General features: G+C 46.6%; 54 protein-coding genes and 3 pseudogenes (1 of these 57 only partly in view). 8 read left to right on the top strand and 49 right to left on the bottom strand.

The window, feature by feature from the left end:
- From skT53_RS03100 to skT53_RS03015, 18 genes are all read right to left on the bottom strand, one after another.
- Positions 1 to 996, bottom strand: the 5' portion of a protein-coding gene (locus skT53_RS03100) for an aldehyde dehydrogenase family protein (protein ID WP_200759722.1). 468 nt of this gene lie to the left of the window's left edge; only the first 996 of its 1,464 coding nucleotides appear in the window; the start codon lies at positions 994 to 996; its stop codon lies beyond the left edge, outside the window.
- A gap of 14 nt (positions 997 to 1,010) precedes the next feature.
- On the bottom strand, positions 1,011 to 2,180 hold the full coding sequence (locus skT53_RS03095) for an iron-containing alcohol dehydrogenase (RefSeq protein ID WP_200759721.1): 1,170 nt from the start codon (positions 2,178 to 2,180) through the stop codon (positions 1,011 to 1,013).
- 119 nt (positions 2,181 to 2,299) lie between these two features.
- The gene (locus tag skT53_RS03090) at positions 2,300 to 3,010 is read right to left on the bottom strand and encodes an ABC transporter ATP-binding protein (protein WP_200759720.1); all 711 of its coding nucleotides are present in this window, start codon (positions 3,008 to 3,010) and stop codon (positions 2,300 to 2,302) included.
- Positions 2,997 to 4,871, bottom strand: a complete 1,875-nt coding sequence (locus skT53_RS03085) for a branched-chain amino acid ABC transporter ATP-binding protein/permease (protein ID WP_200759719.1) — start codon at positions 4,869 to 4,871, stop codon at positions 2,997 to 2,999. Before skT53_RS03085 ends, skT53_RS03090 begins: the two co-directional genes overlap by 14 nt.
- Before the next feature lie 35 nt (positions 4,872 to 4,906).
- Positions 4,907 to 5,797 carry a branched-chain amino acid ABC transporter permease gene (locus tag skT53_RS03080; protein ID WP_200759718.1) on the bottom strand — a complete coding sequence of 297 codons (891 nt, stop codon included), beginning with the start codon at positions 5,795 to 5,797 and terminating at the stop codon, positions 4,907 to 4,909.
- Positions 5,798 to 5,866: 69 nt separating this feature from the next.
- The gene (locus tag skT53_RS03075; protein WP_200759717.1) at positions 5,867 to 7,021 is read right to left on the bottom strand and encodes an ABC transporter substrate-binding protein; all 1,155 of its coding nucleotides are present in this window, start codon (positions 7,019 to 7,021) and stop codon (positions 5,867 to 5,869) included.
- A gap of 440 nt (positions 7,022 to 7,461) precedes the next feature.
- Entirely contained in the window at positions 7,462 to 8,028 is a 567-nt protein-coding gene (locus skT53_RS03070; protein ID WP_200759716.1) for an NUDIX domain-containing protein, read from the bottom strand.
- Positions 8,029 to 8,052: 24 nt separating this feature from the next.
- The gene (locus skT53_RS03065; protein WP_200759715.1) at positions 8,053 to 8,871 is read right to left on the bottom strand and encodes an enoyl-CoA hydratase/isomerase family protein; all 819 of its coding nucleotides are present in this window, start codon (positions 8,869 to 8,871) and stop codon (positions 8,053 to 8,055) included.
- An 18-nt stretch (positions 8,872 to 8,889) separates the two neighbouring features.
- Positions 8,890 to 10,293, bottom strand: a complete 1,404-nt coding sequence (locus tag skT53_RS03060) for an acetate--CoA ligase family protein (protein ID WP_200759714.1) — start codon at positions 10,291 to 10,293, stop codon at positions 8,890 to 8,892.
- A gap of 21 nt (positions 10,294 to 10,314) precedes the next feature.
- The gene (locus tag skT53_RS03055; protein WP_200759713.1) at positions 10,315 to 11,022 is read right to left on the bottom strand and encodes an acetate--CoA ligase family protein; all 708 of its coding nucleotides are present in this window, start codon (positions 11,020 to 11,022) and stop codon (positions 10,315 to 10,317) included.
- Positions 11,023 to 11,067: 45 nt separating this feature from the next.
- Complete coding sequence (locus skT53_RS03050) at positions 11,068 to 12,129, bottom strand: acyl-CoA dehydrogenase family protein (protein ID WP_200759712.1); 1,062 nt, start codon at positions 12,127 to 12,129, stop codon at positions 11,068 to 11,070.
- Complete coding sequence (locus skT53_RS03045) at positions 12,126 to 13,295, bottom strand: acyl-CoA dehydrogenase family protein (protein ID WP_226375317.1); 1,170 nt, start codon at positions 13,293 to 13,295, stop codon at positions 12,126 to 12,128. The genes skT53_RS03050 and skT53_RS03045 overlap by 4 nt, the downstream gene beginning before the upstream one ends.
- 43 nt (positions 13,296 to 13,338) lie before the next feature.
- Positions 13,339 to 14,355 carry a 3,4-dihydroxy-2-butanone-4-phosphate synthase gene (locus skT53_RS03040; protein ID WP_200759711.1) on the bottom strand — a complete coding sequence of 339 codons (1,017 nt, stop codon included), beginning with the start codon at positions 14,353 to 14,355 and terminating at the stop codon, positions 13,339 to 13,341.
- Positions 14,356 to 14,450: 95 nt separating this feature from the next.
- Positions 14,451 to 15,239 carry an N-acyl homoserine lactonase family protein gene (locus tag skT53_RS03035; protein WP_200759710.1) on the bottom strand — a complete coding sequence of 263 codons (789 nt, stop codon included), beginning with the start codon at positions 15,237 to 15,239 and terminating at the stop codon, positions 14,451 to 14,453.
- A 27-nt stretch (positions 15,240 to 15,266) separates the two neighbouring features.
- Complete coding sequence (locus tag skT53_RS03030; RefSeq protein ID WP_200759709.1) at positions 15,267 to 17,279, bottom strand: sigma-54-dependent Fis family transcriptional regulator; 2,013 nt, start codon at positions 17,277 to 17,279, stop codon at positions 15,267 to 15,269.
- 95 nt (positions 17,280 to 17,374) lie between these two features.
- Entirely contained in the window at positions 17,375 to 17,725 is a 351-nt protein-coding gene (locus skT53_RS03025; RefSeq protein WP_200759708.1) for a pyridoxamine 5'-phosphate oxidase family protein, read from the bottom strand.
- Positions 17,726 to 17,727: 2 nt separating this feature from the next.
- On the bottom strand, positions 17,728 to 18,924 hold the full coding sequence (locus tag skT53_RS03020) for an LLM class flavin-dependent oxidoreductase (protein WP_226375409.1): 1,197 nt from the start codon (positions 18,922 to 18,924) through the stop codon (positions 17,728 to 17,730).
- Between the two features lie 514 nt (positions 18,925 to 19,438).
- A complete protein-coding gene (locus tag skT53_RS03015; RefSeq protein ID WP_200759706.1) occupies positions 19,439 to 20,476 on the bottom strand; it encodes an LLM class flavin-dependent oxidoreductase in 1,038 nt (345 codons plus the stop codon).
- A gap of 213 nt (positions 20,477 to 20,689) precedes the next feature.
- Here skT53_RS03015 and skT53_RS03010 point away from each other — a divergent pair, with 213 nt between their 5' ends.
- Complete coding sequence (locus tag skT53_RS03010; RefSeq protein WP_200759705.1) at positions 20,690 to 21,457, top strand: alpha/beta fold hydrolase; 768 nt, start codon at positions 20,690 to 20,692, stop codon at positions 21,455 to 21,457.
- 120 nt (positions 21,458 to 21,577) lie between these two features.
- Here skT53_RS03010 and skT53_RS03005 read toward each other — a convergent pair whose 3' ends face one another.
- From skT53_RS03005 to skT53_RS02980, 6 genes are all read right to left on the bottom strand, one after another.
- Entirely contained in the window at positions 21,578 to 22,849 is a 1,272-nt protein-coding gene (locus tag skT53_RS03005) for an MFS transporter (RefSeq protein ID WP_200759704.1), read from the bottom strand.
- Between the two features lie 107 nt (positions 22,850 to 22,956).
- Positions 22,957 to 23,916 carry a hydroxyacid dehydrogenase gene (locus tag skT53_RS03000; protein WP_200759703.1) on the bottom strand — a complete coding sequence of 320 codons (960 nt, stop codon included), beginning with the start codon at positions 23,914 to 23,916 and terminating at the stop codon, positions 22,957 to 22,959.
- 21 nt (positions 23,917 to 23,937) lie between these two features.
- Positions 23,938 to 24,630, bottom strand: coding sequence for a FadR/GntR family transcriptional regulator (locus skT53_RS02995; protein WP_200759702.1), 693 nt, complete (start codon positions 24,628 to 24,630; stop codon positions 23,938 to 23,940).
- 6 nt (positions 24,631 to 24,636) lie between these two features.
- Positions 24,637 to 25,677, bottom strand: a complete 1,041-nt coding sequence (locus tag skT53_RS02990; protein WP_200759701.1) for an Ldh family oxidoreductase — start codon at positions 25,675 to 25,677, stop codon at positions 24,637 to 24,639.
- 10 nt (positions 25,678 to 25,687) lie between these two features.
- The gene (locus tag skT53_RS02985) at positions 25,688 to 26,839 is read right to left on the bottom strand and encodes a UxaA family hydrolase (RefSeq protein WP_318978588.1); all 1,152 of its coding nucleotides are present in this window, start codon (positions 26,837 to 26,839) and stop codon (positions 25,688 to 25,690) included.
- Between the two features lie 2 nt (positions 26,840 to 26,841).
- The gene (locus skT53_RS02980; RefSeq protein ID WP_200759699.1) at positions 26,842 to 27,120 is read right to left on the bottom strand and encodes a UxaA family hydrolase; all 279 of its coding nucleotides are present in this window, start codon (positions 27,118 to 27,120) and stop codon (positions 26,842 to 26,844) included.
- A gap of 247 nt (positions 27,121 to 27,367) precedes the next feature.
- On the opposite strand from skT53_RS02980, the pseudogene skT53_RS02975 reads away from it, so the two are divergent.
- Positions 27,368 to 28,456, top strand: a pseudogene (locus tag skT53_RS02975) (YeiH family protein).
- Between the two features lie 155 nt (positions 28,457 to 28,611).
- Here skT53_RS02975 and skT53_RS02970 read toward each other — a convergent pair.
- The 15 genes from skT53_RS02970 to skT53_RS02900 all read right to left on the bottom strand — a co-directional run bounded on the left by skT53_RS02970 (position 28,612) and on the right by skT53_RS02900 (position 41,650).
- Positions 28,612 to 29,364 (bottom strand): response regulator transcription factor, encoded by a 753-nt coding sequence (locus tag skT53_RS02970; RefSeq protein WP_226375408.1) that lies wholly within the window; start codon positions 29,362 to 29,364, stop codon positions 28,612 to 28,614.
- 33 nt (positions 29,365 to 29,397) lie between these two features.
- A complete protein-coding gene (locus tag skT53_RS02965; protein WP_200759697.1) occupies positions 29,398 to 30,618 on the bottom strand; it encodes a sensor histidine kinase in 1,221 nt (406 codons plus the stop codon).
- Positions 30,619 to 30,779: 161 nt separating this feature from the next.
- Positions 30,780 to 31,193, bottom strand: coding sequence for a GlcG/HbpS family heme-binding protein (locus tag skT53_RS02960; protein WP_200759696.1), 414 nt, complete (start codon positions 31,191 to 31,193; stop codon positions 30,780 to 30,782).
- A 33-nt stretch (positions 31,194 to 31,226) separates the two neighbouring features.
- The gene (locus tag skT53_RS02955) at positions 31,227 to 31,562 is read right to left on the bottom strand and encodes a glycerol dehydratase reactivase beta/small subunit family protein (protein ID WP_200759695.1); all 336 of its coding nucleotides are present in this window, start codon (positions 31,560 to 31,562) and stop codon (positions 31,227 to 31,229) included.
- Complete coding sequence (locus tag skT53_RS02950) at positions 31,559 to 33,394, bottom strand: diol dehydratase reactivase subunit alpha (protein ID WP_200759694.1); 1,836 nt, start codon at positions 33,392 to 33,394, stop codon at positions 31,559 to 31,561. Before skT53_RS02950 ends, skT53_RS02955 begins: the two co-directional genes overlap by 4 nt.
- Before the next feature lie 3 nt (positions 33,395 to 33,397).
- Complete coding sequence (locus tag skT53_RS02945) at positions 33,398 to 33,820, bottom strand: diol dehydratase small subunit (protein ID WP_200759693.1); 423 nt, start codon at positions 33,818 to 33,820, stop codon at positions 33,398 to 33,400.
- Positions 33,821 to 33,831: 11 nt separating this feature from the next.
- Positions 33,832 to 34,425, bottom strand: coding sequence for a propanediol/glycerol family dehydratase medium subunit (locus skT53_RS02940; protein ID WP_200759692.1), 594 nt, complete (start codon positions 34,423 to 34,425; stop codon positions 33,832 to 33,834).
- A complete protein-coding gene (locus skT53_RS02935) occupies positions 34,425 to 36,092 on the bottom strand; it encodes a propanediol/glycerol family dehydratase large subunit (protein WP_200759691.1) in 1,668 nt (555 codons plus the stop codon). Before skT53_RS02935 ends, skT53_RS02940 begins: the two co-directional genes overlap by 1 nt.
- 28 nt (positions 36,093 to 36,120) lie before the next feature.
- Entirely contained in the window at positions 36,121 to 36,966 is an 846-nt protein-coding gene (locus skT53_RS02930) for an MIP/aquaporin family protein (RefSeq protein WP_200759690.1), read from the bottom strand.
- A 293-nt stretch (positions 36,967 to 37,259) separates the two neighbouring features.
- Entirely contained in the window at positions 37,260 to 37,991 is a 732-nt protein-coding gene (locus skT53_RS02925; RefSeq protein WP_264176009.1) for a zinc-binding dehydrogenase, read from the bottom strand.
- Positions 37,981 to 38,337: an ATP-binding cassette domain-containing protein gene (locus tag skT53_RS02920; protein ID WP_200759688.1), complete on the bottom strand. Its 357-nt coding sequence runs from the start codon at positions 38,335 to 38,337 to the stop codon at positions 37,981 to 37,983. The genes skT53_RS02925 and skT53_RS02920 overlap by 11 nt, the downstream gene beginning before the upstream one ends.
- Positions 38,330 to 39,052, bottom strand: coding sequence for an ABC transporter ATP-binding protein (locus tag skT53_RS02915; RefSeq protein WP_200759687.1), 723 nt, complete (start codon positions 39,050 to 39,052; stop codon positions 38,330 to 38,332). Before skT53_RS02915 ends, skT53_RS02920 begins: the two co-directional genes overlap by 8 nt.
- A 312-nt stretch (positions 39,053 to 39,364) precedes the next feature.
- Positions 39,365 to 39,610: a branched-chain amino acid ABC transporter permease gene (locus tag skT53_RS02910; protein WP_200759686.1), complete on the bottom strand. Its 246-nt coding sequence runs from the start codon at positions 39,608 to 39,610 to the stop codon at positions 39,365 to 39,367.
- Positions 39,607 to 40,494: a branched-chain amino acid ABC transporter permease gene (locus tag skT53_RS02905; RefSeq protein WP_200759685.1), complete on the bottom strand. Its 888-nt coding sequence runs from the start codon at positions 40,492 to 40,494 to the stop codon at positions 39,607 to 39,609. The genes skT53_RS02910 and skT53_RS02905 overlap by 4 nt, the downstream gene beginning before the upstream one ends.
- 4 nt (positions 40,495 to 40,498) lie before the next feature.
- Positions 40,499 to 41,650: an ABC transporter substrate-binding protein gene (locus skT53_RS02900; protein ID WP_200759684.1), complete on the bottom strand. Its 1,152-nt coding sequence runs from the start codon at positions 41,648 to 41,650 to the stop codon at positions 40,499 to 40,501.
- A gap of 188 nt (positions 41,651 to 41,838) precedes the next feature.
- Between skT53_RS02900 and skT53_RS02895 the strand changes: the two genes are divergently transcribed.
- The 4 genes from skT53_RS02895 (at position 41,839) to skT53_RS02880 (ending at position 45,502) form a co-directional block, all read left to right on the top strand.
- On the top strand, positions 41,839 to 42,585 hold the full coding sequence (locus tag skT53_RS02895) for a glucose 1-dehydrogenase (RefSeq protein ID WP_200759683.1): 747 nt from the start codon (positions 41,839 to 41,841) through the stop codon (positions 42,583 to 42,585).
- A 67-nt stretch (positions 42,586 to 42,652) separates the two neighbouring features.
- Entirely contained in the window at positions 42,653 to 43,363 is a 711-nt protein-coding gene (locus skT53_RS02890) for a dTMP kinase (protein ID WP_200759682.1), read from the top strand.
- On the top strand, positions 43,353 to 44,048 hold the full coding sequence (gene tmk / locus skT53_RS02885; RefSeq protein ID WP_200759681.1) for a dTMP kinase: 696 nt from the start codon (positions 43,353 to 43,355) through the stop codon (positions 44,046 to 44,048). The genes skT53_RS02890 and tmk overlap by 11 nt, the downstream gene beginning before the upstream one ends.
- Positions 44,045 to 45,502: a Ppx/GppA family phosphatase gene (locus skT53_RS02880; RefSeq protein WP_200759680.1), complete on the top strand. Its 1,458-nt coding sequence runs from the start codon at positions 44,045 to 44,047 to the stop codon at positions 45,500 to 45,502. Before tmk ends, skT53_RS02880 begins: the two co-directional genes overlap by 4 nt.
- Before the next feature lie 133 nt (positions 45,503 to 45,635).
- Here skT53_RS02880 and skT53_RS02875 read toward each other — a convergent pair whose 3' ends face one another.
- From skT53_RS02875 to skT53_RS02830, 10 genes and pseudogenes are all read right to left on the bottom strand, one after another.
- Positions 45,636 to 46,364, bottom strand: a complete 729-nt coding sequence (locus skT53_RS02875; RefSeq protein WP_200760848.1) for an ABC transporter ATP-binding protein — start codon at positions 46,362 to 46,364, stop codon at positions 45,636 to 45,638.
- A pseudogene (locus skT53_RS02870) lies at positions 46,364 to 46,666 on the bottom strand (ABC transporter ATP-binding protein C-terminal domain-containing protein); the annotation flags it as partial. The pseudogene skT53_RS02870 and the gene skT53_RS02875, both read right to left, overlap by 1 nt.
- Positions 46,660 to 47,493, bottom strand: a pseudogene (locus tag skT53_RS02865) (ABC transporter substrate-binding protein); the annotation flags it as partial. The pseudogenes skT53_RS02865 and skT53_RS02870, both read right to left, overlap by 7 nt.
- A gap of 73 nt (positions 47,494 to 47,566) precedes the next feature.
- Entirely contained in the window at positions 47,567 to 48,550 is a 984-nt protein-coding gene (gene hpaD, locus skT53_RS02860; RefSeq protein WP_200759677.1) for a 3,4-dihydroxyphenylacetate 2,3-dioxygenase, read from the bottom strand.
- A 48-nt stretch (positions 48,551 to 48,598) separates the two neighbouring features.
- A complete protein-coding gene (gene hpaB, locus skT53_RS02855; RefSeq protein WP_200759676.1) occupies positions 48,599 to 50,071 on the bottom strand; it encodes a 4-hydroxyphenylacetate 3-monooxygenase, oxygenase component in 1,473 nt (490 codons plus the stop codon).
- Between the two features lie 56 nt (positions 50,072 to 50,127).
- Complete coding sequence (gene hpaE / locus skT53_RS02850) at positions 50,128 to 51,645, bottom strand: 5-carboxymethyl-2-hydroxymuconate semialdehyde dehydrogenase (protein WP_200759675.1); 1,518 nt, start codon at positions 51,643 to 51,645, stop codon at positions 50,128 to 50,130.
- The gene (locus skT53_RS02845; protein ID WP_200759674.1) at positions 51,626 to 52,417 is read right to left on the bottom strand and encodes a fumarylacetoacetate hydrolase family protein; all 792 of its coding nucleotides are present in this window, start codon (positions 52,415 to 52,417) and stop codon (positions 51,626 to 51,628) included. The genes hpaE and skT53_RS02845 overlap by 20 nt, the downstream gene beginning before the upstream one ends.
- A complete protein-coding gene (hpaI, locus tag skT53_RS02840) occupies positions 52,414 to 53,337 on the bottom strand; it encodes a 2,4-dihydroxyhept-2-ene-1,7-dioic acid aldolase (protein WP_404828931.1) in 924 nt (307 codons plus the stop codon). Before hpaI ends, skT53_RS02845 begins: the two co-directional genes overlap by 4 nt.
- A 112-nt stretch (positions 53,338 to 53,449) precedes the next feature.
- Positions 53,450 to 54,151 carry a GntR family transcriptional regulator gene (locus skT53_RS02835; protein ID WP_200759672.1) on the bottom strand — a complete coding sequence of 234 codons (702 nt, stop codon included), beginning with the start codon at positions 54,149 to 54,151 and terminating at the stop codon, positions 53,450 to 53,452.
- Positions 54,152 to 54,458: 307 nt separating this feature from the next.
- Positions 54,459 to 55,280: an undecaprenyl-diphosphate phosphatase gene (locus skT53_RS02830; RefSeq protein ID WP_200759671.1), complete on the bottom strand. Its 822-nt coding sequence runs from the start codon at positions 55,278 to 55,280 to the stop codon at positions 54,459 to 54,461.
- A gap of 167 nt (positions 55,281 to 55,447) precedes the next feature.
- Here skT53_RS02830 and skT53_RS02825 point away from each other — a divergent pair, with 167 nt between their 5' ends.
- Positions 55,448 to 57,139, top strand: coding sequence for a phospholipase C (locus skT53_RS02825; protein WP_200759670.1), 1,692 nt, complete (start codon positions 55,448 to 55,450; stop codon positions 57,137 to 57,139).
- A gap of 231 nt (positions 57,140 to 57,370) precedes the next feature.
- A complete protein-coding gene (locus skT53_RS02820; protein ID WP_200759669.1) occupies positions 57,371 to 57,553 on the top strand; it encodes a hypothetical protein in 183 nt (60 codons plus the stop codon).
- The last annotated feature ends 118 nt before the right edge of the window (positions 57,554 to 57,671 follow it).

The raw sequence follows: 57,671 nt of genomic DNA, 5'->3' as shown, positions 1-57,671 counted from the left end.
CAACGGACCCATGTTTACGTTTTCCGATATGCCGTCGCCAATTACATAGGAAGCAAGTTTATCCGCTAAATACTGCGCTACCTCGCTTTCAATCGATCTTTCTACGACGATGCGGCTGATCGACGTGCATCGCTGTCCGCTTGCTGCGAAGGCAGCAGACAAAATCTGATCGACCGCCCCCGAAATATCAGGGTAATCATAAATAATAGCAGCGTTCTTACCACCCATTTCCAACTGCACTTCAATCAGACGTTCTGCCGCCAGTTTATAGATACCGGTCCCAACAAGCGTCGAACCGGTAAAGGTAACCCCTTTTACCAGCGGATGCGATACGAGCGTATTTCCTACGCTCCTGCCGGAACCGACAATTAGATTCAATACGCCTGCAGGAAGCCCCGCCTCTTCAAACAATTCTATGATTTTTGCTCCCATGGACGCTGTCACCGTTGCAGGCTTAAATACAACCGTATTCCCGGCGGCCAGTGCCGGAGCGATTTTACGCAACGGTGTAACCAGTGGAAAATTCCAAGGGGAAATGGCGGCGATGACTCCTTTTGGAACGCGGATAGTTCTCACTTGAATTCCCGCGCGTTCACTTGGAAGGGTTTCCCCTGTCAAACGGAGAGCTTCTCCGGCAGAATACCGCGCCTCGTTAATCGCCTTCGTAATTTCACCGTGTGCTTCCCTGATTGGCTTGCCCATTTCCCTTGTAAGGAGTTCGGCCACCTCTTGTCTTCTTTGCTCCAGAACATCCATAAACTTAAAAATATACTCCGCTCTTTTCGGAGCAGGCATTTTCGACCAACTTTGGAACGCTTCGTGAGCCGATTCAATCGCCTGAATGGCCTCTTCTTGCGTTGAATTGGTTACGATTGCTACAATTTCATCTGTATGGGCAGGATTTTCTCTCTGAATGGTGTCTTCACTTTTTGATGCAACCCATTGACCTCCGATATAATTCTTCACTTGTATGGCTGTTTGTTGTATGGTTGCCATTCTGAATTTCCCCCCTATCTGATTTTCTCGATCATCTTGCGTAAATCAGCGACTGTACAATCCTTCGGATTTGCGTTGGCAATCCCCGACTGAAATGCTTCCTGCGCAATCACATCCAGCTCTTCATCCGATGGGTGCAGATTCAGCGCGTTTAACGTAGTTGGGATTTCCAGGTCCTGAATCAACTGCTCGACTGCGACAATCGAGCGTTCTGCGGCTTCACGCAGGCTTAATCCTTCCACATTTTCGCCAAGAGCGATCGCGATATCCCTGAATTTTTCATAGTTGGTGCTGACGTTATATCTCATAACGACAGGCAATAGCAGTGAATTCGCCAGCCCGTGCGCAACTCCGAGACGTCCTCCGAGCGGATGTGACACTGCATGAACGGCGGCAACTCTTCCCCAAATGAACGCCGCGCCAGCAATAGTGGAAGCCAACATCATATGCGAAGCGGCGTTTATATCCGTTCTCTGTGCCACGAATGGGCGCAGGTGTTTCCCGATTAAGCGAATCGCATATAAACCCAGTGCTTCTGTAATCGGTTGCGCCTGGTTAGATGTATACGATTCGATCGCATGGCTTAGGGCATCCATACCAGTGATCGCCGCAACGCCTCTTGGAACAGTGGTTAGTAATTGAGGATCAAGAATCGCTGCTTTGGCGTGCAATTTTTGGCTTAAAATTCCCATTTTATAATGGCGTTTCTTATCTTTTAACACGGTGGCATGAGTAATTTCCGAACCGGTACCGGCCGTTGTGGGAATGGCAATAATGTCCGGACCTTTGTTTGGGATTTTGTCTTTTCCTTCATACTGATTGAGATCCCCCGGATTTGCTACCGCTATGGAAACACCTTTCGCCGTGTCGATGGAGCTTCCGCCCCCCATACCGATAAGTGCGTCGCATCCGTTTTCTATATACAGATTCTTTACATGCTGGACAATCTCTGTGCTGGGATCCGGTTCTACATCTGTAAATGTGAAAAAATCAATCCCCGCTTGATTCAGTAGATTCTCCAAACGATTCAGATTGCCGGAATGCACAATCCCTTTATCCGTACAAATAAAAACTTTTTTGTAGTTGTACTTTCTGATAATGTCCGGAAGTTCGTTTAACTTATTGACTCCGTAATAAATTTGCGTATGCAGGCCGAATTCAAATGAGTCTAAAGCAAGATTCATATTTTACCACGCCTTTACTGTTTTTATCGATTATCGATAATTTATCTTCATATTATCACACACACCAAAAAAGTAAAGCGAGTATTCAAACTTTTTTCTTTTAGTTAATGCATTAGCGATTACGATCGGGTCGCTCCCAGATAAGCGTTTTGGATTCCGTCGAGCAGCTTCAAGGCAGTATCGTGTGCGGCAACCTTGCCCGCTTCTAAAACATACCCTCGATGGGAAATTGCCAGGCTTTGTCTCGCATTTTGCTCAACCAACAGCACCGTTGTGCCATTCCGGTTAATTTTCTTAATCGTTTGGAACATGTTTTGCACGATCACAGGAGCCAATCCCAGCGAAGGCTCATCGAGCATCAACAGTTTGGGCTTTGCCATTAACCCTCTTCCGATCGCGCACATTTGCTGCTGACCGCCGGAAAGTGACCATCCAAGTCGATCCATCAATGGAATTAGATCTGGAAATACCTCCAAAACTTCCTCCATGTCTTTGTTGACTTGGCTCATAGGAATTTTCCTGCCGGTTGCTCCCAAAACCAGGTTCTCTCTTACAGTGAGTCCCGGGAAAATTTTTCTTCCCTCCGGTACATGAATAAGTCCCTGGCGAACAATCTCTTCCGGCGAGACATGATCGATCCTTTTGCCCATGAATTCGATCGTCCCTGTTTTCGGCCGAATCAATCCGGAAATGGTTTTGAGCGTTGTGGATTTGCCAGCTCCGTTCATTCCCAGCAGAGCCACAATTTCCCCTTCTTTTACTTCAAGGGAGATTTTTCTCAAAGCGACAATTTTACCATACCTTGTTTCGACCCCGTTAAGCCTCAGCACGTACAAATTCCTCCCCGAGGTAGGCTTTAATCACTTCCGGATCACTTAATACTTGCCCGACAGATCCTTCACTGATTTTTTTACCGAAATCCAGAACCGTAACATAATCCGCGACTTGTGTAACCAAATGCATGTCATGTTCAATCAGCAGTATGGTGATACCGAGTTCGTTCATTCGTTTCAGCAGCTTGACCAGTTCTTGCGTTTCTTCCGGATTCATACCCGCAGCCGGCTCATCCAAAAAAAGCAATTCGGGCTCTGTGGCAAGCGCTCTGGCAATTTCCACCATCCTCTGTTGGCCGTAGGAAAGATTCTTTACTTTCTCAAAATAGTTTTCAAACCCTACAAAAGCGAGCGCTTCTTCTGCACGGGCTCTAATCTTCCTTTCCTCATCCCGCATTTTGAAATTAAAAATAATATTCAACAGATTTGCTTTTGTCCGTGTATGCTGGCCAATCATGACGTTATCAATGACGGAAAGTTCCGGAAATAAACGAATGTTCTGAAATGTTCTGGCGGCTCCCATTTTTACAATCAAGTGCGGCTTCAGGTTAGTGATTTCCTGGTCGCGGTATTTGATATGCCCGTCGGTTGCGGTGTAAATCCCGCTTAACACGTTAATCACCGTCGTTTTCCCGGATCCGTTCGGACCGATGAGAACGTGAATGTCGCCTTTTTTTACATTAAAATCGACACCGTCCACCGCTTTAACGCCGCCAAAATGTTTCTTCAACCCTTTAACTTCGAAGATCACTTTGTCCTCTTTGATTTTCGCTAAGGCATCTTCCCGTTCCAGGTAGGCGAGTTTTTTCCCCTCAACAAACTTAATCGCTGCAAGCTTTTCTTGATTGTTGATTTTCTTTTTAAATGCCAAATGATAAAGATCGCTGACGATTCCCCAGATTCCGTTTGGAACAAAAATCAGGAACACGATAATCAAACCGCCGTATATGGCCAAATAATATTCTTTGAACGACCGCAGCCATTCCGGCAGCCACGTTAACACAACCGTTCCCACAAGCGTACCGATTATGGAATCCGAGCCGCCGGTAATCAACATCGCAAAAAAACTGACTGATTGATCAAAGCTAAAGACGTCCGGGCTGATATATCCGGTACTTGATGCATACAGGAAACCGCCAATGCCGCCTAAAGTGGAGCATACCGAAAACGCCAGCATTTTTGTTTTAAACAGGTCAATACCGGCGGCGGATGCGGCCAATTCATCTTCGCGCAAAGCGAGCAATGCCCGGCCCAATCTTGATTTTCTCAAACGGTAAACAAATAGAATGCAAAGGAATAAAAGAACCAAGCAGAACCAGTAGAAATAGGTTGCATTTTCAATCCCGAACGGACGTGGAATTTTGCTTAATCCATCGGCACCTCCAGTAATGCTTTTCGAGTTATGAAGGACAAGTTGGATGATGATTTGAAATCCGATCGTAACAAGCGCCAAGTAGTGAGTAACGAGACGCAGAGAGATGGCGCCAAGGAACAATCCCGTTACAATCGGAATGAGTAGGGCTAAGATCACTCCGATCCCATAAGGCAATCCGAACAGTACGGTCGAGGATGCAAGCGAATACGCCCCCAGACCAAAAAACGCCGCTTGGGCAAGCGAAATTTGTCCCGCATATCCCATACCTACCGTTAGTCCGAGCGTAGCAAAGCAATACACGGTTGTTCGCAAAACCTCTGTCATATAGTAGTTGCCTAAGCGGCCTCCTGGAAGTAGAAACGGTATGCAAAAGGCGACAACAACAAATAGCAGGCCACCGATTAGAAATAGAGGTTGAGTGGGTTTCACGCTTTTCAATTCATTTTGATTGTAATGATTTTTTATAAGAGTATTGGTTTGCATAGTAACACTCCCTAGAGTTGAAATTCATCGGGGGATTATGCTTTTGTTCCGACTTTTTCTCCAAATATTCCATATGGCCTAAAGATCAGGAACAGAATTAAGAACAAAAACGCAAAACCGTCTTTATAAGGACCTGAAATATAAGCGGCAGCATAGGTTTCCGCAATGCCAATCATCAAGCCGCCGATGATCGCGCCTTTGACGTCGCCTAAACCACCAACGATGGCTGCCGCAAAAGCTTTTAATCCAATGATGGATCCCATTGTATGGCTTACCATAAAAATAGGTGCGACAAGAATGCCGGCCGCCCCGCCCAGTGCAGCGCTATAAATAAATGTCAGCGCTTGCATATAGGAAACCTTTATACCCATTAATTTTGCGGTATTTGGATCCTGTGCAGTGGCTTGCATCATTTTGCCCAGCCGCGTTTTTTCAAATAAAAAGTACTGAAGAATCAGCAGAATAACGGCACAGCAAAGGATTGAAAGATATTGGACGGAAATCACGATTTCCCCCACATTGATCGTATCCGTTTGAAAGAGGGGCGGCAGTTTTAGCGGAACTGCACCATAAATCAGCAGGAAGATATTCTGGAGAATCATTGAAGCTCCGAGTGTGCTGATCATAACAGCCAAAAACGCCTTATTCCGTTTTGCAAAAGGGCGGTATACGGTAAGCTCAAATAAATAGCCGATCACGCCGGCGATGATCGTCCCGACAATAAGGCCGACCCAAATCGGCATATGAAGACTTACAATCAGTGTAAACGCAACAAAAGCTCCCATCATGGTAAACTCGCCTTGCGCGAAGTTGACCACATTCACGGATACGTAAATTAAAACAAATCCCAGCGCCACAAGCGCATAAATGCTTCCTATCGCCATTCCGCTGACCAGGAGCTGCAGGGGCATATTGATAAGATCCATAAACTTCCCCTTCCTCGTGTATTGGTTGAATTCGGCGGTATCGAACGCCCGCCGAATTCAACATTTGGTTTACTGTTTCACTGTAACAATTTGGCCTTTATCGACTTTTACAATCGAATACGCGTGCAAACCGTCACCGTTTTGATCAAAGTTGTATTCGCCTTCGACCCCTTTGTATCCCTTAATGCCCAGGATTCCTTCACGGATTTGATCAGGGGAAGTGCCTTTTTCCGCCATAACTTTGGCTAAAATTTTTATCGAATCATACACCCAACCCGAGTACAAATCCGGAATATCCGTATATTTCTTCGAGAACTCTGCAACAAACTTTTTCGTTTCCTCACTTTGGTCAAGAGCGAAATCGTTCACTCCATAAATGCCGTCCAGTTTGTCGCCCGCCAATTTGATCGTCGTCGTCTGGGCTGCTGATGCGGAACCGACGAATTCAGCATTGACGCCAAGCTGTCTCATCTGAGTAACCAGCTGGGCAACATCCGCCGAAAGAGTCATATAGCCGTTGATTACTTCTGCACCTGATTTGCGGATGTTTTCAAGGACCGGAGTAAAGTCTTTGGTATTGGCCGTATACCCTTCAACCGCTACCGGGGTAATACCCTTTTTCTTGTATTCCGCAAGCAGCATGTCTTTGCCGCTGGTGCCGAAAGCGTCGGTGTCATAAACAATAGCGATTTTATTTTTGCCTAATTTGTCTGTTGAGAAATCTACGATGGTTTTGGCGGAATAGAGGTCACTGGGTCGGAAGCGGAAGAACCATTTGTTTTTCAATTCGGTTGTTAAAGCGGGACTGGTTCCGCCGATCATGACCGGAACGCCTGTTTTCTGTGCGATCTCATTGATCGACAGCGACATCGTACTCGTAATCGGACCGATAACCGCTACAATATTCGGATCGGAGATCAGTTTTTGGAATGCGGATACCATACCGTCATTTGTCCCGCGATCATCTTCGACCACCAACTCGAGCTTTTTCCCTTTAACGCCGCCAGCAGCGTTAATCTCATCGAGCGCGATTTGAGCTCCTTTTTTCTTAAACTCGCCAGTCAGCGCAGATTTACCTGTCAGGTCGGCTGACATACCGATTTTAATCACTCCGCCCTTATCTCCGTCTGCGTTGCCACCCGTGCTGCTGCTCCCACAAGCAGATAGAATGACCATGCTTGCGGTTACACACATTGCGAACATGGCGCGAATCGACTTTTTCATGTTTACACCCCTTTTTTGTCGATTTAGTAGATTTTTCATCTCATACAATTCTTGTACACTGCTTTTTCGCTTTCAAATTCCCCCCTATCAACAGCAAGCGCTTTCATAGCGATTATTGATTATCGATTAACGATATAATCAGTTTATTTTACCTCTTCACTATTTGTCAATTCATTTTTCTGTTTATATGTACTATTAAAAAATTATAAAATATTCAGTTAAAAAAATATGTCGAAAGATCACACCTGCCTATCTTTCTTAATGCATGTTTATAAGCAGATTTGACAAACAACCATTACTTCCCTCTCTTTATCGATAACTGCTTATAACAAAAAGGGACGTCCCGAGCCTATTCGGTCCATCCCATAACACCGGTTATCCCACACCATAATATACGTTATGTGAATCAACAGAAAATCCAGAGGTCGCGTTATATGCATTTAAAGGCACTGTACACGGTACAGTCCGTAACCAGGCAAAGAGATCATTGGTTTTGAATCAGCCATTAAGCCGTGCGAAGGTTTCTGAAAAGCGATATGAGCCAACCGGCGGGTCAAATCGGCCACATTCATTGATTCCATATCGTTCAGACTAAAAAATCCTGCCTCATCGACCTCATCTTTATCCGGTTGAGGCTGTCCTTCCAGATACTCCATCAGAAAAACGATGTATACATTGTGTACATCACGCGGCAGATCCCCAAGAGCTATAATTCCATTCACCCTGGAAGAGATTCCTGTTTCCTCCAATACTTCCCGCACAATGCTTTTCTCAATCGGTTCATACTGTTCGATATAACCGCCCGGATTCGTCCATAACCCTTTTCCTGGATCCTGGCAGCGCCGAACAAGCAGGATCTTTTCATCCTTCATTATGAGTGCACCGACGCCAATGCTGTAATTTCCCCAAAATACAAAGCTGCAGCTGGGACACGCTTTCCGGTTCTCCCCTCCTATGCTGCGGATTTCCAAACGCTGGCCACAAGACAAACAATAATGAGCTTCCACGTTATATTCCGGTCTCCTCTTCGCTTATTTAAAATTTGGCTTTCTTTTCTCTGCCATAGACAGTATGCCCTCATGAAAATCGGGAAGTTCTGTGACTATTCCCATTGCTGAGGAAATCATGTCCAATGACGAACGCAGATCCATCGTTAAGCTCTGGTAAACGGCTCTTTTCATAAACCGTATCGCTTGTTGAGGGCCGTTTGCCAATCTTTCTGCATAGCTCTCAACAAAATCGGTCAACTCTTCATCAGAAACTACATGTGTAACCAAGCCAATTTCCTTTGCTTCCTCGGCAGTAAGAATATCACCTCTCCATAACATTTCCAAAGCCTTGTCAATTCCTACAATTCGCGGCAGAAAGTATGCTCCGCCATCTCCAGGGACTATACCGACTTTCACATATCCTTCTCCTAACTTGGCACTTTGTGCGGCAATACGAATATCACACATCAATGCCATATCTAAACCTGCCCCTACCGCAAATCCGTTAATAGAGGCAATTACAGGTTTATCAATTTCTTGCATTAACAGAGGAATCCTCTGCACTTTCTTCCATAGCACATTTTTCCTTGCCAATGCGGTTGAGGTAAAGTCCTCCTTCTCATCCGAATCGTCGTACAGGAATCCGCCTCCGTTGATCAGGGATTTAATATCTCCGCCAGTACAAAATGCTTTGCCGCTGCCGGTAAGGATCACTACTCTTATTTCTTCCGAGTCACGAATGGTTTCCAATGCTTCCATCCAGGAAAGAATCATTTCCTTGCTAAATGCATTCAAGCTATCGGGTCGATTCATAGTAATCCTTGCAATTCCATTCTCTACCGAAAATAACAAGTCGCCCATTTTCCATTCTCCTTATTTTTAAAAATTTGATTCTTTCACAGAAAACTGAACCATTTGATGCAATACCCGTACGGCACGCTCTGCTGTAGGATATAAAGGAATTTGCGCTTGTTTCAGCATCATCATCCCTTGTTTGGCCAGAGATTCGGCTATCGACCAAGCCAGAATGATCGGTTTTTCCGCCCGTTGGAAGATTTCAATAATGTCAGCCGCCACCTGGGAAGCGATAGGTTCACCTACTGTCGTTAACATAAGAATGATCGAATCAATGTTATGATCGTCCAAAAATACGAGTAATGTCTCTTTAAATATGTCCGGATTCATAATGATGTTGGCTGTGGTATCCAGAGGATTTTTCACCTGCGCGAAGGATGGCAAAACTTGTTTCAGTTTTTCTTTACTTGTCACATTCAAATCAGGTAAATTCAATCCACATGCGACACAATGATCTGCAAGAATTGTACATGCGCCACCGGATGTGGAAATGATCCCCACGCGGTTCCCTTTTGGTGGTGGTAAGACTGACATAGCTTTCGCCGTGTCAAACATATCTTCTAAGTATAGAACGGAAATGATCCCATATTGGTTAAACAAAGCTTGATAGACTTGGTAATTTCCAGCCAAGGATCCGGTGTGTGACTTAACCGTATTCTGGCCAATGTCTGTTCGTCCGTTTTTATAAACGATAACGGGCTTTCCTATATCTCTGGCTCTTGCAAGCACCTGCTTGAACTTTTCCCCATTTGAAATGCCTTCTAAAAACAAACAAATCACTTTTGTATTCTCATCATTCAATAAATAATCGAGATAATCAGATGAGTCCAAATCCGCTTCGTTTCCCGAACTGATGCAAAACCCTATACCGATTCCTTCTTCCCAGGCTTTGCTCAATAAGCCTCCGCCAACGGCTCCGCTCTGTGTGATAAAGGAAATGGCTCCAACCGGCACATTTTCCATTTCCATCGACATGCTAAAACTTAAAAACAATTGATGATGTGTATTAACAACTCCGATTGAATTCGGTCCGCATAGTCGGATGCCTTTTTCCCGCGCAAAGTCGATCAGTTGTTTTTGCAGTCGTTCCCCATCTTTACCCGTTTCCGAAAATCCCGAAGAACTGATGATGACCGTCTCTATCCCTTTTTCTGCACATTCTTGCAGCACACTGAAAATATGCTGGTTGGGAACAATGAGGAAGGCCAGGTCCACTTTTTCAGGGACTTCCCTGACGCTTGAGTAGGCGGTTAATCCTTGAATGATATCCTCTTTCGGATTAACAGGATAAACGGTTCCTTTGTAAGAGTGATTCAGAAGGTAAGACAGCAAACGTCCCCCCATTTTCGCCGCATTATTTGAAGCCCCTACAATGGCTATCGACTCTGGGTAGAGTAACTTATGCACTTGATTTCGCGTGTTCTCCACCTTTGCTCCCCCTTTTTTGCTTTACCAAAAGTCCAGCAAAATACGCGCATCCACAGCACATATCCCTTTTTCATATACAAAAATCGGGTTGAGATCGATTTCCTGGATTTCGTTTACTTGAACAGCTAACTCCGCTATTTTGTGAATTACCGCTTTAATCGCATCGATATCCCGCTTCTGTTGTCCCCGGTATCCACGAAGCAATGGATATCCTTTAATTTCTTTGATCATGGTTCCCACATCTTGGTCAGTGAAAGGGTAGACCCTTAAGGAGATATCTTTGATTAACTCAACGAAGATACCACCTAAACCGAACAGGACGGTAGGACCAAAAACCGGATCTCTTTTCATTCCAATGATAATTTCAATGTCCTTGTCAGCCATCGTCTGAACGGACACACCCTGTATACGGGCCATTGGCACGTTTTTTGCCGCACTGTTCATAATTTTGTCATAGGCCTCTATTGACTCTTCAACCGATCCAATTCCTACTACGACACACCCTATATCCGATTTATGCGCGATATCGGGAGAATGAATTTTCATGACAATCGGAAAGCCCAATGAAGATGCCTTCTCCGCCACTTCCTCACGAGTTTTCGCGATCATAATAGGAGGAGTATTAATTCCTAGTTCTGATAAAATCAACTTTGATTCATATTCAGTTAAGAGTTCTCTTTTTTCTTCCCTTGCTTGTTCTATAATGAAACGAATTTTTGTATTACTCATAAGCACCACCTCCGCACCTTGCATGATAGGTTCAGGAATGAACGGTTATAAAGTAATAAATGACCATAGGGATCCAGCACCTGTGTTCATTAATCGCTTCCCTAACTGTTCTGCCCATTCGCTCTCGGTTCCGAATTCATCACGCCAAGACCAGAGACGGCGGGTACTTTGATGTAACACATGTTCATCGGTAAATCCTATCGCACCATGAATTTGGTGGGCAATCGGCGCTGCTATGCTGGCTGCTTGCCCGATTCGGATTTTTGCAACGATAGTTTCAGTCGGATTCACTGCGTCTGTGAACGCTTCAACAGCATAGTCGGCAGCAACCCCCGCCGCTGCCACCTCCCCTGCCAGAATGGCAATTTGCTGTTGGATTGCCTGGAAGCGGTTAAGAGAACGCCCAAACTGCTGGCGTTCATTCGAATAAGCCAGAGCCAGTTCCAAAATCCGTTCCAGTGCTCCCGCCATTAAGACGGATCGGGTTAATGCTCCATAAGATTGTAATTTGTTTTGCACTGCTTCTCCGTCGACCGCGGCATAGGGACAATCTTGCATTTCCACGCCGTTTAATTCGACAATATCGCGTGCTTCACCAGCCAGATTTTTGCCAGGTATAATGATACAATCATCAGGATCAATCACAGCGACCAAAAATTCTTGTTCCGATTGACCCATAACGACTAATTTTTCCGCATATCTCGCCCATGGCACATTCTTCGCTGTTCCGCAGATGGTCATCCCATTTGCATTTCTCCTGACTTCTATCGTTCCATTATTTTCAAACGGCAAAATCGTCAACGGCTGTTCGTAAATCGGCAGCCCTAATTCGGCGAGCAGCCAATTCGCCATATATGTTTCCGCTAATGGAATGGGAGCGGAGTATTTACCGCTAATTCTAAGTATGCTTAAAGCATCGCCATAATCTCCGCCGGTTCCGCCAACCTCTTCGGATACAGCTACGGTAATCATCCCCGCTTCGGCCAGTGTTTTCCACAATTGACCTGCCCAAGCTCCATGTTCGGATTCATTTATCATCTCTTTTGAACAAAAGTCTTTCATTATTTTCGTGACGGAGTCGATAATCATTTTACGCATCTCGTTCATCGCGCAGCTACCCCCTTAGCAACAATGCCGCGTAAAATTTCGGTTGTTCCACCGCGAAGCGTAAAACCAGGTGCATGCAATAACGCTTCGGCCAACCTTTTTTCATATTTTGTCGGGGCATGGACTGCAGAGGGGGCTGTCAACCTAGGGGAAACCAGCAATCGCGCGATCTCTGCGACGTCACGCTCGAATTGTGTTCCCAAATCTTTAACGAGTGCTGCAGCAATGTCAGGTGTTACACCGCGTTGCAGTAAACTGGCAACACCTAAAGACATGTGACGCAATGTGCGCAAACGGGCAGCCAATTGTCCAATTTCAATGTGAATTCGTTTGTCTGTATGGTCTTGGAGAATGTCCACTAATTCGACCAACAATGGAAACGTGCTTAGGAAACGTTCCGGTCCGCTTCGTTCATACGCCAATTCAGCCATTCCCTGTTTCCAGCCGTTACCGACCTCACCCACCAGCATGTCATCCGATATAAATACATCTTCAAAGATTACTTCATTAAAATGATGTTCGCCGTTCATTAAACGTATCGGCCTGATCGTTACACCATTCGCGGACAAATCTACGAGAAGCTGACTCATCCCTTGATGGCGATTCTCCGGATTTTGAGGTGAGGTACGGCATAGTACAATCATGTAGTGAGCATGATGGGCGCCGCTACTCCACAACTTGCTGCCGTTTAAAATCCATCCTTGTTCCACCTTTGTTGCACTCGTTAATACGCCCGCTAAATCGGAACCCGCATTTGGCTCACTCAATCCGATCGCAAAGTAACATTCTCCCTTTGCGATCTTTGGCAAAAAAAATTGCCGCTGCTCTTCCGTTCCGTACCTCAACAATAAAGGTCCCGTCTGGCGGTCCGCAATCCAATGCCCGGCAACCGGGGCGCCCGCTGCCAACAGTTCTTCGGTTACAACGAAGCGTTCGATTGCTGTTCTTTCATGTCCCCCATACTTTTTGGGCCAGGTCATTCCAATCCAGCCACGTTCCCCCAACTTGCGGCTAAATTCCTGCGATAGTTCACCAAGCCATGAATCACACTTTGGCTCGAATGAATCTGCGTTCAGTTCTTCTGAAATAAATTTACGGACTTCCTCCCTCAGCTTTTCGGTTTCTTCCGACAGTTTAACGACCGGCAACTCCAGTAACTTGTGCAATAAGACTCACCTCTGTTTATTTTTTCCGGAAAAGCTCCCATATTCAGGAAACACTATCTTTTACCACTACATCGGCAACATGGATATCCTTTAAAATTTTCTGGATGATCACCTCATCCCAAATTTCGCCAGTTGTTCCTGTTTGTTTGATTTGAAGGGAATCATTTCCGGGATACCTTATGTTTCGATAAATCAGAACTCCATGGCCGCTTTTCTTCAATTCTTCCAACGATCTGCACAAATTGCTCATACCCTTTTTCTCGCTTTTGACAAACAAATCACCCAAGATATTTCCTGCGTACATATATAACGGAATGGGGGACAGCCCTTTTACACTGCCTTCCACGACTACCAAATATTCACTGTCGTCCAACTGATTGATATATATGATGGCGTGTAACATGCCATATCTGGTAGGGAAGGAAAATTGGCCTATGCGTTCAATAAGAGATTCCGTTTTCTTTCGATAATTGTAAAGTTGAGTCATGGATACTGTTTTCAAACCCTCTTCTTTAGCTCGCTTCTTCAGTTCCGCCATGTTCGCTATAGACCCATCCTTACCCAATACCTCACAAAATGTTCCGGACAATGAGGAAGAATCGCAAAATTGCGCCAAATCAACCGCCGCCTCGGCGATTCCTTTCTTATCCAGAAGTCCCCTGCTCTCCGCCACGAGGGGAAACATATGGCCCGGCCGCTTGAAATCCTCGGGTGATGACTCTTCCCTGAGCAAAGCTTGAATGGTTTCCGCACGTTCATAAGCAGATATGCCCGTACTGGTTTTTGTGTAATCTACTGAAACGGTAAATGCTTTTTCACCAGGTTCACCGTAAGGATTTACCATTAAAGGAATATTGAGAAATTTAGCCCGTTCTTTTGTCAAAGCTATACACACCAAGCCTTTAGCTTGTGTGATCATATAATTAATGATTTCCGGTTGTATATGTTCAGATAGGGTATAGAGATAACCCAATGGATGTCCAGGCGTATGATCATCAACCAAGATGACCATCCCCCCTTTTTTCAAAGCTGCCATACTGTCTTCGATCGGATCAAACATACCTCTCCTCCTATCGATTTATGTTTATAGGTAAAAAAGAAAACAAGAGAAGAAGAGCGAACCCTTCTTCTTCCTTGGAAAATGATCATGATCGGTTAGTCGGCCCATTCTCCATTATGAGGAAAGTCTTCAAAATCTTTCGGATCATGTGTGAAATAGACAGGGATGCCAGCCTGTTCGATGGCACGAATTTTCATATAAGAATCGGTCACAGCCTCGTTATTCCAATCGTATGGCATTGGCGCCAAGCTCTGATAGGCTTCTTTCAAATGAGCTGTATCCGCACCCAGACATACCAGTCCGCGATTCTCCAATCTGATCATCATCGCCTGATGTCCGATGGTATGTCCTGGAGTAGAGATCAGTTTAATTGTTCCGTCCTGGAACAAATCTACATCGCCATTTAATTGGATGAATGTGAATCCCCTCGTTTCCTTGTAATCGTTTAAGCAGTAAACCAGTCCCGGCCAGTGATCAGGCCACCAGGCATAGCGAAGTTCATTTTTCTGTACCACGAAAGTGGCATCCGGAAAATGGCACATCCCCCCTGCATGATCCAGGTGCAAATGGGACATGACCACGTATTTTACATCGTCCAGTTTGTATCCCAAGTTAATCAATTGACGGTCAATTGCCCCTTCGCGCGTTAAAGTACAGCCGAAGGCATCACGCATTCCGGGACCCCAGTATTTTTCTGCCGCTTCCGGGTCGGCTACCTGATAGTTCACACCCGTGTCGTAAAGAATTAATCCTTTTTGCGGGTGCTCAATGATATAGACACTTGATGGTACGGTAATCTTTCCAGTAGCCCCAGTCATCAAAACCCCTTTGTCAATATTTAAAGGTCCACAGTCAACTACGGTCACCTTCAACCCTTTTGCCATATTATCATTCCTCCCATTGAAAGAAATTTACAGGATGCCTCGTTCCATGAATTGCTGCTTTAACTTCGCAACATCGTATCCATATTTTTTTAGCTTGCGATAAATGGAACTTCGATTCATATTTAGTTCTTTGGCCGCTTTGGTAACATCCATCTTGGTACGTTCCAATATTTCCAGTATCCATTTCATTTCCGCCTGCTCTACCGGATTCAGATTCTCTGCGTGACCGCCTGCCAGGGGGAAGTCGTGCCGAGCCAGATCTTTCGGTAAATCTTCCGGTGTGATTTGCCCATTGGAAGAGAAGTTTACTGCATATTCCATCACATTTTCCAACTGACGAATGTTTCCATGCCAAGGATACTGAGTTAAAATCTGCTTGGCTTCATCCGTGATCACACATGGTCCAATTCCTTTTCTTTTCGCAAAATGTTTGAAGAAATGTTCACAGAGCAATGGAATATCTTCTCTGCGGTGGCGCAATGGAGGCATTTCGATTTCTATCACATTGATCCGGTAGTAGAGGTCCTGACGAAATCTTCCTGACTTAATCTCTTCCGGAAGATTTTTGTTGGTGGCCGCAATCACTCGGACATTAATCGGAATACAGTGTGTACCACCCAACCGCATAATCTCTTGCTCTTGAATGACGCGTAGAAGATGAACCTGCAGTCCTAACGGCATGTCACCAATCTCGTCCAAAAAGATCGTTCCGTGGTCAGCCATTTCAAATTTACCAATGCTGCCTTTCGGATTGGCGCCTGTGTAAGCGCCTCCTACGTAGCCGAATAATTCACTGGGAAGCAAATTTTGAGGGATGGCTGCACAGTTGATGGCAACAAATGGTTGATTGCATCTGCTGCTCGCCTGATGAATGGCATTTGCAATCAATTCTTTGCCGGTGCCGCTTTCACCCGTAATCAGCACATTGGAATCGCATTGGGCAGCCACTTTGCCCAAACGTATGGTGCGTTGGAAAGCCTCGGATTGTCCAATCAAGCATTCGAATGAATATTTGGCATGGTTACGCTGTTTTACTTTATGGTGGTTCATGCGTGCCGGTTCTTCCAAGAGTGCTAATTGTCCGATCAGACGGCCGTTCCAGAAAATCTTCTTAAATCTGGCTTTATAACGTGAATCAACAAGGATCACTCCTTCTTCCCATTCCTTCTCCCGATCCCTTTCATTGCCTTCCAAACCACGAGAGAGGATGGCGCGGACATCCTCTTTAGGAAAGTCTTCATTCATCCACAACGGATTGCCTTTGGAATCGCTTAAGATAACCAGATGATTCTTCCACTTCATCACACTATTGACGTAAATATTTTGCATCATTTCTCGAGCTTCATAGTAATTTTGAAAGAGAATCCGCTCAATTTCATTGGCTCCCCAAATGGCCATCATCATACTGCGAGGTTGTATAATGTGGTTTTCTGTCGAGAGATTGAGAACCGCCACTACTTCATGCGAGAAGGGATCCCGGATTGGAGCGGCTGAACAGATCCACTGATGGCAACCTTGCGCATAATGTTCTGAGGAAAACAGTTGCACCGGTTGCTTTAAAACAATAGATGTGCCAATTGCGTTGGTTCCCGCCCAACGCTCTCCCCAATGCGAACCGGTTGCAGCATTGACCGTATTTCCGATTTTTTGCAGAGTGCACGGATCACCCTGCGCATCCAAAATCACGCCTTCTTGGTCTGCGAACAGAACGACATGGTGGGTATTGGATAGTTCATGGTCCAATTTCTTTATAATCGGTTTTGCCAAAGATAATACTTCGTTGGATTTTTGCAAATCGATCAATCGATGTTCCGACAAATTTTTCGTAGAACCTTGGATCAGCGGGTTCAACCGATAGTCTTTGCAACGTTCCCAAGATTGTAAAACCAAATCACGTATAATAGAATCTTTGGAGGAAAGATGTCCATCTTTCTGTTCTTCAAACAGCTGTTTCCTCCAAATTTCAAACAATTTGTCTCGAATCGACACAACATCGGCTTCATTTACTTGTTTGTAAATTGAAACAGGAATGATGGACATGATTTTCCCTCCCACTGTTACATCGATTTTATTATACGTTTTATTCAGTATATTAATTCGATATAAACAGTTCTGAATATCGTTTCAGAAGAGTGTTAATAGGGAAACATTTCCTTTAGAATAATCGTGACCCGTACAGGCGTATACTGTAAACTGCTCTCCCCAGTTTGTTCGAATTTTGCTTCTCCCTTCATTTTACACCCGTGGTATGGATCCGTATCAGACAATAGATTCACAATTACTTTTGGACTCTGCATCATTAGTTGAACGGTGCGACTGTTCGCGTTATCCGTGTATAGCAAGGCATTCTCCCCATTCATTTCTACGTGGCGCACCGATATATTGGGATACCCGTCCTCTCCCATACAGGAGACATATACGTTGCCATTACTCTTGCGAAGCCATTCCATCATCTGGTCGCTGGTTATCCCCTGATTGTTGATCATCATTAGTCCACCCAGTTTGGCATCACTTGACTTGCAAACATCTCAATATGACGCATCATGTCCTCATGAGGAACTAAGCCAGGATATTGCCACATCAGCAAGTATTCGGGGTTATGATTCTTTACCAACTTTTCAATCATAAAATTCACGCTATCAGGTGTTCCAACATATTCGAAACCGCGATCATAGAGTGTATTGAAGTCCCCACCGATTTGACCCTTTTCTCCATCTCTACGAAGCGCTTCACCAAATCCCAGAGGATGGAACCAATTCTCCCACACCCATCCGTTTCCACCTGCTGCCAATCGCTTCCCTTCTTCATCGGTTTTGGCTACAAGAACATCCCGGAAAACACCCACACTCTCGCCCAGAGCAAGCTCACGTCCCACCTTGCTTGCTTCTTCCTGATAAGCACGTAGCAGATTGCTGATAGATGTATCATCTGTATTCAGCATAAATGGCACAATGTGTTCCCGTGCGCAGAATCGGAAAGTCTCCTCACTGAATGAAAATGGCTGCCAAACCGGTACATGCGGTTTCTGATAGCAACGCGGCGCAATTCCGATTTCGCTGATCTGATTGTCATCGCCCAATCCTTTGCCAAATGCGCGAACCGCTTCCATCGGGAATTGCAGATTCTCAGGCGGAATGTTCCAAAAGTCTCCCTTATAGGTGAATGTTTCCGAAGTCCAAGCTTTTTTCATGATTTGATAGTGTTCATTAAACAACGCTCTGTTTTTCGCGTCCGTTTCCGACTTGTCCGAGTACGTGGCCCCTACACCGTAAACTTGACCCAATATATCGGCCCAACGTTTCTGATAGCCGCGGGCGATTCCGGCTATCGCCCTTCCTTTGGTCATTTGGTCCAGCATGGCGATATCTTCAGCCAAACGAATTGGATTATGGAAAGGAAGAACATTGGCCAATTGGGCAAGTTTAATATTTTTGGTCTGCATTCCTAGGTACAGGCTCAGAAGAATCGGATTGTTGGACGTTTCAAACCCTTCAATATGAAAATGGTGTTCTGTAAAAGCACACGCATAATACCCCAATTGGTCGGCCGCTTTGACCTGTTCAGTTATTTGGTACAGCATACTTTGGTAAGCCTGTGTATTCTGACCAGGCAGCATCCTCGACTCAATCTGTTTTTTCGTTCCTACAGTCGGCAAATAGAATAATACAAATTTCAAATGGAACACCTCCTGATTTTTTCGAAACTTTGACGGTAAACGAACGCCCAAGATGTAATCACCCGTTCAGCTCCCTTCTTTTTTGGACTTTGGGCGATTTGACATTTTATATAAGCAAAACGGATGCCAACATCATCCTTTGAAAAAATGGCATTTTCCCCTATTTTCCACCTATGTCTCCAATAAAGGGGATTGCAGGCTGGAGACAGATTTCAGTTACCGCGCCTTTATTTACGGCTTGTTCTCCCCGTTGGCGCATGACTTTTCAGTCCTGTTGCGTTATTGCGACAATTTCTGATTTCTGCAACATTCTCTTGTTGTTATAACTCCCCTGGAAACCCGTCTGGCATATATTGAGCATTGCCGCAGTACAGTGTTCCTTTTCAGAATGAATGGAGTGGAGACGCCATGTTGAAGTAAATATTTTGATGCAAACAATAACAAAGGAAGCTCCAAACGAGCTTCCTAGGGATTTTTACGTGGAAATCTATGCTGTCCAGGCATTTTCTGACAGCTCTGGGCGCTATCGATTGACAATTTGCGATACAATTTCGTAGGAGCGCAGCCGTGCCTGATGGTCAAAAATCTGGGCATTGACCATGATCTCGTCCGCCTGGGTGTCATCCAGGAACGACTGCAGTTGTTCCTCTACGGCCTTGGGGCCGCCGACAAATGTATAGCGCAACTGCTGTTTGACAGCAGCCTTCTCGTAATCGGTCCACAGTTCGTCCATGTTTTCCACCGGAGGATGTAACTGACCGGGGAGACCACGCACCAGATTCAGGAACTGTTGTTGCATCGAGGTAGCCAGCCAGCTGGCTGTTTCATCGCTATCGGCTGCAATGACGTTTACACACACCATTGCGTAAGGCGCATCAAGCACTTCCGAAGGTTGGAAACTGCTGCGGTACAGTTTCAAGGCTGGAAGTGTATGATTCGGAGAGAAATGACTCGCAAACGCAAATGGAAGCCCCAGTTCGCCAGCCAACTGTGCGCTAAAACCACTCGAACCCAACAGCCAAATTGGAATGTTCAGTCCTTCACCAGGAATCGCCCGTACAGGCAAGGTACGCGGATCCACAGGCGGATTTAAATAGGATCGCAATTCATCTACCTGTTCCGGGAAGTTCTCGCCATTGCTTCCCAAATCCCGGCGCAGAGCATGGGCGGTCACCTGATCGGTACCCGGTGCGCGGCCCAGTCCAAGATCAATACGTCCCGGATATAAAGATTCCAAAGTACCGAACTGTTCGGCAATCACCAAGGGAGCATGATTGGGCAGCATGATCCCGCCTGAGCCTACACGAATAGTGGAAGTGCCTCCTGCTATGTATCCAATTACGACCGATGTAGCCGAACTTGCAATGCCGGTCATATTATGATGCTCAGCCAGCCAGTAGCGGTGGAAGCCCCATTTCTCGGCGTGCTGGGCGAGATCCAGACTGTTGCGGAAAGAGTCAGCAGGTGTGCCACCGACCACGATCGGAGAAAGATCCAGAACTGAGAAGCGGATATCGCTCAGCCGCTTTTTATTTTTATGTACAGAATTTGTTTCGGACATATTTTTTCCCCCTTCTGTCGTACGAACTGAAAATGGACAGGTATATGTATAAGGATATACCTACCAAGATTGTATTTGCAAAATAAGTGAGTGCAAGGTGATTCTCTTCTTAATGTGTTCCATTTGCTTTCGCAAGTTGTATTTTCCATTACTTTTCTATAATTACGTAGTTCTCGTATAATTTCACCATAGAATACAAAGGAGGAAACGGCAATGAATTTTACGACCTCAACCGGGATAGTCCTGCATTATAAAAGACAGGGAAAAGGTGAACCGTTGGTTTTTATTCATGGCTTGGCAAGCAATCTTCAGTCATGGAATTATCAATTTCAACATTTTTGCCGGAGTTTTGACACCCTTGCATATGATTGCCGTGGTCATGGCGCTTCTACGATTCCTGAGGTTTTGTCTATGCAGGATCACGCGAACGATGCTTTTGAAATCTGTTCTTTATTCGAACAGCCAGTAACGGTGGTAGGAATCTCAATGGGTGGTTACATTGTTCAGAATCTTATGATTCAGCATCCGGAAATCGTCAAGAGAGCTGTACTGATCGCAACCAAATCCCACGGTAAGGGAGCGGCTACATCAAAAGCAGCAGATACTCAAGAGAAAACAGATCCATTGGAAGCCCGATTCCGTTTTTCAAGGGAGTTTCTGTATGGACCGGATACAACGGACGAGCAAATACACCAATATATTAAACTTGAGGAACAAATTCCTCCCGAACAGTTTTTGCTGGTCAATCATGCCATAACGGAGTTTGATTATCGACCCCTACTGAATAAATTTAACAAGCCAGTCTTAATCATTCACGGAGACCATGATCACCTTATTCAACCGGAATACGGCAAAGAATTAGCCGACATAATCCCCAATGCACAATTTGTCTCGATTCCAAATGGGGGTCATGCTGTGATGATTGACAAACCGCAGGAAGTGAACAGGGCGATCGAAACGTTCCTGGCGGAAACCAAATAACTCCAAAACAAGAGGCCTATCGAGATAAGGATTTTTCTACATGAAAAAGGACGCCATCACGCGTCCTTCCGTTTATTTTTCAACTCAAACCCTTGTTCATGTTCTTTCAAAAAATGATAGTCACAGCTTTGATTGGGTTACATCCAATTGAACAAAATCGTTCCCAAACGGGAGTGGGCGAATCCTGCCCAAGAAGAATATGACAGATGCAGCGGCGGCCGCCATCATGCACCCTCCCAGCACCAGTGCGGCGGTAAATCCGAAGTTTTGGGCGATATACCCGGTGAGTGCAGGTGAAACGATGGAAGCGACCGCCCCGGCTGTGTTCATAATACCGCCCAGGGACCCCGCCGTTCCTTTTGGCGCCAGGTCTTGTGGGATCGACCATAAGATGGCGGTAGAAGCCGATTCCGCCGCCATGGCAATAACAAGAACCCATGCCGCGGTTACTGCCGATTCCGCATAAGCGGCTCCAATTACAGAGACAGATATAATTTGAACAATTACGATTAACGTTTTCTTCACTTTGGTAATATCGTAGCCCGCGTTAACCAGCCTATCCGACACGATTCCGATGACAGGCTGCGCCAACATGCCTGCAACCCAGGGGAGCGTGGCATAAAAGGCAACACTTTTCAGATCGAGATGACGTGCCGAAATCAGGTAACCGGGCAACCAGGTAAGATACAGGTAATACAGGTAATCCTGAAAGAACTTGATAAAAATAATCGCCCATGTGTTGCGAAATTTCAGCATAGTGGCAACAGATACTTTTTCTTCAACGGTTGCTGTTTTTACCGCAGTTTGTTTGTTTTCCCGAAAAGTAAGAAACCAGAGTATCACCCAGATCAGGCTGCCAAGACCTGTGATGTAGAAGACCATTTGCCAGTTCGGATGAACTTTTGATCCGAATGCGACCATCAGCCCCACCATCAGTCCGGGAGTTAATGCAAAACCAAGCCGTAAACCGGCCAGATAAATGCCTGTAGCGGTTCCCCGTTCCGACTCTTTGAAATTCTCCGCAATGACTTTCGTTGCTGCCGGAAAATTGGCCGCCTCCCCTACTCCGACCAGTATACGGCTGAAAAGCAGCGTTCCAAGTCCTTTAGCCAATCCGGTCAGCGCGGAGGCGACTGACCAAATAAAGGCGGCAATCCCGTACACCTTTTTCGTACCGAATCGGTCACACAGCCAACCAGCCGGCAAATTAAACAGAAGATAAGCCCAGCCGAATGACGATAGAACCAAGCCCATGGTGCTCATATCCAGGTGCAAATCTTTGGCAATAAAAGTATTGGCTGTTGCAAGGCTCGACCTGTCGATCGCATTGATCAAAGTCCCTGTGAACACGAGGAACAAAATCCAAATTTTCATCGCGCCAAAGTTTTTCATTCCGTGCCTCACCTTTCCTTCAAAATATTTGTAAAACAAACACTACGTGTGTTTATGACTTTACAAAGAAGAAAGGAATTCTTACGTACCAGGTGAGAACGATCTTTTCAGGGCAATGGGTACACCACAGCTGCCATCGGGTTTTGACCGGAAAGCACTCTGTCGATATCATCCAGGACAAGTTCTGCGACCCGTTGGGAAGATTCATGCGTGATTCCAGCAATATGAGGGGTTAAAAATAGGTTCGGCAACAAAAGGAAGGGGTCATCAGCTGCAGAAGGTTCTTTTTCACGCACATCGAGAAAAGCAAAACTTTCGGGCTGTTTGGTCAAGTGGGTAAAGAGGGCATTTTCATTTATAATTCCGCCGCGCGACGTATTGATCAGCACGGCGTCCTTTTTGCAAAGAGCCAGTTCGTTTTCGGTAATCAGATGGCGAGTCGTTGCCGTTAACGGAACATGGACGGATATATAATCCGACATTTGACAGACCAGTTGCAGACGGGTGAGTTCAACGGCGAAATCCTGAACCAGCATATGGGATTTCAACAAAAACGGGTCGTAGGCGATTACCCGCAATCCCAAGGCTCTTGCCCGGACCGCAACGCGCTGTCCAATATCGCCTACGCCAATCAGTCCCAATGTTTTGCCGTTGAGTTCGCGCCCCATACATTTTTGTCTGTCCCAGACACCGGTCCGTGTACAGCTGTCACATACACTCAAAAAGCGTGCGTGTTGAAACATACAGGCAATCACATACTCGGCAACTGCATTCGCATTACAACCCTTCGCAGCTACTACAACAATTCCCAGGTCACGGCAGGCCTGCAAATCGATATTGTCCAACCCTACTCCCAATCGACCGACTACTCTAAGGCGGGGCAGACTTTCCAGCAGGAGCCGGTCCACTTTTGTCCTGTTGCGGACCACCAATGCATCGGCGTTTGCCCCTACTGACACAATATGCTCCGGATTGCTCCATAACGTAAAATCCTGTAAAACTTCATACTTGGAGGTGATCCAATCGGGAATCGGCCACCACACATCCTCTGTGATTACAATCGGCAATCTTTCCCCTCCTCTTGCCATTTATTTCTTTATTTGAAAGCGAATGGATTCTTCCACTCCCGTCAGGTGTGCAAGCATACGCTGTTTCGCCAACTGTCCGTCTTTTTGTTTAATGGCATCCAGGATCTGTTGATGATCTACCAGCGATCTCTGAGGACGACCCTCGATGGATAACGATTCCATCCGGCTTTCTGACAGAAGGTCAAGCATCGTCAGCATCAAACGGACCGAAACCAAATTACAGGAAGCCTCCGCCAGCCCGACGTGAAATTGTGCATCCCGTTCCCCAAGAATCGTCAGGTTGTCCACGTTTGCCGACGCATCGTTCAGGATCTGCTGCAAACGGTTCAATTGGGCGTTTGTGGCACGTTGCGCCGCCCAGACAACCGTTTCGCATTCCAATACTTTTCGGATTTCAAACAGATCTTTAATCGAATTGTCTTTGTTATAAAGCGCTCCATCCATTTCGGCATACGCCATTTGGGACTCCGAGACAAAGATCCCGACCCCGTGTCGGACATGTAGAATTCCTCGGCCCGCCAATAGCTTAATCGCATCTCTGACGACAGTCCTGCTCACTCCAAACTGATTTCCCAATTCCCGTTCCGTTGGCAGACGATCACCGGGGGACAATTCACCCCGGACGATCGCATCTGTAATTTGTGAGACGATTTTTTGGCTGAACGCTGTATTGTCAGAGATTGGTTCAAACATATCCAGTCATCCTCTCCAAGAGATCCCGAATTCTAGCGCCAGTTGGTTCAATTCCAGCAAGGTGCTTTCTTCCAGAAAAACTCCTGTTTGTCTCGCCGTTCTCTCTGCATGGATGCGCCGTTCCCCCGGAACACGCACGGAGGAACAGCCATCTGCGGGAGGGACCTGATGAATCCCGTCGACAAGCTGATCCATCCGGCTCAGAAAATCATCACTGCCGAGAAAAGGCGTGGGATTTATGGCGATAAAACACAAGCCCGTTCCCGGTACCCGGGACTCCTTTTCATAAACGGAACCCACATGGGGCGCCATTTGCGCTCCAGCCAAAACCCCGGTGAGAATCTCTACCATCAAAGCGAGGGCATAGCCTTTAGCGCCAGCCATCGGCAGGACAGCCCCGCGCAGGGCGGCCGCAGCATCGGTAGTGGGTCGGCCAAACTCATCTACCGCCCAGTCATCAGGAATCGGATCCCCTGTTTTGGCCGCCAAAATGATGTTGCCTCTGGCAACTTTACTTGTCGCCAAGTCTATGATTACAGGTGTATGTGCCTGGCACGGGGAACCAAAAGCGATCGGATTTGTGCCGAAAAAAGCTTTGCTTCCGCCCCAGGGAGATATGGCGGGTTGGGCGTTGGAGAATGCCCAGCCGATCATCCCTGCCTGAACTGCCAAATCGACATAGGCTGACATGATACCGGCATGGTTCCCTCGTCTGACAGTTACCATCCCGATTCCCGCCTGGTCCGCAAGCTTTATGGCTTCCAGCATAGCGGCCCGACCAAGCACCGGACCCAGTCCGCTGTCACCGTCCAATGTGCTGACGGCCGCAGCCCCTTTTTTCCAGGTAAAGTGAGGACGGGGATTGATAATACCTCGTTGTATGGCACGAATATAGGCAGCCAGCCGGGACAAGCCGTGGGTTTGAACTCCTGTCAAATCGGCACGTACCAGAACTTCTGAACACCACGCCGCATCCTCCGGCGGAACACCGACTGCGACAAAACAATCGGTTGCCAATTGCTGAAGTTCATTCCAGTGGTACCGCATGCGAGTCGGCCTACGCGCTGGGATACAGACGGGTTAAGGCAAATTCACGATGTCCGAGTGCTTCCGCCGATGTAAGGCGGCCGTTAATCGTCCGCTCCATAATCTCCCACAAGGCGTCACCGGCGGTAGACAGGCTCAACTCCCGTGACAACAGTCCGCTTACATCAAGATCAATATGTTCTTTCATTCCGGCTACCGTTTTTGGATTCGCTGATATTTTAATGACTGGTTCGATCGGATGGCCCACAATGTTCCCTTGTCCAGTCGGGAAAAAGTGGATCACGGCTCCAGCGGCAGCCATCAGTGTGATGCATTCGGCCGCTGCAGACGAGGTGTCCATAAAATGCAGGCCCGGCCCGTCAGGTGCTTCTGCCGGTTTGAGAACTCCGACTACCGGGCACGTTCCTGTTTTTTCGATATTCCCCATCGCCTTTTCTTCAATGGTGGACAGTCCGCCGGCAATGTTTCCCTGTGTCGGCTGGCTGCCCAACAGGTCTGCATCCTGGGCTTCAATAAAAGAAACATAGTCATTATACGTTTTCATGAATTTGTCCTTTAACTCCGGAGTTGCCATCCGTTCCGCAATCAAGTGCTCGCCGCCGGTCAGTTCGGATGTTTCGCCAAACAGCACCGTAGCCCCGGCATCGACCAAACGGTCCACTGCAACCCCGACTGTTGGGCAGGAAGCCAATCCGGAAGTGGTGTCACTTTCGCCGCATTTGATGCTGACAATCAATTCTTTGATCTCAATCGCCTCTCTTACGCATTCACTGGCAGATTGCACGAATTCTTTCGCCTTCCAGCTGGCTCTGCGCACGGTTTCCAAATCGCCGTGCCCTTCAATGCCGAAGTATGCAACCGGCTTGCCTGTTTCCGCAATGCCGTCCGCGATTTTTTTCGCCCAGTTTTCTTCGATTCCGATCACGATTGCAGCCGCCACATTGGCATTGCGCCCAGTTCCGATCAACGTTCGGAAATGCAGTTCCAAGTCTTCTCCATATTGCAAACGTCCGTAGGGGTGAGGAATCGCGATTGTGCCCACCACCTGCTTCGTCACCGCCTCACAGGCCGCGTTTGATAAATCATCTACCGGAATAATCACTACATGATTGCGAATTCCAACGGCTCCGTTAGGGCGACGATACCCGAATAATTGGCTCATGATTACCACCTCGCGCTCTTGATATTGTGAACGTGGACATAATCGCCGGGCACAAGGTCCGATTTTGCCAATCCAATCTGGTGTCCGTATTCGATTACCTGCGCCCCCTCATGCAGCGATACAATCGAGATTTTATGCCCGAGCGGAACATTTCCCTTTGCTTGCACTTCCACTGTACTGTCATCGTCCATATGTACCCCGATGACAGTTTCCCCTTTTGCAATATCTTGCGTGGCGACCCCGATATGGTCCCCTCTCTTATGGATAAGAAACTTGTGCATCCTGAGTCCCCCTTTTTGATAATAGGTGTGTGGTAATACCACATACTTAACATTATGTGGGAATATCAAAAATAGAACGCGGAGAACCTGGTCCCAGGGATTTTTGTTTGAAAATAATTACCGAAATTCACACGGTGTTAACTGGAATTACCCTTTCTTATCTTTTCAATAAAAGATCCTAATTTCTCTACTGTTTCAAGACGAAGTATTCTAGGGGTAGAACGAAAAGAGAAGGGAGAGCCTGATCATGGAATACGCGGTGCTTGGAATAAAGAGGAAAAGTCTGATTTCCCCTGGTTGGCTGCAGGGAATTTTTCTGACTATAGTTCTCGCTATCGTGGCGAAAGTTCTCGTTACCTTGCCTTTTCTATCGATCATGGGGCAACTGGTGATCGCCATACTGTTGGGCATTGCGTGGCGAGCCATCATGGGGATACCGGAGACCGCACAGGTGGGTATCTCGTTTTTCGGGAAAAACGCTCTTGCGGATCGGGATCATTCTGCTTGGCATGCGGCTAAACCTGCTTGACATCTTTCATGTGGACCGAAAGTACTGGTAGTAGCTGCCGTTAACATTGCGTTTGCGATTTTGGCCGTTTATTGGATTTCGCGAATGTTTCAAGTGGAAAAAGGGCTCGCAATGCTTACCGCCGTGGGCACAGCAATCTGTGGGGCGGCAGCAGTCGCAGCGGTGGCGCCGCAGTTAAAGAGCAGGAATGAGGAGATTGCGGTCGCCGTAGCAGCTGTTGCGATTTTGGGAACCATTTTCACCATCAGCTATACGCTTTTATTTCCTATACTGAGCCTAAGTGATGCAGCTTTCGGTTTTTTTGCCGGTGCGACTTTGCATGAAATTGCCCACGTTGTGGCGGCCACCGCCCCCGTCAGTTCAACAGCGGTTGACATGGCTGTAGTCGTGAAATTGACTCGTGTGGCTCTCCTTCTCCCAGCCGCCATTGTAATTGGAATCGTAGTCAACCGGTCGAGCCGTTCGAAACAAAAAAAGGAGAACAGGGGGCTCTCGCTCAAAGCTCTTCCTATCCCCTGGTTTGTGCTCGGTTTTTTGGCCGTCAGCGGTATCAACTCGCTCGGAATTTTCTCGACGGCATTTACGTCGGGTGTTGTAAACCTCTCTTATTTTCTGATGGCCATGGCGATGGCTGGACTCGGACTCGGCATTGACATTGCCGTGTTAAGACGTTTGGGCATCAAAGCGATCTTCAGCGGGTTTCTCGGTTCTATACTGCAACCCACTTGGAGGGAAACAACCGTGATTATTTTTGAAGTCAATCGCTATGGATTGGATAATAAAAGAGTGCCGGCATGGAAACGTTGAATGACAGATACCATTGTTGCGCTAGCTGTAAGCACTATAAAATCCTGAAAGAATATGGCAAAAAAGTGGATTATCAATGTTTACGGCTCGGTTATCGAACAAAGCCAAACTATCGATTCGATTGTTGGAGTCCCAATGAAAAAGTAAAAAGGATTTTACATCAAAAATCTGCCGAATGAATTTAATTTTTTCTTTCTTGCAGCGATCGCTTGCTGCTGATATTGTGAGGGGGTAACTCCCTCATTTTTTTTAAAAACTCTTGCAAAATAGTTCGGCTCAGTAAAACCGCATTTGTCGCTAATTTCCGAAATCGTATGCGTTGTATGATCGAGCAGATGTTTGGCTTTCTCCAGCCGACGCATTGTAATGTATTGAGTAATGGTAAAACCCGTTTTCCGCTTGAACAGCCTGCTGAGATACTGCCCATTCAGATGAACGAACCCGGATAAAATCTCCAAATTTAACTCTTTATGAAGATTCTGTTCTATATATTCCACTGTTTTAGAGATATCATCGTGTTCGGAAGTCATTTCCGGGTATTGGGAATTTGCATCACTTACTACCGGTATATATTTAATCAAGGCCTGTCGTATGTCTTCAGGATGAGCCGGTTTTAACAAATAATCATCCGCGCCTATCGTCTGATCTACAAAATCACGCTCATCATAAGCTGTAAGAAAAACAACCCGACAGTGCGGAATCTCCTGCTTGATTATCTCGGCAGCCGTAAGACCATCCATCACAGGCATTTTAATATCCATCAGCACCAGGTCCATCTGCTCCTGTTTAGCTAAGGTTACAGCATCTGCACCATTTTGCGCCTCAAAAAATTGACTTACCCCAAAGTTGTGCCTCTTGATTATCATCGTTAACACTTCTCGCTCCAACTGTTCGTCATCGACAATCATCAATTTCAAGCGAAAACACCTCCTCGCCAGACCTTATAGAGGTATAGTGATCTGAACGGTTGTTCCTGCTCCCATTTCACTGTTAATCGCCGTAATACCATAATCCGGTCCGAAACAATGTTGAATTCGTTTATGAACATTCTTAATTCCAATACCCGTTGTATGGCCGCCTCTTGTTTCTTTCTCTGAAAATATGGATACTAAATTTTCCTCAGACATGCCAATCCCATTATCAGAAATCTCGATAACAACCTTATGACCAATCGTAAATGCCCGTAGTGTGAGCTTCACACTTCCTTCCTGCGGCTCAAAACCGTGTACAATCGCATTCTCAATAATGGGCTGGATACACAGGATTGGAATTTTCACTGACTCAACATCCAGTTCCAGGGTTTGTTCATATTGAATTCGATCACGGAAACGAGATTGCTGAATATTCAGATAGTTGGTAACGTGTTCCAATTCTTCTTTTAAGGTTACAAGCTGATCGATATTGCGCAAACTATATCGCAATATTTTGGCTAAAGAGTACGTTACACTTTGGGTCTGTTCTGCATTTTCCAGGTAAGCGAGACGCGAAATCGTATTCAACGTATTAAATAAAAAATGGGGATTAATCTGCGATTGCAGTACTCGTAGCTGCGTTTCTTGCAGAGTTTTCTCCAATTGAGCGCGAATCTGCAATTCTTCCATCAACTTCTGATTCTTCTCGTCTAATTCCTCGCGGGCCAGGTGAGTCGCTCCCATTTTCACAATATAATTGGCCACCAGATAAAGCATTTCTGCCGCCGCTTCGACCCGTTTTTGACCGGTAAATTCAATTTGCCCAAAATACTGATGCAGAAGTTCCTGATCGACCAGCAGATTCCTGGTATTTCGCCGAATCTGTTCAAGCCTGTCTTTATCTTGATCTTCAATCAGTACTTGGCCGCACAGAACCGCTCCCAGATATTTGTCATTAAGAATGATCGGCGCGGCCAAATCAACAAGCCCCGAATGGCAGCGATGAATAGCAGGCTTTCCACGTTTGGCCGCCATGATCCCCACTCGTTCATCCGATAACATGCAACGTCGCAATCCTTCCTCGGAAGAACGTATATACGAGCAAAAATTAGTAAAGTTACTGGGCACTGTAACGGGTATTCCCTGCTCGTCAGCAATAACAACCGCCAATCCGGTAGCTTCGGCAAAGCGATCCTGTATCTCCTGGAGAGTCTCCACATTTACAATATTGCGCAATGCAAATACGGTCATAGTATCCCTCCAATTTTACCACTATGTAAAAATATTCGATTCTTTTCGAAAAATAACCTACTACTTGCCCAGTATAGATAACCCCTGGTACCAGCCCGGACGAGCCAAGATTGTGGTACCAAGGGTTTTGGAAAGTCGAGTCGAAGTTTATACCGGATTGATCATTCAAAATCCTCGAATATCTTCACAGCAGCTTGCGCCACCTGAACATCCTGTTCTACTGACCCTCCACTCACACCAACCGCGCCGGCGATTTGACCAATTTTGCGCAGCGGAATTCCGCCGCCGAATACCACAATACGTCCATTGTTTGTCGTATTGATTCCATAAAGTTCTTGCCCCGGACCAGCTACCCGTGCCAAATCGGCTGTGGACATTTTCATGGCTGCCGCTGTCCAGGCTTTGTTTTGGGCGATATCAACGCTGACTAAGAACGCATCGTCCATTCTGTGACAGGCTATAAAATTTCCTCCCTCATCCACAACGCAGATTACCATGGGGACTCCTATTTGATTTGCTTCTTTTTCCGCGTTTTCAATCATTTTCTTGGCTAATTCTAATGTAATCCGACTCATTGCTCCTCAATCCTTTCTTTACGAAGAATAGATTTACGAACAATATAACGGTAACCCTTTGACCAAACGGGCTGCATTTTTACCTAACCGGCGCCCGTTTTCAATCCTGTCTTGCAGGTAGGGTTCCTCTGCTCTCAATTTGTCGTGGTGCAGGCACAAGCCCTCATTGCTATCAACTCCTATGCCCACATGCAGCGGAGACATGGAAGCTGCCACAGCGCCAAGTGCAACAAGCCCAAGATCTTGCTCCCTCTGCACCAGACGGAAAGGAACTCCTTCTTCTTCCAGTCCGGCACAAATTTCTTTTAAAACTTCGAATGGAACACTCTTTTCATATAAAATCGGAATGTAAATTTCACGTTTGTTCATTTTGTTACCCCGTGTTTTACGGAGGAAAGCACCAAACCGGTTGCTACCGCATTGCGCGGACCTTCCGTTCCGCGTATATTGGCAAAACCGGCGACAATTCCGTATTTGCCAAGTTCCTCTGTTAACATTTGCGGAATTTCAAAATCCAGTGCAGAACCGCCTACCATGGCGACGAAAGACAAATGCTTTAAATTTCCTGTAGGACTCACCCGCTTCAGGGCGCGTAAGGCGTTCGCAACAAACACCCTTCTTTTGGCACTGCGGCGGATTTCTCGAATCTTCTCCATGGAAGCGCGAATGGTTAACGGTATAAGCTCGTTCTCTTCCCGGATGACTACCCTTCCGAATGTATAGGAAGGAAAAGGAGTTTCGGAAAACATCATCGTCCCATCTTCCAACTGCATATGGAACAAGCTGAGTACCTTGCCCAATGGATGTTTCTTAATTTTTTCTGCCAGTTCCCTGTCGCCCAGAGCCAGTTCGGAATTGATCAGCATCGTTACCATATCTCCCGCCCCGGCCAAATGCGTAGAGGTAATGTTCCCGGTTTCATCCATCATAGCCGCATCAGTCGAACCACCACCCATATCAAGAATCACAATCGGCTTTCTTGTTCCCGGCGTGGTCAAGGCCCCGCGAATGGCCATCTCCGCTTCTACTCCACCGACTTCTACCGCAATTCCCATTTCTTCCGACAACAGGGAGGCCACCTTCTGAATGGGAACTCGATCTGTTTTTACCATAGAAGCCAAAGCAACACCGCTTTCCATAGACAGTTCACCGGCCATTGAACCGCTGATGGAGGTAGGGATGCCCGCATCAACCGCCAGAAAATCTGTGATGGAGATTTCATTTGGGGATTGACCCGTCAATTCAGCCAAGTCCTGTCGAAGGCCATTTAACATGCCGCCGACATTCGTTCCTGTTTCCCCCTGAACATCGAGCAGCTTGCCCAATTTTTCATAAGCGTTCATAATGGTTTCTGCCCCATCGTTGATCGATACTTCCAGCCGATTTTGGAGACCGATCAAAATCATCCGGCCTGCTTCAATTTTTCGTTCCACCACTTCGCCTTGCGGTGTACGGATGACGACTGCGGACCGATTGCCAACCAACGCTTTGGCAACCGGTGCAATCTGTATCGTCTGATCCGGATCCAGTTTAAAAACGGTAGAAAGCCCGTAAGGGTTGCTTAAGCTCCGAATGACATGTCCAGGTAAAGCCACTTCAACAGCAGCGAGCCTAAGCAGAGGTACTTTTTCGATTAAAGAAACCTCATCCACAATAGGAATCTTCTTATGCAGTCGGTTGTATATCAGAACCCCGTCATCTTTCTGAACAATTGCCCCCGTAATGGATATTCCCTGCATTTCCGCTTGATTCAAACGATTGGCAACCCATTCGTAATCAAAAGCTTTGGGTACGACCGCAATGTAATCCTGTTCTTCTTCCGCTACATCAAAGATCTGATCGATCAAAACCGTGAGACCGATACCCAATCCGGCTCCCCCTGGTGTATCCGGGTTATGGCCAATCATGGAAGATTCTGTAATAATCGTCTCACTAATCAAATCCATGGCAAGATCACCAATGACCGGAACGGCATCGTTCAGTCGTATAAGATCAATTTGCTTCCAATCAAGTCCGGCTTTTTTGGCTGCTTCCTGCAAAGCAAGCCGAATCCCCTTCACGTTCTCGACAGTCCCTTTTATACCGGTTGTTTTCACCAAATGTTGAGAGAAAAATTGAATCGTTTCGCCCTCGATGCGAGCGATCGCCACTTCAGTCGATGAATTGCCAATGTCCACACCAGCCACAATTCGATTCACCATAAGTTAGCCCTCAACTTTTCGCAACCGGCCACGCCTTTCATAAATTTCTGCAGCCTCGCGGATCAGCTCTGCGTTTTCAAATGCTCCATACTGTTCCTCCAGTTCGTGAGCGATTGCCAGCAGCTCTTCCTTTGTAGAACGATTTGGCCGTAATGCATTATAGATTTCCAAGATGCGGGAATCGGAAATTCCGATCAATTCAGCCGCCCGGCGAAAATTTTTCGCCAATTGGGTTCTGCCTAAACTTTCGCTGATTTCGGCATGCATAAGCAGCGTCTCAGGACTGATCCGCAAATCCGAACTGGTGATCTCCCCTTTCAGAGCCGCATCCAATGTCAAATCGCTATACGCTTTTCCAGTCGGCGTGAACAATACTTCGGGACGTTTTATACCAAGCGGATAGTGTTCTCTTGTCAACTTTTCCATCCTAGATCCTCCTAGTCTCTTATAAAAAATTCGGCTGTCAATTCAATCGGCTTCGCATCAGGAACAAGTGACTGACACTCTTTTAAATATAGAATGGCAGCTACAGCCTGATATTTCGGACGCGCCATTTGATCGTTCACAACCGGAACAGGGTTGGGGCTTTCTCCCAGGGCGTACATCGCCGCATTACGCCCGATCGCCCGATACGTTTCCAAGGTAATTAACGGCGATTGCGGGAAAAGTTCCAGATTGCTTAGAGGATCCAGATCCCGTTGATGAATCACGGTCGTCCCTCGCGACTGTATCCCGATCCCGATTCCCGAACCGCTTAATTTGGCCGCTTCATGGGCCATAAAGGCCAGATCCGCCGTGCGCACGCTTCTGATAATCCTGGGAAAGGCCCCTTGTTCTTCGATGCCGGAAATCACTTCCCGCAATACAGCCGCATGGTCGACTTTGACGATGGTCTTGTTCATTTCTTTGCCAAAAGCAGGACCGACAGCCACTACGACTTCGCGCGGATTCGTTCCCTTGCTTGCGCTGCCGACTTCCGTCAACTTCATTTCTACCGTAAAAGCGGTGATCGTCATGTCTGGTTCCTCCATTAATCAAAATCTTTTGGACTGATGGCCTGGCGGATATTTTTGATTTCTTCCCATCTTTCCGGACTTATGCGGTAACCTGTTCCCGGACCCGCATAATCGTTCTCATCATTCACCGCGCTGATTACGACATTCTCCTTATTGATGATGGCCGACGTATGCAAATAATCACCTGCCACTCTTTGCCTTAGCATATTAAAAATCCGTTCCGCCGTCTGTCTGTACCCACGTTTAGCGAGAGCAAGCGCAATATCGTAACCCGTAATTCCTTCCCGCAAAATCCGCTCCGCTGCTTTCAGATCTTCCACTACATTTCGCGGAGGCATATCGTCACTGCTGTTGGCGTAGGTTGCCGCTTCCACTTCCTCATCCGTGATCATGGGGAAACCCATTTCCTCAAACACAGCCTGCAAAGCTTTCGCTGCCTGGTATCTGATTTCAATGACACTCGCTTCATCTACCGGTTTCAATCCGCCGTCGACCATCATATCCCGCTGAATAATCAGATAGTCATCAAGATCAGAGGAATCCATATTGGAACCGGCAAACATGTTGTCGCTGTTTGGTACGGCGCTATAACCGGAAAAAATGAAATCGGTGCCAGGCAACATTTGACATAACATTTTCGCACTTCGCCTGATTTCAGAATGCGAGAAGGTTTGGTCATTCCCGGAAGCCACTTCAAGATCAAACATTGTCGTGGCCAGATTTTCCGCCAATACGGCACGAATTCCGCTCGGAACCGCCGCCGGAACCCCGATACAACTTATCGAACCGTTCTGCAGCCCCTGCACGCCCGCTCCTTTGGCCATCATCACGCAGCGAATTTCCAAATACAGCATCGATTTCCCTTCCGCCCCGGCCATTTGAACCTCCGAACCGGTGCCGGAAGTGAAGCGCATTTTCGCACCCCGGGACGCATATGCGGAAGCTAAAAACGACTTTGACCAAGGAGTATCATCTCCGTCCACAAAAACAGCTTCCGTACCGTAAATGGAAATCGTCTCGGCGTAGGAAGTCAGTCCAAGCATAGCCATCCGCAGTTCAGTCGCTTCCTCAAGCGCATCCTGCGTCAAGATTCCATTTCTGGCTGTTTGTGAGCCAATCAGCAAGGCTAAGGCATTGAAGGGGGCATAACGAACAACTCCAACGGTTGTTTCCTGTTCGTCAAATCCCCGGAGTCCCGCTTCTGCCGCATCTGCTGCCATCAATACCGGGTTGTCGCGGACGTTCGTTACATGGCATTGGTTGGAGGGCGTCTTTCTCGCTCTCATTTTTTGCAGAGCCATCATCATTTCGACGACATTCATATGGTTCAGCACCTCTACCACTTTAGCAGGCGTCATTCCTCTTGACAGCGCCAAAATTTCTGAACGGGGGACATTTATATCGACCATTTTGCGTGCGATCTCCAAGCTGTCGATGGCCATTACCGTTTCAGTAACAGCAGCATCGATCGTATAATCCGCAATAAATTGATCCAACATGTCAAACTCTTCCCTTTGCTTGCCATCCATTTCCACTATTTTTCCATCTTTTACTTTAATGGAGGGCTTAGGGTCGTTCGGGCTTGACATGGCTACAAACCCCATTTCCGGCCATTCTCTGACAAACCCGTCTTGATTGACTGCTCTTTTCTCCAAAACTTCAAATCTTTTTGAGCGACGCATAGAAAACACCCCTCTTCTTTCGGATGATTTAAACACTAAATCCTTTTTCTGCAGAAACATCCGTCCCTTTCTGAACGCTGTCAACTTCTGTTACAGATTTGTCTACAGGCAGAAACCGGCGAATGAAAAGATCATACGCCCCTCCCCCTATAAGGGCTCCCACGATAGGCGCGATAATGGGAACCCAAAAATATCCGTGCGGCCCGGGCAGAGCCACCTTCCCCCAGCCGGCTAATGCGGCAAACAATTTGGGGCCAAAATCGCGAGCGGGATTCATGGCAAATCCGGTCAGCGTACCAAAAGAACCGCCGATCACCGCTACCAAGATCCCCACCGCCAGGGGAAACAACGCTTTGGACGGGGCAAATGCGTTTCGATCGTCAATAAAGGCAAATATGGCGGCAACCAGAAAAGCGGTGATCACGATTTCCACGATTGCGGCTTCCACAACGCTTAAGTAGGGGGCGGGATAGGTAGAAAATATGCTGGCGGTGACTTGGCTTTCCGCACTTCCTCTGACAATTCCCTTAGTCGCTTCGTATTGCAAAAACCCGTTGCGATACAATCCATAAACCACAGCTGCGGCGGTGAAGGTGCCTGCGATTTGCGCCATGATGTAAGGCAACACTTTTCCCAAGGGAAATTCGCGATAAACCGCCAATGCAATCGTAACAGCCGGGTTAATATGCGCTCCGGAAATGGCTGCTGTCAGATAAAGAGCCATACTGATACCCAGTCCCCAAACGATTGAGATCTCCCACATGCCATATTGCGCGCCATTTAAAACAAAGCCAGCTACACATCCTGCGCCGACAAAAATAAGAATAAAACTCCCAATAAATTCTGCCGTAAGCTCTCCTTTTAATCCGTTCACCGGGAAACCTCCTTTCCATTTTTTTAAGTCACCCCAACAAAACGACTGGAATCCTTACACTGGAGTTAACCGATAATCTTTTGGAAATTCCCCCCTCCGACTTCACAAAGCCATTATAAATTTCGGCCCTCTTTATGTACCTAGACACAAATTACACATAGTAGCATTTTTCTTACTTTTGTGAACAGTTTAAAAAAACCGTAAAACCTGGAGACCATAACTTCAAATCAAAGAGGCCTATCGAAATGACAGGCCTCTTGTTTTAAGCAATCTATCACCTTTGCTGCCGCATTTTATCCCTTTACATTTAAAATCGGTTTTAACACTTTTTGCTGTAAAGCATCATCAAATGCTTGCCGTGCCATGGCAATGGGATAGACAGATACGACGTTTTGCAGTTGGGATTTCAGTTGCTTCAGGATCGAAAACGAGCGGACGTAATCACTGGGTTGGCAACCATAGCTGGTGAGCAACTCCCATTCATTTCGTACCGCCTTCGTTAAGGGAAGAGTGATGTCATGTTCATACAAGGCCACCATGACAGCCCTGCCGCCTTTTTTGAGCCGTTCGAGACCGTCGCGGATTCCGCCAGGCGAGCCGGAGCATTCAAACAGGAGATCCACCTTTTCAGTCGTATTATCGGATTCTCCCATTATAAACGGTTTCATCCCAAAGGAAGAAGCATGCCGCAAACGGGCTTCCTTATCTTTCGGCAGGCCGGCTATTGTAACTTCGGCCCCGGCAAACCGACAAACCACTCCGACAAAAAAGCCAATGATTCCACACCCCTGCACCCAGACCTTATCACCGGGTTTTACTTTTCCTACTGCTTCTGCCGCATGATTTGCAATCGACAAAGGTTCCACCAATGCTGCAATGGGACTGGACAAATCATCGATCATCAAGATTTTCGGACTTCCCATCAATCCCCTGGCAATTGCACACATTTGCTGCTGACCGCCGCTCATCGAACCAGCGAGTTGTTTTCTTCTTTCTTTCAGAATCGGGAACAGTTCATACACCATCTCCAAATTTTTTTTTAAAATCCTTTCTGGCCCTTTCCGAATAGGCGCCCAGTTCCAGATTTTCCTCAACCGTCATGAACGAGAACAGTTTTCTTCCCTCTGGAACCTGAATAATTCCCAACCGTACAATCTCATGCGGGCTTTTTTCGTGTATCTCTTCCCCTTGATAAAGGATTCGGCCGGAAGATATTTTCTCAAGCCCGGAGATCGCATTAATGGTAGTGGATTTCCCGGCTGCGTTTGCACCGAGAAGCGCGATCGTTTCTCCATCCTCCACTTCCAGGCTGACATTCCACAATGCCTGCACTTCCCCATAGAATAGATTGATATCTTCCAGCTTAAGCAAGCGCCATCTCCTCCCCCAGATAGGCCTCGATCACTTTCGGATTGCTGGTGACTTCCTGCGGACTTCCCTCCGCAATTTTCTCACCATGATGAATTACAATCACCTTGTTTGACAATTGCATAATCACCTGCATGATGTGTTCAATCACGATCAACGTAATGCCCTCATCAGCCAGGTTACGGATTAAAGGAATAATGTCATTGATCTCACCAGGATTTAACCCTGCCATTACCTCATCCAGCAGCAGCAAGGTCGGCCGGGTGGCCAATGCTTTTGCCACTTCCAGCCTTTTTTTGTCTGATATAGTCAAGCTTTTCGCCATAACATCCTGTCTGTGGATCAAATCCACTTTTTCCAATACATATTGCGCGTACTGTTTCGCTTCCTTCGTTTTCGGGAGTCGATTGTAAGCGCCAATCACCACATTTTCCAAAACGCTGATATTTCCAAACGGTTTCACAACCTGAAACGTTCTGCCGATTCCTTTTTGACAGATCCGATTCGGTTTTTGGTTTGTGATGTCCTCGTTTTTAAACAACACGGAACCTGATGTTACGGGAAGGGCGCCTGAGATCAGATTGAACAACGTGGTTTTTCCTGCGCCGTTTGGCCCGATGATTCCCACAATTTCTTTTGCTTCGACATCAAAACTCACGTTGTTTACGGCAGTAAGTCCGCCAAACCGCTTGGTAAGATTTTTAATTTGCAGAATCAACGTGTTCCCCTCCGTTCCTCGGACTTGCAACGGCTTGCAGCGCTTCCCCTTTGTTCATCCCTGCTTTTTTTTAGCCCATTTCTAACCGTGGGCAGGATTCCGTTTGGAATGAAGGACACCACCAGAATCAATACAAATCCGTAAACAAAGAAGTTTAAGCCGTTGAGACTGGAAAAAGCGGAACGCAAAATCTCATTTAACGGAATCATTAAAACGGCGCCGATGACCGGACCCAAAACTGTACCCATACCGCCGATAATGGAAACTAGGGCCACTTGTACGGAAAAATTGATGTTGAATATCGCCTCCGGTTCAATAAATTTTCATCAGCAATAACGTCGAGGTGTAAGCGCCAAGACCGAAGAATATCGCATGCCCCAATGACAATTGACCGGCATAACCGGCCAATATATTCCAGGACCCGCTTACTGCTGCATAAAACAGGATCAGAATCAGAATGTGCATATAAAATTTGTTAACGCCAAACTGCGGAACCAGCAACAATAGAGTAAGAACTGCGAGCAGGAGAATGTTCCTTTTTGTGAAAAGCTTTTTCACTTCAGACCAACCTCCTCGGAACCCTTGCCCAAACTGAACAACCCGGAAGGACGGAACAGCAGCACCAAAATAAAAATCACAAAGTAAACCGCTTCTTTAAGTCCGGGTGAAATAAACACGCCTGCCAATGCTTCCACCAGTCCAATCAGGATTCCCCCCAGAAACGCTCCAAACATGCTTCCCATTCCGCCGAGCACCACGACAACGAATGTGGTTAAGACAAACAAGGTGCCTACTGTTGGAAATACATAGTAAATCGGCATCAGCAGCGATCCCGCCAATCCAACCAAAGCCGAGCCGATGCCGAAGGCAACCAGATAAATCCTGCGGACGTGAATTCCCATTAAAGAAGCGGCTCTTCTTTCCATAGCAACAGCGCGGATCGCTTTCCCGATGAACGTTTTTTTCAGGAAGAGAAACAAACAAACGGCGATCAGGATCGCAACCGCAAACGCAATCAACCGCGGGACGCTGATGGCCACTTCGCCCAGCCGAATTACTGATGTTTGATAAGCGGTGTGAACAGTCCGATAATCCGCATTCCAAATCATCAGGGCAAAGTTTTGCATCATAATCGACAGCCCGAGAGTGGCAAATATTTTTACCGCAGCTGAAGTTTCCAAGATCGGCTGGATCATGATTCTTTGCACAAGACAACCAAAAATGAATAACAACAAAACCACAATCAGCGCTGACAAATAAGGATCCAATCCCCATGTAGCGAAAAACAGAAAACTGATATACATCGAAATCATCAAAAACTCACCATGCGCAGAATTGATGATTCTCACTACACCGAGGATCAAGTTCAGTCCCATACTGATCAGGGCATAGATTCCGCCGACAAGAATCCCCGAAATGATTACCTGCATGAGCTGAGCCACAGTGCTACCTCTCGCTCCATTTTGGCATTGGCAGTTGCGCCTCTTGAACGGCTGCCCCTTTCGGCCATACGGTTACAAGTTTTCCGTCTATCCACTGATGGACATACGGTTTCCCAAGTTTGTTTTGGCCTTTCACCGGATCAAAATCTACGCCCCAACCTGTTGCCGATTTACCGGGCTCCAATTTGTAGTCCAAAGCGACCTTTTTGATTTTGTCCGGATCGATTCCACCTACTTTATCAATCAAGTCAAGCAGTACGTTGGTTCCCATAAAATTTGCCAAAGAGTGGCCGGAGCGAGGTTCTTCATTGTAAGTTTCCTTGTAGAGTTTTACGAACTGATCAAGCCCAGGCGTGTAGGTTTTGTTGATTTCATACTGTGGAAAGTCTACATCAATAATTCCGTTGGCGTCCTTGCCAAGCGCCTTTTGTAAATCAGACATCGTATGGCCTCCGCCTGTTCCGATAAAGACGGGGACATCCAGGCCCAATTCCTTCGCTTGACGCCAGAACAAAATCGCATCATTCAGATAAGACACCGCAATCAACACATCCGGTTTTGCCTGTTTTACATTCAACACCACGGAAGACAGGTCTACCGATTTCATGTTATAAGGCTGGGCAGTAACCAGTTGCATCTTTTCTTCATTCGTCATTTTCCGTATGAAGTCGGCTACCGTTGTCCCATAAAGGGAATCTTCATGCACAATGCCGATTCGAACATCCGTCGGACTCTTGCCTAATTTTGGCGCTACCACTTCCTTGATATATTGAATTTGCACTTTTGCAAAATCGGAGGCTGCCGGGTTGGTCCGGAATACATACTTATATCCTCTTTCGGTGATCGGGTCTGAGATCGCTCCCATTTCCCAAAAGAGCACGCCGTTTCTTTCCGTAACTTCAGTGGCTGCAAACGAAATCGCACTGGAATAGGATCCGAGAATCAGAGTAAGCCCCTTTTGGGTAATCAGTCGATTTGCTTCCGCCTGTGCGGCGTTTGCGTCAGGCGCATCGGTTTTCACCAATTCCACCTGCTTGCCACCCGCGACTCCACCATTTTTGTTTCTGAGTTTTACAGCCAGTTCCACGCCGCGAAAACTTTCATCCCCGAGCAGAGCCGCTGCCCCGCTTAGAGGAAATAGAGCGCCGATCTGCATGGATGCGTCAACTGTTCGACAAATCGATTTGTCCTATGAACGGGAGGAATTTGTATTCGCTTACTATGCATCTATGCTTGCCGTGACGGTTTCAGTACGAATCTGGAGGGAACATTACTCGCACTTACCCGTTCCGGAATTTTTATATAAAATAAAAGAACTATCGATTCCACTCAGGGAGGAATACTATGGAATTTGCTGACAAGATCGTCATTGTTACAGGAGCAGGACGCGGCATTGGACGCGGGATTGCGCAGATGTACGCGCATCAAGGAGCAAAAGTCGTCATCGCGGATCGGGAAAGGAAGGAATGTCAAGAAACGGAACGATTGATTCGAGAAGCCGGGAAAGAGTGTATGATTCAGTTGGTCGATGTAGGGCGCCCGGACGATATACTGTCCTTGATGCGTTATACGGTAGAGACGTATGGCCGAATCGATATTTTGATCAATAATGCGGGGATTACAAAGTGGAAGTCTCCTTATGAGTTAACCGTAGAAGAATGGGATTCACTGCTGCATATTAATTTGCGCGGTGTTTTTCTGTGTGCCCGGGAGGCAGCTAAATATATGAGAGAACAAGGAGGGGGCTCGATCGTTAATATTGCCTCAACACGTGCCTTAATGTCAGAGCCTAATACAGAAGCGTATGCGGCTTCAAAAGGCGGGATACTGGCCCTGACTCATGCGTTGGCCATTTCTCTGGGTCCCGATCGTATTCGGGTGAATTCGATCAGCCCAGGATGGATTGAAACAGGCGATTACTCACAATTAAAGGAAATCGACCATAAGCAACACCCTGCCATGCGAGTCGGTAGACCTGAAGATATTGCCAGAGCATGCTTATTCCTTACATCTGAGGAGAACGATTTCATTACCGGTGAAAATCTGGTCATCGATGGCGGCATGACACGCAAGATGATTTATGAGCCTTAAGGGAATGTAAACAACCCGTATTGGAGAAACTTAGTAAAACATTCTCGGTCCGGGAGGAGACACCCCTGTGAATCACCCAGGAAAATTAATAATTGTCGAAGGAACGGACGGTTCCGGCAAAAGCACCCAGATGTATCTTTTGAAAAAATGGCTCGAAGCGAAAGGCTACCCTGTTTTTTTTACCGAATGGAACTCTTCCGATCTGGTCAAGAACTGGACGAAAAAAGCGAAAAAACAAAAGATGCTGACTCCCACCACATTCAGTTTGATTCATGCCAGCGATTTTTTCGACCGATATGAAAAATTGATTCTGCCTCAGTTGCGAGCCGGCTATATTGTTTTGGCTGATCGCTACATTTATACCGCATTTGCAAGAGATGCGGCTCGCGGGTGCGATCCTGAATGGGTGCGAAATACATATCGGATGGCCGTTCGCCCTTCTCTCGCCCTCTATTTTCGAACGCCGCTAGACGTAGCGGTGAACCGGATTTTAGTCGGCAGACCGGAATTAAAATATCATGAAGCGGGCATGGATCTTGGTGTAAGCCAGGATCCGGTCCAAAGTTTTAAAATTTACCAGGGCCGGATCAAAGATCAATACGATGAGATGGTGGAAACGGATGGACTTACCATGATTGACGCCACCAAATCGATCGAGGAACAACAGTCGATTGTCCGTGACCTGGTGTCCGGTATTCTGGAAGATTACGTGCCCCCTGCCTCAATTCGCCAAATCGCAAAAAATACAGGTAAAGGAGGGATTTCCCTTGGCTGTTGACAGACGATTTTTCGGGCACGGCATTCCTGGCCTAGAGAATGAATCACTGTCAGGAAAACTGATTGTAATCGAAGGGTCCGATTACTCCGGGCACTCCACGCAAAGCGCTCTGCTGAAAGAATGGTTGGAAGTCAAGGGTCACGCCGTGGCGGAGGCAGGAATCAAACGCTCGAAACTGATGCGGCAGGCGATTGAGGAAGCCAAAGAAGAGCATATTCTCGGACAAACTACTCTGGGCCTCCTATATGCGACCGATTTTGCGGATGAATTGGAGAACGTGATCATACCTGCTCTTCGCGCCGGGATGATTGTTGTCGCCGACCGTTACGTGTTTACCCTCATGGCTCGTCAAAAGGTTCGCGGCGCCCAGTCGGATTGGCTGGAAACATTGCTGGGATTTGCTCTGAAGCCGGATTTTGTAGTTTACTTGTCTGTGCCTGCCGAGGAATTAATGCACCGCTGCTTTTATTCTTACGGCCAGTTGTCTTATTGGGAGTCCGGAATGGATTTGGCTTTATCCAGCGATATGGTTGACAGCTTTCTCATGTACCAGAACCGGTTGTTGGAACAATATGACCGATTGGCAGATCAATATCAGTTCGATGCAGTTGACGGTACGCAGCCGATCGACGATATCCACGATCATATCAAAAAGAAAGTGAAGAAGTTGTTGAAGATGGCATGACGACAGAGAGAATCGGGATTATTGATTTAGGCTCCAACTCTTGTCGTTTCGTAATTTATGACATATACGAGGACGGCGCTTACCATCCGATTTTTGAGATGAAACGTAACATTCGTTTAGCCGCGCATTTGGATAAGGAGGCGCGGATCTCACCCGATGGATTGGCAAAAGCGATCCATTGTACAAAGTTATTTTATCGTGCCGGCAGCATGTACGGGGTTACCGATTGGATTGCCGTCGCGACGGCGGCAGTTCGGCAAGCGCAGAACCAGACAGAATTTCTTGCGGCTCTCAAAAAGGAAACAAGTGTTTCATTTCGTGTTCTTCAGGGTGAAGAGGAAGGGCGTTATGGCTATTTGGGCGTCATCAACACTCTGGATATTCAGGATGCGCTCCTGTTTGACATTGGCGGAGCCAGCATGGAACTGATGTACATTTTTAACCGTCGTTTGCTGCAGGTCGTCAGCCTGCCTTATGGTGCTGTTACCCTTACCGCACAGTTCAAGGAGGTTCCGGCTGATCTCCAGGGCGATCAAGTATATCGCTTCATGCAGCAACAATTTTTGGAAATTCCATGGCTTACAAAATTGCGCAATCTCCCCCTCGTCGGACTGGGTGGCGCAGCCCGGGCACTGGCAAAACTGGATCGGAGCAAGAACGATCAGTTATCCAAACGTATACACGGTTATCAAATCTCATTGAATTCCTTAAGAAATATGTATCAAGAAATAAAATCATCTCCACTCAAGGATCGAAAAAAAATCAAGGGACTATCCAGGCAACGGGCTGATATTCTGGTCGCAGGGTTTGCCGCAATCCAAGCGCTTGCAGACCAGATTTCCGCGCAAACCATCATTGTCAGCCGAAGCGGACTGCGGGAAGGAATTGCATTTGAGTATTTGCTGCGGGAAAATTCGGAACCGATAGTAGCATCCGTGTTGGATTACAGCTTGGCCAATTTTCAGAAACTGTTTAAGATCAACACCAACATCGCAACCCTGGTGACGAATGCGGCGCTATACTTATTTGATTCACTGCAGCAGGTTCATGGTCTGAGCGAATTCGAACGGAAGCTGCTTCAAGTGACTTCACAAATCGAAAGTTGCGGCTGCTATATCAATACGGAAAAATGGACAAGGCACTCTGCTTATCTGACGCTCTCCTCCCACTTGCACGGGCTGCAGCCTTCCGAATGCGAGCAGATCGCAGGCCTGCTCTGCGGAAAAAACGACCCCACACTTAGGAAATTATCACTGCTGATTCGCTTGGCCAAACTGGCCATTTTACAGTCAGGAATTGAGATCGAAAACTTAACATGCACCGTGGAAGAAAACCGTGTATGGATTGGAAAAGCACCGGGGATGAGAAGCATCGTAGCAAATTCGGCCGACGCGGATTTGGGAACGGAATTCAAAAAAGTTTTCGGCGTTAGGCTTGAGTATATGGAGCTCTGATTGATTTCGCCGCTTTCCCAAGTATAAAGAAACCCCTGATCGGAGAAATCGAATCAGGGGGATTTACGCCAATTAAGGTACCCGGGAGAATCAGTGTTTCATCCGTTCAGTAATCCGATTTGCTTCTTATAAATTATGAGACTTCCTTGCTTCTACCGAGGTAGGCATTGCGAACTGCCGGGTTGTCTCCCACTTCTTTTGCGGGTCCACGGATCACGATTTCTCCCCGTTCCAGTACACAAGCATAATCCGCAATTGCAAGTGCCGCCTTTACATTTTGTTCAACAAGAATAATGGTGGTTCCAAATTCGTTTTTCAAATGCTTGAAAATCGCCATGATATCTTTTACAATAAGCGGAGCCAAACCCAGTGACGGCTCATCCAGCATCATCAATTTGGGATTGGCCATTAACCCGCGGCCGATCGCAAGCATCTGTTGTTCTCCGCCGCTAAGCAATCCTCCGGGTCGGTCTGGCATGGTTCTCAATTTCGGGAATAAATCCAGAATTTTATCGTAATCCCGCTGCACTTGTCTTTTTTCTCTTTTCACTCGGTGGTAAGAACCCAATAGCAAATTGTCTTTGACACTAAGAGAATCGAATATTTGTCTGCGTTCCGGAACCAGGCATATCCCTTTCGTTACTATCTTGTCGGTCGGCAGTCCGGAAATATCCTCGTCTTCAAACAGGATTCTGCCTTCTTTTGGCGTGTAGATCCCTGCAATGGTTCCCATTAACGTACTTTTTCCTGCTCCGTTAGAACCCACGATGGATAAGATTTCCCCTTTTCTTATAGTAAAACTGATCCCTTTTATGGCATGCAGGTACCCATGATACGTATGCAAACCGGTAACTTCAAGCATCAAATAGCCACCTCCTCGTCTCCCAAATAGGCAGCAACCACAACCGGATTATTAAAAATTTCTTGCGGGGCACCTTCCGCAATCTTTTCCCCGAAGTCCAGCACGACGATCTTGTCGGCAACAGACATCACGGTTTCCATATCGTGTTCAACGAAGAGAAATGTCATCCCCTGCTGCCGCATTTCAAGAATGATATCAACCAGTTCCCTCGATTCCTGCGGATTCAGACCCGCCATTGGTTCATCCAGTAAAATCAGCTTGGGGTCTGAGGCTGCGGCCCTTGCAATTTCCAATAACCGTTGGCTGCATTTCCCACCAATTCGATAAATTTCGAACTTGCGATCCCGTGTGACTCCACGATCGGAACGTCAATTCCCAACTCGCGAACGTTTTTGGTCACAACGGCAGATTCCTGTGTTGTCCCCCAAATGACAATTGCCTGTGGGTTGGCATTTTTCACGCGGGTCAACATAGGTTTTGCATCATTGACGGTAGCTTCAAACGTTTCGGAGATCACGGTCTGAATGCCCGCCTGCTTCGTCAGAGCATCAAACTCTTCTTTCCCGCTGGAACCAAAAGAGTTATCCACCCCCAACCAGGCGACTTTCATCAGATTGTGGGTTTTTAAATATTCCACCACGCGCGGAACGACAACGTCGTCACCCTGGGCGGTCTTAAAAACAAATTGCTTGGTTGGTATGTTAATATTTTTGCTGGCGGCAAGAGAGAGGAAAGGGATCTTGGATTTTTCGGCCAAGGGAATCATGGCCAGCGAATTTCCGGATGATGTACCCCCAATGACAGCTACCACTTTGTCTTGCTCAATCAACTTCTTCATATCAAGGACCGCTTCGTTTTGATCCGATTTGTCGTCATAGGCTACCAACTCAATTTTCCGTCCATTTATGCCTCCTTCCGCATTTGCCTTGTCAACCATCATTTTAAGAGTATCCATTTCCGGCTTCCCTAAAGGGGATGATCCACCCGACGCAGAGAACACACCACCGATTCTGATCGTTTTTTGACTGGTAGAATTGTTTGAGGAGCTTGTGGTGGCCGTATTGTTGCCGCATGCGGTTACAAAAAACACCATAGACAGACTTAATAGAAAAAACCATATTTTTTGCATAGTAACCTCCTGAAGATTCCTTCACGGGAACCGTTATTTTTTAATCCTGGCAAGAAGGATCGCCCCCCTTTCGTTATATGACAAATTCAGGTTTTCTTTGTTTTAACGTTGGATTTTTGATTTCAACTTCTTCTCCCGTTTCAATATCCAAAAACGGAGTGGCTTCCTCAAACCAACTGTCCGGCGCCTTGTGCCCCCAGAATGTTTGACGTCTCGGATCGTTGATATCCCAGCGAATTGGCTTAAAATCAGGATCGCTTGTCAGATAGTCCCCGTTATAGAGTTCAATTCGATTGCCATCCGGATCTCTGAGGTAAAGGAAAAATGCATTTGAAAGTCCGTGCCGACCGGGCCCCCTCTCAATATTGCTTCCATATCCCAGTGAGGCAAGCACGTCGCAAGCGTGAATAATGCTTAAAGGATCGGACAACCAAAAACCGATATGATGAAGTCTCGGACCCTCTCCATTCATAAAAGCTTGATCGTGTACATTCTGTTTCCGATGGAGCCAAGCGGCCCATTTTTTGTCATCTTCAGTTTCCGTGTACTCAGAGCAAGCAAACCCCAATTCCTTTACATAAAAATCATATGCTTTTTCGACATCAGGCACCTGGCAGTTTACATGATCAATTCGTTGAATTCTCGCCCCTTTGTACATTTCATATCTTTGAAGCATTCTTTCAACAGTTTCCATTTTTGTGAAAAATTCCAACGGGATTCCGGAAACATCATGCACTCGCAATGTTTTCCCTATCGCCCTCTGCGAGCCGTTTTCCATCCATTTCGTTTTGAGTCCTTTTGATTGAAAAAGCTTTTCCAGGCTTTCTAACTGTCCTTCTTCTTGAACTTTATATCCGATCGCATGAACACCTGTTTTTTCCGCTTTCTTTAATACAAGGCTGTGATGACAGTGTTCTTCCAATCCCCGCAGGTAGATGTGCTGATCATCACTCTCAGTTTCAATAAACCCTAAAGCATCTACATAAAATTCCCTGGCACGATCCAAGTCGGTAACATTCATTACCGTTCTGGCGACCCGGATAATAGAAAAATCCATTCTTTCCCCTCCCGCAAACAGAATATTCGGTATTTTCACTCGATTGAATTACCGGTTTGCCACCAACTCATCCGAGCGATTTAAGAATTCTTTCACGCGATCGACATATTGCTGCTTGTCATAGCCGTTATACAAAGCACCTGCCATGCGTACGGGATCTCCGAAGAAAAAGCGCTCGTACAACGTTTGGCGTGATCCAAATGCACTCATGCAGACATCCCACGCTAACCGGAATAATTTCACACGGTTATATGCATCTCCGTTCGCTGCCTGCAGGTATTTATCCAAATCAGCCCGAAGCTCAGATCTGAAATCGCTTTCATTCGGAATCGCCATCAAACCACTCGCCCCGAGTAACTGCATGATTTCGGAAAAACGGGGATAAATGCGTGGAAAATAATTTCGTGCCGCATTTAACGGTTTGAAGTCGGGGGTCATCGTTCCCCACTTATCCACTTTGGCATTTACTTCAGAAGCGATCAAAAGCGCTTTCATATTTTCCAGTACTATAATGACCTCAGCCATCTTTTCCTGTACATGTTGAAACTGTCCGATATTGATGGTTTCCACCATCAATTGCAGAATTCCCAAGATGAATTCCGTCTTGGCTACGTTCTTTGCCACTACTTGATGGGTCATATGAACCTGAGCGTTGCTTTCCACATAAGCTCGGTTACATACTTCCACATCACCAAGGGCGAATACGCGATCCCATGGAACGGTCACATCATTGAACACGACAATCGTATCCATTTCTTCAAACCGCGAACCAAGCGGATGATCAAATGCCGATTTTCCATAGTCAAATGTTTCCCGGCAGATAAATTTCAACCCTGGTGTATGATTGGGAATACAGAAAGCATAAGCATACGGGTTCTCTTCATCCGACTGTTTGAGCAGTGTCGATGGAAATACCATAATTTCATCTGTTATTCCCCCCTGCGTCGCAAGCAGTCGCGCTCCCCGGATCACTACTCCATCCGCGGTTCTTTTCACAATGCGTGCCGCGATATAAGGATCCGGAAGTTCAGCGGAATTTACTGCTCGATTGACCTGAGGTTGAATCAACGTATGGGTTAGCGACAGGTCGTTTTCGCGGCAGTATTCATAATACCTGCGCATATTTTCAGCAAACATGGGATCCTGTTGCCCAAACATCTCGGCCGCTGCGCCATAAGCCATCATACCGGAGTTGATATAGTCCGGCGAACGTCCCATCATCCCTCCGTTGTACCTGGCCCATTCTTGAATCATCATCCGCCGTTTTTCCAAGTCTTCTTTTGTTCTTGGTTGCATAAAAGAAGTGCCTACACGATCACCTGTAGTCGGCGACACGTATGTCATATAATCCCGTTTGTCCGGATCATGTTGCATATCATAAAGTTCAGCCTGACTTTTCATCACCCCTCTAAATGCCGGGTGCTCAGAGAAATTTCCCTGCACTGGCTTGCCGTCAATCCAAACATTCGATTTCGCCTTGTCTACCCGTTCTATATATTGCTTTCCTGTTTTCGCTGGCATTGGTATCCCCCTCACAGCATTTGGAAATGCAGTTTTTCAGGATGATCCGTCTTCCATTATAACCGGCTGACGGTTACAGCTTCCGCTTTCCTGGTTTTGCCGAATTTCGGGATGTGAGGATTCCCCACAGCCACATGAATGACCTGTGTTTCGGTATAAAATTCAAAACTGTAGTGGCCGCCTTCGCGTCCGATTCCGCTGTGTTTGGAACCGCCGAAAGGAATCCGCAAATCCCTCACATTTGGTGAATTGACCCACACCATGCCGCTTTCAACCGCATGTGCCAGACGATGACCCCGTTTCATATCACTCGTCCAAATGTAAGCGGCGAGTCCGTATTTCACATCATTGGCCATTCGCAGTGCTTCTTCCTCCGTTTTAAACGGTATAACAACCATCACCGGTCCGAAAATTTCCTCCTGGGCGACACGCATATCATTGGTGCAATTCAATAGAAGCGTAGGAGCCACATAGTTCCCGTTCCGACAGGATTCCGGTATTTGGCCCGAAATGATTTCAGCGCCTTCCGCCCGGGCAATCTCAATGTAATTCTTCACATTCTCCCAGTGCTTCCGATGGATCAGCGGCCCCACTTCCGTGGCTTCATCCATGGGATCCCCGACCACAATGCGGGATACCCGTTCTTTCAGAGCGTCTACAAATTGGTCATAGATCGATTCTTGCAGAAAAATTCGGGAATTCGCCGTGCAGCGTTCGCCGTTAAAGGAGAAGATCCCCCATACAACCGCATCCAGCGCACTCTCCAAATCCGCATCCGCAAAGACTATCGCAGGTGATTTGCCTCCCAATTCCATCGAACACCTTTTCAATGTGTCCGCACCGTTCTTCATAATTTCCGAACCCGTTTTCGTTTCACCTGTAAAAGAGATCAACTGAACGTCCGGGTGGGCTACAAGAGCAGCTCCGGCTGTTTCTCCGAATCCATGAACGACGTTGAAGACGCCTTCCGGCAACCCCGCTTCATGGATGATTTGCGCCAGCTTATTTGCGGTGAGCGGTGACCATTCCGCCGGTTTCAGGACACAGGTGTTTCCTGTAGCGAGAGCGGGAGCGACTTTCCATGTTTCCAGCATGAACGGAGCATTCCAAGGTGTAATTAAACCAGCCACCCCTACCGGTTTATGAATCGTATAGTTAATGAAGGATTGGTCCACCTGGTAGGCTTCTCCCACCAGACGGCTCTTGACCATTTCCGCGTAAAAACGGAAGTTTTCCGCTGCACGGGCCGCTTGTTTCTTGGTTTGGCTGATCGGCAAACCTGTGTCGAGAGATTCCAAATACGAGATTTCTTCGGCATTCTCTTCAATCAGGTCGGCAATCTTAATGATATACTTCATCCGCTCCCCGACACTCATCGTGCGCCAGGGGCCGTTGTCAAACGCTTGACGAGCGGCTGCCACGGCCAAATCAATGTCTTCCTTAAAACCTTCTGCCACTTCATTAATGGATTGATTAGTAAAAGGATTGATATTTTGGAATTGCCGACCGGAGACTCCCTCAACAAACTTGCCGTTAATATAGTGAAGAACCTTATCAACCTTGAATTGTTTCATAGTCTTTCCTCCCTGCAGCCTGATCGGTCCTTCCATCAAGAATCGGATTTTCCAAGGTTCCCAAGCCATCAATCTCCAAGCGCATGGTATCTCCGGGATTTACAGGCGAGATCCCTTTCGGTGTTCCGGTCAATATCATGTCACCCGCTTGCAGTGTCATAAACGAACTGATAAATTCAATGAGGTCGGGAATGGTATAGATCAAATCCTTGGTATTCCCTTGTTGACGCAACTCTCCATTGACATAGGTACGCAGTTCCAGATTCCCAACATCGGAAATGTCTTCTTTGTCGACAAAGTAAGGACCCAGGGGGCCGAATGTGTCGTGGCCCTTAGCCCGAACCGGAGGGCGATAGAAATTGTTGACAAAATCGCGAACCGTTACGTCGTTGATAATCGTGTATCCGCTTACATAATCAAACGCATGGACGTGTTTAATGTTGCGACCTTTTTTTCCGATTACAACCGCCAGTTCATTTTCATAATGCATGTAGGTGGCTCCATCGGGATAGTATACAGGAGCTTGATGACCGATGAGCGAGCTGTTCGGTTTGATGAACAAGACAGGTTCTTTCGGTTTTTCCAATCCCAGTTCTTCCGCATGGTCCGCATAATTCAAGGCCAGCCCGATCATGTTGTTGGGAACCACCGGAGGAAGCCAGACATCGATCGCATCCACATGGTGTTCTCTCCCTGCCTCATCCACGATAAGTTCACCCTCAACAATACCTGTAACGATTCGACCTTCATGCAGGAATCGGGCGTGCTTCATTTCGACATCCCCGCTTCCTGATCCAGCAATCCATATTGATTGAGGGTCTGCCATATCTCTTTTTGCAACTCTTCCGATGGCGGACCCATTGGCAAACGAAGTGCAGGATTGATTTTTCCCATCATTCCCATGGCGGTTTTCAAAGGCCCTGGATTCGTATCCTTAAACAAAACATCATTTAAAGGCATCAATTTATAATGCAGATCAATCGCTTTCTCAACTTCACCCGCTGCCCAGTAGTTGTAGATATCAGCCACTTCCCTAGGAACAATGTTAGCGGTTGCGCTGACATGACCTGCGCCACCGATAGCTAACATCGGATAACAAAGAAGTTCAATTCCTGAATACAGTAAAAAGTCGCGGCCACAGTTCAGCAATACTCGATTGACATGTTCAAAATCTTTATTCGATTCTTTTACGCCGATAATATTCTTGCAATCTTCCGCCAGGCGGGTTAAGGTCTTGACATCCAAATTGGTAGCGGTTCTTCCGGGAATGTTGTAAATGATAATAGGAATATCTACTGAATCTGCAACAATTTTAAAATGGGTATAAAGCGCTTGCTGGTTGGGACGATTATAATAAGGCACAATCACCATGGCCGCATCGGCACCCATTTCTTGGGCGCGTTTGGTAAGATGCAGGGTTTCTGCATGGTTGGTCGATCCGGTTCCCGGCACGACAGGAACACGACCGGCTGCCGTCTTTATTGCGGTTTCCATCACAAGTTCGCGCTCCTCAATGGTCAACGAACTGGGTTCACCCGTAGTACCGGTTACGGAAATCCCGTGGGAACCGCTTTCAATATGCCATTCAATCAGATTTTGCAGTGCCTTTGTATCCACATTCATGGTTGCATCAAACGGCGTCACGATGGGAGCGATGGAACCTCTTAAACGTTGCTTCGCTTCTTGGTACACCCGAAACATACCTCCAATTTTGATTGTTTTGTATACATTGTATTTTCAGTTATTTTACAAGAAGAAAATAATCGTTTTGCCTCCTGTGATAGATTCGTTGATTTAGTATTTTTTATAGATCCAACAAGAAATTTGGCGTGATTTCTTCCGCTTTGGGAGCATCTTTGCGGTTTTGAAATGCCTTGGCGGTATTCAGCTTATGCTGCCTTGCAAACGCTTCAATGTCTTCAAATGGAGCTCGCTCTTTCATCATTTCAATGATACGGGCATGCTCTTCAACCGATTCCCGGGCACGTTGCGGCACAAAGGTAAATCCAGATTGACGAACACGGGCCATCCTTTGCCACGTCTGTTCAATCTGCTCTTTCAGATAGGAGTTGCCGCAACACTCATAGATGATCATATGAAACTTCCGGTTTAACTCCCCAAATTGCTCAAACTCAAAGTTATAAAGGGCCTCATTCATTTCTTCATTCATTTTTTCAAGGTCCGAGATTCCCTCCTTTGCAATTGTTTTTGAGCCGAGAGCCGTTGCGTATCCTTCAAGCACCGCCAATACAGACAGAGTCTCCAGATATTCGGTTTCATTGATCATGCTGACAATTGCGCCACTGTAGGGTTTGTACTGAATGAAGCCGTCCGATTCAAGTTGACGAATGGCTTCCCTCACCGGGATGGCGCTTAAATTCAACTCTCTGGCAATTTGGTCGATCACGATTCGATGGCCCGGCCCATAACTGCCATCCACAATCCGGGATCGAATGAATTCATAGGCATACTGAGTTTTGCTGATATTAGTTTTTAGATTTTCCATGGTTTAATCATATATAAAATCATATATGATTTCAAGTATATTTTTTAAAAAATCATATATGATCAAAAGAGCCAGCTATGTCATTGTTTCCCGCATTTGCCACATAAAGCCGGCCATCCGGGCTATAGGTCAGAGCATCCGGTTGGCTTCCTGTTTGGGCTCCACGGCACAGAACAAGCGAGATGATTTACGTCGAGTGCAAAGTCTATTTGTAAATAAAAAAGTCTCCTAGTTTAAGGAGACCCGTCTGCTGAAGAATGATTACTTCATCAGTCCTTTTCTTTCAAAATGATAATCTTCTCTGTTCCTACAGGAAATTTGAGAGCAAAATGACAACCCCGACACCCCAGCAATAGTAGGCAAATGGACGCATGGCGTCGATCTCATGCTTTTTAAACCAATTCATTAAGATCCACACACTTACGTATGCAAATACACCCGCCAATACCCCGCCGATCAAGGATGTTTGAAATAACCCGTGAATGCCTGAGTTAGCCAACTTGGGAACTTCAAGCACAGCCGCACCTGCAATCACCGGGGTCGCCAATAACATAGAAAAGCGTGCCGCCGCTTCATGCTTCAGACCCATCCAGAACCCGGCGACCATACTGGCTCCCGAACGTGAGAATCCAGGAATCAATGCCAATGATTGGAACAATCCCACAACGATCGCTTGTCCATACGTCAGATCATTAATATCTTTCGTACCTCGGGTACGCCACTTTTCTCCAAAGTAGAGGAACAAACCGTTTACGATTAGAAAAATGGCGGCACTGGTTACGTTACTAAAAATATGGCGAAGCGGCTTTTCAAATACGACTCCGATAAGTCCCGCCGGAATGGTCGCTACCAGAATCAGCACCAACAAATGACGTGCATTCTTTTGCCTCCTGTCAAAAATGGATCGGATGATGTCAATCCACTCATCCCGGAAAAACAGTAAAAGAGCTAAGGCTGTTCCTAAGTGAAGCATGACCACATACGGGAGAAAGTGTTCTTTTAAAAATTCAGGATCAAGGTTCCAATGAAATACGTACGGTGTCAGTACTCCGTGTGCAACGCTGCTGATGGGAAACAACTCGGTTATTCCTTGAATAATTGCAAAAACAATAGTTTGTAAGAGATCCACTGTTGATTCCTGCCTTTCCAGTAATGACTCAATGTTAGAATACCACCTTTTGACTTCACACAGCCATTTATTTACACAGAAATAACAATTCCCTAACAACGACTTCATAACTTTGTTTCATACTTAACCATGCTAATGACTATGAAAAACTACAAGGAGGAAAGATTGTGAAAAAATGGTTGCGTAAAAAAACCCTGGCGACAGTTGTATGCTCTTTTTCCGCCACTGCATCATTTGGTTTTTCCCCAGTGCAAGCCGCAACAGAAACAAGTTCACCTATCAAACACACCGTGGTTATCTTTCAGGAGAATCGTTCCTTTGACAATTATTTCGGTACATATCCGACAGCTCCAGGCTTTCACGCGCTTCCAGGCACACCCAAGGATGTCAAAAATATCCCGGCTGGCGCTTTTAATCCGGATGAAAACGGCAATCCCGTATATCCCTATTTATTTCCGTTAGATCAACTGCAAACGAAAGATGTGGATCACGGCTTTGATCATATGATGGAAATGGTTGACGGCGGAAAGATGGACAAATTTTATCTTGTCAATAACCGTCGCGGCGCAGGAAAAATTGCAATGGGATATTACGATTACCATGCAATACCTGCTTACTGGCAATATGCTCAACATTTTGCCCTGGCGGATAATTTCTTCCAACCTGTCTACGGACCTTCAACGCCGGGCGCATTATACCTGGTAGCCGCTCAGTCCGGCACAAAAGACCAGCCGATCAAGGGAGACCCGACTCCCAAAAATGAACCATACGGCGGTGATAACCCAAAATCCGCGCTTTCCTACAATCTCACTTACAAAAACATAGGTGATACATTGTCGGAACACAACAAGACTTGGGCCTGGTATCAGGGGGGTTACACGGCAAACGACAATACGTACTCTCCTCACCACAATCCTTTTCAATACTTCCAAAACTATGAGGACGGAAAGTATAAGAACAATCTGAAAGACACCAATGATTTTGTGAAAGACATCGCAAACGGCAAATTGCCTGATGTGAGCTTCTTAAAGGCAGGATACCCCGAAGACGAGCATCCCGGATACAGTACACCCGAAGGAGAAGACTTCACTGTTAAAATGATCAATGCGATCATGAACAGCCCATATTGGAAAGACACGGCCATCATCGTCACCTATGACGAGTCGGGCGGATACTGGGATCATGTTGCACCGCCCCAAGTGACTCCAGGCCCTGACGGACTGCAAGGAAACGGCCCGCGCATTCCAGCATTGGTGATTTCTCCATATGCGAAGGAAAACTATGTAAGCCACGTTCCATATGACACAACGTCGATTCTGAAGTTTATTGAGTGGAACTATCACCTCCCCACTCTCAATAACCGCGACGCTAGTGCCAATAACATTCTGGATATGTTTGATTTTAACCATCCGAACTTTGCTGCTTACATGTACAATGACGGAAGCCTGACACCGGCAAAAACGTACGGAACACCGGTGAAAGTTCAACTTAACAACGCTCTGCTGGGAGTGAGCACCCCTGGGGAAGCCCCCTTTATCGATACAAAAGGGAATGTAATGGTGCCCCTCGTTGACTTTGTACGCAGTATCAACGGCCGTATATTGGGCAACAACAACGAAAACGATCAAAACAACGACAAGAATCAAAACAACAACCAGAACGAAAATGATCGTAACGCTCAAAATGACGGTGCAAAAGACGAAATCTCGTTCAAATTCAATGGGAAACCTGTCCATTTGAAAACTCAAACGTGGGTAAGTCCTACCAAGCAAACCTATGTGCCGTTAAAATCTTTAGTCGACGCTCTCGGTTGGTCCATGCAGACTGAAAACGGAGTTGTTACCGTGACCAGCAAATAAAAAGTGATTCCCTGGAAAGGACCTATGGTTTCCAACCCGTGGTCCTTTTCTTTTCCCTATTGGGAGCCTCATGTTGACTGTCAAAGTCAAATTCTTGTACCAAATTCTTCACGAAAAATTCACCGTTACTTTAACTGATTTTTATCTTTCACACGTATTCTAGAAGTGCAAGGGATGATAGCAAAGAATTGATATCGTTGCTTGTATTCAAAGAGAACAGGAGGTATTCGAATGATTTTACGACAACTGCAAACGATTGTTTCCAAAACGAATCGGAAAAACCTTGGCTGGTATCAGATCTCATTGTCCGACAAAAATACGGCTTCCGACCTGGTCAATAGTCTCCGCAGTTCCGGATATGAAGTACGCATCGAAACGGAATCCGCCGAATGGAAGATACGTTTCAAGCGTTGAGTTGGATAAGTGGTGACCATCATTGTCACCTTTCCACTATTTGGAATGCCCTTCATTACCGTACGCATTATAACAGTGCCAATAGTGGGATTACTAACCCCTGCTTACTCGATTCGTA

Origin of the sequence: Effusibacillus dendaii, from assembly GCF_015097055.1 — a bacterium.
In the GTDB taxonomy this organism is placed as follows: Bacteria; Bacillota; Bacilli; order Tumebacillales; family Effusibacillaceae; genus Effusibacillus; species Effusibacillus dendaii.
Note: the sequence above shows the minus strand (reverse complement) of the source record. Positions and strands in the feature narration are given on the sequence as shown.

Excerpts from the sequence above, each read along its gene's own strand:
- skT53_RS03095 (WP_200759721.1), bottom strand. The coding sequence starts at position 2,180 with ATGAATCTTGCTTTAGACTCATTTGAATTCGGCCTGCATACGCAAATT.
- skT53_RS03085 (WP_200759719.1), bottom strand. The coding sequence starts at position 4,871 with ATGCAAACCAATACTCTTATAAAAAATCATTACAATCAAAATGAATTG.
- skT53_RS03080 (WP_200759718.1), bottom strand. The coding sequence starts at position 5,797 with ATGGATCTTATCAATATGCCCCTGCAGCTCCTGGTCAGCGGAATGGCG.
- skT53_RS03075 (WP_200759717.1), bottom strand. The coding sequence starts at position 7,021 with ATGAAAAAGTCGATTCGCGCCATGTTCGCAATGTGTGTAACCGCAAGC.
- skT53_RS03065 (WP_200759715.1), bottom strand. The coding sequence starts at position 8,871 with ATGGGCGACTTGTTATTTTCGGTAGAGAATGGAATTGCAAGGATTACT.
- skT53_RS03055 (WP_200759713.1), bottom strand. The coding sequence starts at position 11,022 with ATGAGTAATACAAAAATTCGTTTCATTATAGAACAAGCAAGGGAAGAA.
- skT53_RS03050 (WP_200759712.1), bottom strand. The coding sequence starts at position 12,129 with ATGAACGAGATGCGTAAAATGATTATCGACTCCGTCACGAAAATAATG.
- skT53_RS03040 (WP_200759711.1), bottom strand. The coding sequence starts at position 14,355 with ATGTTTGATCCGATCGAAGACAGTATGGCAGCTTTGAAAAAAGGGGGG.
- skT53_RS03035 (WP_200759710.1), bottom strand. The coding sequence starts at position 15,239 with ATGGCAAAAGGGTTGAAGGTGACCGTAGTTGACTGTGGACCTTTAAAT.
- skT53_RS03030 (WP_200759709.1), bottom strand. The coding sequence starts at position 17,279 with ATGTCCATCATTCCTGTTTCAATTTACAAACAAGTAAATGAAGCCGAT.
- skT53_RS03025 (WP_200759708.1), bottom strand. The coding sequence starts at position 17,725 with ATGATCAACAATCAGGGGATAACCAGCGACCAGATGATGGAATGGCTT.
- skT53_RS03015 (WP_200759706.1), bottom strand. The coding sequence starts at position 20,476 with ATGTCCGAAACAAATTCTGTACATAAAAATAAAAAGCGGCTGAGCGAT.
- skT53_RS03010 (WP_200759705.1), top strand. The coding sequence starts at position 20,690 with ATGAATTTTACGACCTCAACCGGGATAGTCCTGCATTATAAAAGACAG.
- skT53_RS03005 (WP_200759704.1), bottom strand. The coding sequence starts at position 22,849 with ATGAAAAACTTTGGCGCGATGAAAATTTGGATTTTGTTCCTCGTGTTC.
- skT53_RS02995 (WP_200759702.1), bottom strand. The coding sequence starts at position 24,630 with ATGTTTGAACCAATCTCTGACAATACAGCGTTCAGCCAAAAAATCGTC.
- skT53_RS02990 (WP_200759701.1), bottom strand. The coding sequence starts at position 25,677 with ATGCGGTACCACTGGAATGAACTTCAGCAATTGGCAACCGATTGTTTT.
- skT53_RS02985 (WP_318978588.1), bottom strand. The coding sequence starts at position 26,839 with ATGAGCCAATTATTCGGGTATCGTCGCCCTAACGGAGCCGTTGGAATT.
- skT53_RS02980 (WP_200759699.1), bottom strand. The coding sequence starts at position 27,120 with ATGCACAAGTTTCTTATCCATAAGAGAGGGGACCATATCGGGGTCGCC.
- skT53_RS02970 (WP_226375408.1), bottom strand. The coding sequence starts at position 29,364 with ATGATTGTCGATGACGAACAGTTGGAGCGAGAAGTGTTAACGATGATA.
- skT53_RS02965 (WP_200759697.1), bottom strand. The coding sequence starts at position 30,618 with ATGACCGTATTTGCATTGCGCAATATTGTAAATGTGGAGACTCTCCAG.
- skT53_RS02960 (WP_200759696.1), bottom strand. The coding sequence starts at position 31,193 with ATGAGTCGGATTACATTAGAATTAGCCAAGAAAATGATTGAAAACGCG.
- skT53_RS02955 (WP_200759695.1), bottom strand. The coding sequence starts at position 31,562 with ATGAACAAACGTGAAATTTACATTCCGATTTTATATGAAAAGAGTGTT.
- skT53_RS02950 (WP_200759694.1), bottom strand. The coding sequence starts at position 33,394 with ATGGTGAATCGAATTGTGGCTGGTGTGGACATTGGCAATTCATCGACT.
- skT53_RS02945 (WP_200759693.1), bottom strand. The coding sequence starts at position 33,820 with ATGGAAAAGTTGACAAGAGAACACTATCCGCTTGGTATAAAACGTCCC.
- skT53_RS02940 (WP_200759692.1), bottom strand. The coding sequence starts at position 34,425 with ATGGAGGAACCAGACATGACGATCACCGCTTTTACGGTAGAAATGAAG.
- skT53_RS02935 (WP_200759691.1), bottom strand. The coding sequence starts at position 36,092 with ATGCGTCGCTCAAAAAGATTTGAAGTTTTGGAGAAAAGAGCAGTCAAT.
- skT53_RS02925 (WP_264176009.1), bottom strand. The coding sequence starts at position 37,991 with ATGGTGTATGAACTGTTCCCGATTCTGAAAGAAAGAAGAAAACAACTC.
- skT53_RS02900 (WP_200759684.1), bottom strand. The coding sequence starts at position 41,650 with ATGCAGATCGGCGCTCTATTTCCTCTAAGCGGGGCAGCGGCTCTGCTC.
- skT53_RS02895 (WP_200759683.1), top strand. The coding sequence starts at position 41,839 with ATGGAATTTGCTGACAAGATCGTCATTGTTACAGGAGCAGGACGCGGC.
- skT53_RS02880 (WP_200759680.1), top strand. The coding sequence starts at position 44,045 with ATGACGACAGAGAGAATCGGGATTATTGATTTAGGCTCCAACTCTTGT.
- skT53_RS02875 (WP_200760848.1), bottom strand. The coding sequence starts at position 46,364 with ATGCTTGAAGTTACCGGTTTGCATACGTATCATGGGTACCTGCATGCC.
- hpaD (WP_200759677.1), bottom strand. The coding sequence starts at position 48,550 with ATGGATTTTTCTATTATCCGGGTCGCCAGAACGGTAATGAATGTTACC.
- hpaB (WP_200759676.1), bottom strand. The coding sequence starts at position 50,071 with ATGCCAGCGAAAACAGGAAAGCAATATATAGAACGGGTAGACAAGGCG.
- hpaE (WP_200759675.1), bottom strand. The coding sequence starts at position 51,645 with ATGAAACAATTCAAGGTTGATAAGGTTCTTCACTATATTAACGGCAAG.
- skT53_RS02845 (WP_200759674.1), bottom strand. The coding sequence starts at position 52,417 with ATGAAGCACGCCCGATTCCTGCATGAAGGTCGAATCGTTACAGGTATT.
- skT53_RS02835 (WP_200759672.1), bottom strand. The coding sequence starts at position 54,151 with ATGGAAAATCTAAAAACTAATATCAGCAAAACTCAGTATGCCTATGAA.
- skT53_RS02820 (WP_200759669.1), top strand. The coding sequence starts at position 57,371 with ATGATTTTACGACAACTGCAAACGATTGTTTCCAAAACGAATCGGAAA.